This window comes from Flavobacterium reichenbachii (assembly GCF_002217435.1).
Taxonomy (GTDB): domain Bacteria; phylum Bacteroidota; class Bacteroidia; order Flavobacteriales; family Flavobacteriaceae; genus Flavobacterium; species Flavobacterium reichenbachii.
On sequence record NZ_MUHF01000030.1, the window covers coordinates 1 to 57,671 of the forward strand.

The 57,671-nt window shown below is 32.8% G+C and carries 44 protein-coding genes and 3 tRNA genes (1 of these 47 running past the window's edge); 35 read left to right on the forward strand and 12 right to left on the reverse strand.

Going from position 1 to position 57,671, the window contains the following annotated elements; genetic code table 11:
- Positions 1–142 precede the first annotated feature (142 nt).
- Positions 143–2,779 (forward strand): alanine--tRNA ligase, encoded by a 2,637-nt coding sequence (alaS, locus tag B0A68_RS21350; protein WP_035685065.1) that lies wholly within the window; start codon positions 143–145, stop codon positions 2,777–2,779.
- Positions 2,780–2,796: 17 nt separating this feature from the next.
- Here the strand turns inward: alaS and B0A68_RS21355 are convergent, their stop codons facing one another.
- A complete protein-coding gene (locus B0A68_RS21355; protein ID WP_035685060.1) occupies positions 2,797–4,542 on the reverse strand; it encodes an ABC transporter ATP-binding protein in 1,746 nt (581 codons plus the stop codon).
- Between the two features lie 232 nt (positions 4,543–4,774).
- Here B0A68_RS21355 and B0A68_RS21360 point away from each other — a divergent pair, with 232 nt between their 5' ends.
- From B0A68_RS21360 to B0A68_RS21380, 5 genes are all read left to right on the forward strand, one after another.
- Complete coding sequence (locus B0A68_RS21360) at positions 4,775–5,569, forward strand: hypothetical protein (RefSeq protein WP_035685057.1); 795 nt, start codon at positions 4,775–4,777, stop codon at positions 5,567–5,569.
- Between the two features lie 90 nt (positions 5,570–5,659).
- Positions 5,660–6,610: a GSCFA domain-containing protein gene (locus tag B0A68_RS21365; protein WP_035685055.1), complete on the forward strand. Its 951-nt coding sequence runs from the start codon at positions 5,660–5,662 to the stop codon at positions 6,608–6,610.
- Positions 6,611–6,782: 172 nt separating this feature from the next.
- Positions 6,783–11,885 (forward strand): translocation/assembly module TamB domain-containing protein, encoded by a 5,103-nt coding sequence (locus tag B0A68_RS21370; protein WP_035685053.1) that lies wholly within the window; start codon positions 6,783–6,785, stop codon positions 11,883–11,885.
- Entirely contained in the window at positions 11,869–14,184 is a 2,316-nt protein-coding gene (gene tamL / locus B0A68_RS21375) for a translocation and assembly module lipoprotein TamL (protein WP_051892638.1), read from the forward strand. Before B0A68_RS21370 ends, tamL begins: the two co-directional genes overlap by 17 nt.
- Before the next feature lie 139 nt (positions 14,185–14,323).
- Positions 14,324–14,953, forward strand: a complete 630-nt coding sequence (locus B0A68_RS21380) for a DUF4230 domain-containing protein (RefSeq protein WP_035685050.1) — start codon at positions 14,324–14,326, stop codon at positions 14,951–14,953.
- Positions 14,954–15,091: 138 nt separating this feature from the next.
- Here the strand turns inward: B0A68_RS21380 and B0A68_RS21385 are convergent, their stop codons facing one another.
- The 7 genes from B0A68_RS21385 to B0A68_RS21415 form a co-directional block, all read right to left on the reverse strand.
- Positions 15,092–16,849: an aromatic amino acid hydroxylase gene (locus B0A68_RS21385; RefSeq protein WP_035685047.1), complete on the reverse strand. Its 1,758-nt coding sequence runs from the start codon at positions 16,847–16,849 to the stop codon at positions 15,092–15,094.
- Positions 16,850–17,048: 199 nt separating this feature from the next.
- On the reverse strand, positions 17,049–17,435 hold the full coding sequence (locus B0A68_RS21390; protein WP_035685044.1) for a group III truncated hemoglobin: 387 nt from the start codon (positions 17,433–17,435) through the stop codon (positions 17,049–17,051).
- 78 nt (positions 17,436–17,513) lie between these two features.
- A complete protein-coding gene (ilvA, locus tag B0A68_RS21395) occupies positions 17,514–18,758 on the reverse strand; it encodes a threonine ammonia-lyase IlvA (RefSeq protein ID WP_035685041.1) in 1,245 nt (414 codons plus the stop codon).
- 279 nt (positions 18,759–19,037) lie between these two features.
- Positions 19,038–19,574, reverse strand: a complete 537-nt coding sequence (locus B0A68_RS21400) for a DUF4136 domain-containing protein (RefSeq protein WP_035685038.1) — start codon at positions 19,572–19,574, stop codon at positions 19,038–19,040.
- Positions 19,575–19,610: 36 nt separating this feature from the next.
- Complete coding sequence (locus tag B0A68_RS21405) at positions 19,611–21,587, reverse strand: urocanate hydratase (RefSeq protein ID WP_035685036.1); 1,977 nt, start codon at positions 21,585–21,587, stop codon at positions 19,611–19,613.
- Positions 21,588–21,840: 253 nt separating this feature from the next.
- Positions 21,841–22,815 carry a 2-hydroxyacid dehydrogenase gene (locus B0A68_RS21410; RefSeq protein ID WP_035685033.1) on the reverse strand — a complete coding sequence of 325 codons (975 nt, stop codon included), beginning with the start codon at positions 22,813–22,815 and terminating at the stop codon, positions 21,841–21,843.
- Between the two features lie 179 nt (positions 22,816–22,994).
- Complete coding sequence (locus B0A68_RS21415; protein WP_035685030.1) at positions 22,995–23,183, reverse strand: DUF5522 domain-containing protein; 189 nt, start codon at positions 23,181–23,183, stop codon at positions 22,995–22,997.
- A gap of 105 nt (positions 23,184–23,288) precedes the next feature.
- Between B0A68_RS21415 and B0A68_RS21420 the strand changes: the two genes are divergently transcribed.
- The 5 genes from B0A68_RS21420 (at position 23,289) to B0A68_RS21440 (ending at position 29,431) form a co-directional block, all read left to right on the forward strand.
- Positions 23,289–23,627: a membrane protein gene (locus B0A68_RS21420; RefSeq protein WP_035685026.1), complete on the forward strand. Its 339-nt coding sequence runs from the start codon at positions 23,289–23,291 to the stop codon at positions 23,625–23,627.
- 60 nt (positions 23,628–23,687) lie between these two features.
- Positions 23,688–24,593: a 1-aminocyclopropane-1-carboxylate deaminase/D-cysteine desulfhydrase gene (locus tag B0A68_RS21425; protein ID WP_035685023.1), complete on the forward strand. Its 906-nt coding sequence runs from the start codon at positions 23,688–23,690 to the stop codon at positions 24,591–24,593.
- Positions 24,590–25,474 carry a glucosaminidase domain-containing protein gene (locus B0A68_RS21430; protein ID WP_035685021.1) on the forward strand — a complete coding sequence of 295 codons (885 nt, stop codon included), beginning with the start codon at positions 24,590–24,592 and terminating at the stop codon, positions 25,472–25,474. Before B0A68_RS21425 ends, B0A68_RS21430 begins: the two co-directional genes overlap by 4 nt.
- A gap of 49 nt (positions 25,475–25,523) precedes the next feature.
- The gene (gene hemL, locus B0A68_RS21435) at positions 25,524–26,810 is read left to right on the forward strand and encodes a glutamate-1-semialdehyde 2,1-aminomutase (RefSeq protein WP_035685018.1); all 1,287 of its coding nucleotides are present in this window, start codon (positions 25,524–25,526) and stop codon (positions 26,808–26,810) included.
- Between the two features lie 146 nt (positions 26,811–26,956).
- Complete coding sequence (locus tag B0A68_RS21440) at positions 26,957–29,431, forward strand: zinc-dependent metalloprotease (protein ID WP_035685016.1); 2,475 nt, start codon at positions 26,957–26,959, stop codon at positions 29,429–29,431.
- Between the two features lie 40 nt (positions 29,432–29,471).
- On the opposite strand, the gene B0A68_RS21445 is transcribed toward B0A68_RS21440, so the two are convergent.
- Positions 29,472–29,912 (reverse strand): hypothetical protein, encoded by a 441-nt coding sequence (locus tag B0A68_RS21445; RefSeq protein WP_035685013.1) that lies wholly within the window; start codon positions 29,910–29,912, stop codon positions 29,472–29,474.
- A gap of 183 nt (positions 29,913–30,095) precedes the next feature.
- Here B0A68_RS21445 and B0A68_RS21450 point away from each other — a divergent pair, with 183 nt between their 5' ends.
- The 4 genes from B0A68_RS21450 (at position 30,096) to B0A68_RS21465 (ending at position 33,742) form a co-directional block, all read left to right on the forward strand.
- Positions 30,096–31,121: a 2-hydroxyacid dehydrogenase gene (locus tag B0A68_RS21450; protein WP_035685010.1), complete on the forward strand. Its 1,026-nt coding sequence runs from the start codon at positions 30,096–30,098 to the stop codon at positions 31,119–31,121.
- 105 nt (positions 31,122–31,226) lie between these two features.
- On the forward strand, positions 31,227–31,829 hold the full coding sequence (locus B0A68_RS21455) for a hypothetical protein (protein ID WP_035685008.1): 603 nt from the start codon (positions 31,227–31,229) through the stop codon (positions 31,827–31,829).
- A gap of 84 nt (positions 31,830–31,913) precedes the next feature.
- Positions 31,914–33,134 (forward strand): AAA family ATPase, encoded by a 1,221-nt coding sequence (locus B0A68_RS21460; RefSeq protein WP_240475251.1) that lies wholly within the window; start codon positions 31,914–31,916, stop codon positions 33,132–33,134.
- Positions 33,135–33,136: 2 nt separating this feature from the next.
- Positions 33,137–33,742 carry an RloB family protein gene (locus tag B0A68_RS21465; RefSeq protein ID WP_035685003.1) on the forward strand — a complete coding sequence of 202 codons (606 nt, stop codon included), beginning with the start codon at positions 33,137–33,139 and terminating at the stop codon, positions 33,740–33,742.
- 282 nt (positions 33,743–34,024) lie between these two features.
- Here B0A68_RS21465 and lysS read toward each other — a convergent pair whose 3' ends face one another.
- Positions 34,025–35,728 (reverse strand): lysine--tRNA ligase, encoded by a 1,704-nt coding sequence (gene lysS / locus B0A68_RS21470; RefSeq protein WP_035688191.1) that lies wholly within the window; start codon positions 35,726–35,728, stop codon positions 34,025–34,027.
- Between the two features lie 165 nt (positions 35,729–35,893).
- Between lysS and B0A68_RS21475 the strand changes: the two genes are divergently transcribed.
- The 6 genes from B0A68_RS21475 to B0A68_RS21500 all read left to right on the forward strand — a co-directional run bounded on the left by B0A68_RS21475 (position 35,894) and on the right by B0A68_RS21500 (position 40,513).
- The gene (locus B0A68_RS21475; protein ID WP_035685001.1) at positions 35,894–36,619 is read left to right on the forward strand and encodes a hypothetical protein; all 726 of its coding nucleotides are present in this window, start codon (positions 35,894–35,896) and stop codon (positions 36,617–36,619) included.
- Positions 36,620–36,680: 61 nt separating this feature from the next.
- Complete coding sequence (locus tag B0A68_RS21480) at positions 36,681–37,481, forward strand: hypothetical protein (RefSeq protein WP_123947538.1); 801 nt, start codon at positions 36,681–36,683, stop codon at positions 37,479–37,481.
- A gap of 70 nt (positions 37,482–37,551) precedes the next feature.
- Positions 37,552–38,307, forward strand: a complete 756-nt coding sequence (locus B0A68_RS21485) for a hypothetical protein (RefSeq protein WP_035684997.1) — start codon at positions 37,552–37,554, stop codon at positions 38,305–38,307.
- 5 nt (positions 38,308–38,312) lie between these two features.
- Positions 38,313–39,014, forward strand: coding sequence for a lipoyl(octanoyl) transferase LipB (lipB, locus tag B0A68_RS21490; RefSeq protein WP_035684996.1), 702 nt, complete (start codon positions 38,313–38,315; stop codon positions 39,012–39,014).
- Positions 39,015–39,028: 14 nt separating this feature from the next.
- A complete protein-coding gene (locus B0A68_RS21495) occupies positions 39,029–39,844 on the forward strand; it encodes a helix-turn-helix domain-containing protein (RefSeq protein ID WP_035684994.1) in 816 nt (271 codons plus the stop codon).
- An 84-nt stretch (positions 39,845–39,928) separates the two neighbouring features.
- Complete coding sequence (locus tag B0A68_RS21500; protein WP_035684992.1) at positions 39,929–40,513, forward strand: NAD(P)H-dependent oxidoreductase; 585 nt, start codon at positions 39,929–39,931, stop codon at positions 40,511–40,513.
- A gap of 39 nt (positions 40,514–40,552) precedes the next feature.
- On the opposite strand, the gene B0A68_RS21505 is transcribed toward B0A68_RS21500, so the two are convergent.
- Positions 40,553–41,218 carry a ribonuclease HII gene (locus tag B0A68_RS21505; protein ID WP_035684990.1) on the reverse strand — a complete coding sequence of 222 codons (666 nt, stop codon included), beginning with the start codon at positions 41,216–41,218 and terminating at the stop codon, positions 40,553–40,555.
- A 371-nt stretch (positions 41,219–41,589) separates the two neighbouring features.
- Between B0A68_RS21505 and B0A68_RS21510 the strand changes: the two genes are divergently transcribed.
- The 6 genes from B0A68_RS21510 to B0A68_RS21535 all read left to right on the forward strand — a co-directional run bounded on the left by B0A68_RS21510 (position 41,590) and on the right by B0A68_RS21535 (position 51,660).
- Entirely contained in the window at positions 41,590–44,721 is a 3,132-nt protein-coding gene (locus B0A68_RS21510) for a SusC/RagA family TonB-linked outer membrane protein (RefSeq protein WP_035684988.1), read from the forward strand.
- Between the two features lie 9 nt (positions 44,722–44,730).
- Positions 44,731–46,311 carry a RagB/SusD family nutrient uptake outer membrane protein gene (locus B0A68_RS21515; protein WP_035684985.1) on the forward strand — a complete coding sequence of 527 codons (1,581 nt, stop codon included), beginning with the start codon at positions 44,731–44,733 and terminating at the stop codon, positions 46,309–46,311.
- A gap of 177 nt (positions 46,312–46,488) precedes the next feature.
- Positions 46,489–48,456: a putative porin gene (locus B0A68_RS21520; RefSeq protein ID WP_035684983.1), complete on the forward strand. Its 1,968-nt coding sequence runs from the start codon at positions 46,489–46,491 to the stop codon at positions 48,454–48,456.
- A gap of 45 nt (positions 48,457–48,501) precedes the next feature.
- Positions 48,502–49,863, forward strand: a complete 1,362-nt coding sequence (locus B0A68_RS21525) for a pyridoxal-phosphate dependent enzyme (RefSeq protein ID WP_035684981.1) — start codon at positions 48,502–48,504, stop codon at positions 49,861–49,863.
- A gap of 235 nt (positions 49,864–50,098) precedes the next feature.
- Entirely contained in the window at positions 50,099–51,370 is a 1,272-nt protein-coding gene (locus B0A68_RS21530; protein WP_035684979.1) for a DUF2851 family protein, read from the forward strand.
- Between the two features lie 62 nt (positions 51,371–51,432).
- Complete coding sequence (locus tag B0A68_RS21535; protein WP_035684977.1) at positions 51,433–51,660, forward strand: PspC family transcriptional regulator; 228 nt, start codon at positions 51,433–51,435, stop codon at positions 51,658–51,660.
- Positions 51,661–51,736: 76 nt separating this feature from the next.
- On the opposite strand, the gene B0A68_RS21540 is transcribed toward B0A68_RS21535, so the two are convergent.
- A complete protein-coding gene (locus B0A68_RS21540; protein ID WP_035684975.1) occupies positions 51,737–53,188 on the reverse strand; it encodes an amino acid permease in 1,452 nt (483 codons plus the stop codon).
- A 390-nt stretch (positions 53,189–53,578) separates the two neighbouring features.
- Here B0A68_RS21540 and B0A68_RS21545 point away from each other — a divergent pair, with 390 nt between their 5' ends.
- The 8 genes from B0A68_RS21545 to B0A68_RS21580 all read left to right on the forward strand — a co-directional run.
- Complete coding sequence (locus B0A68_RS21545; protein WP_316930980.1) at positions 53,579–54,367, forward strand: ComEA family DNA-binding protein; 789 nt, start codon at positions 53,579–53,581, stop codon at positions 54,365–54,367.
- 14 nt (positions 54,368–54,381) lie between these two features.
- Positions 54,382–55,524, forward strand: coding sequence for an acyl-CoA dehydrogenase family protein (locus tag B0A68_RS21550; RefSeq protein ID WP_035684971.1), 1,143 nt, complete (start codon positions 54,382–54,384; stop codon positions 55,522–55,524).
- Positions 55,525–55,658: 134 nt separating this feature from the next.
- The gene (gene rpsU / locus B0A68_RS21555) at positions 55,659–55,853 is read left to right on the forward strand and encodes a 30S ribosomal protein S21 (RefSeq protein ID WP_035684969.1); all 195 of its coding nucleotides are present in this window, start codon (positions 55,659–55,661) and stop codon (positions 55,851–55,853) included.
- Between the two features lie 134 nt (positions 55,854–55,987).
- Entirely contained in the window at positions 55,988–56,881 is an 894-nt protein-coding gene (locus B0A68_RS21560; RefSeq protein ID WP_035684967.1) for a tyrosine-type recombinase/integrase, read from the forward strand.
- A gap of 34 nt (positions 56,882–56,915) precedes the next feature.
- Entirely contained in the window at positions 56,916–57,218 is a 303-nt protein-coding gene (gene hpf / locus B0A68_RS21565; RefSeq protein ID WP_017496722.1) for a ribosome hibernation-promoting factor, HPF/YfiA family, read from the forward strand.
- A 90-nt stretch (positions 57,219–57,308) separates the two neighbouring features.
- Positions 57,309–57,382 (forward strand) — tRNA-Thr (locus B0A68_RS21570).
- A gap of 54 nt (positions 57,383–57,436) precedes the next feature.
- Positions 57,437–57,517: transfer RNA gene (locus B0A68_RS21575), tRNA-Tyr, on the forward strand.
- Between the two features lie 116 nt (positions 57,518–57,633).
- A tRNA-Thr gene (locus B0A68_RS21580) sits at positions 57,634–57,671 on the forward strand; it runs 34 nt beyond the window's last position.

The window sequence follows — 57,671 nt, forward strand, 5'->3', positions numbered from 1 at the left end:
CAATTTGATAATTAGATAATGATTTAAAAACGAAATTTATTCTATTAAATTTTAAGTTTTTAATCAAAATTTTCTAATAATCGCATTTTCAGATTGATGAATTATCTAATTGACACATTTTCAAATTATCTCATTAATAAACATGAAATCACAAGACGTACGTAAACAATTTTTAGACTTTTTTAAGAGCAACGGACACTTAATCGTTCCTTCTGCTCCCATCGTTCTTAAAGACGATCCAACCCTTATGTTCAATAACTCGGGAATGGCCCAGTTTAAAGAATATTTTTTAGGGAACGGAACGCCAAAAAGTCCGAGAATAGCCGATACGCAAAAATGTCTTCGTGTTTCAGGAAAACATAACGATCTTGAAGATGTAGGTTTTGATACTTATCATCACACCATGTTTGAAATGTTAGGAAACTGGTCATTTGGAGATTATTTCAAGAAAGAAGCAATCAACTGGGCTTGGCAGCTTTTGACAGAAGTTTATAAGATTCCAAAAGAAAATCTTTACGTTTCAGTTTTTGAAGGAAGTAAAGAAGATAACGTTCCGTTTGATCAGGAAGCTTGGGATATCTGGAAAACTTTGATAGACGAAGACCGAATTATTCTTGGAAATAAAAAAGATAATTTCTGGGAAATGGGAGATCAGGGACCATGCGGACCTTGTTCTGAAATTCACGTTGATTTACGTTCAGAAGAAGAAAAAGCATTAAAACCAGGGAAAGAAGAAGTAAATAACGATCACGCACAAGTAGTTGAAATCTGGAATAATGTATTCATGGAATTCAACCGTAAAGCAGATGGTTCTCTAGAAAAACTTCCGGCACAACACGTAGATACCGGAATGGGATTTGAGCGTTTGTGTATGGCTTTACAAGGAAAAACATCCAATTATGATACCGATGTTTTTACACCGCTTATCGAAAAAGTAGAGCAGATTACAGGTCTAAAATATACTTCTGATGAAATTAAAAACATCAGCGAGGAACAAAATAAAACAAACATTGCGATTCGTGTAATCGTAGACCACGTTCGTGCGGTTGCTTTTGCAATTGCAGACGGGCAATTGCCATCTAACACAGGTGCGGGTTATGTTATTCGTAGAATCTTGCGTCGTGCAATTCGTTACGGATTTACATTCTTAGATATCAAAGAACCATTTATAAATAAACTGGTAGAAGTTCTTGCAAATCAAATGGGAGAATTTTTCCCGGAAATAAAATCGCAGCAACAATTGGTTACCAATGTAATTCGTGAAGAAGAAGCCTCTTTCTTAAGAACTTTAGAACAAGGATTACAACTGTTAGAAAATGTGGTAACAGAAACTACAGGAAAAGAAGTTTCTGGTGCTAAGGTTTTTGAATTGTATGATACATTTGGTTTTCCAAAAGATTTGACAGCTTTAATTTTAAAAGAAAAAGGATTCTCTTATAATGAAGAAGAATTTGAGGTTGAATTACAAAAACAAAAAACACGTTCTCGCGCCGCTTCTGAAGTTTCTACAGAAGACTGGAATGTTTTGATTCCTGGAAATGTGGAAACGTTTGTGGGTTATGATAAAACAGAAAACGAAGTAAAAATCACTCGTATTAGAAAAGTTGATTCTAAAAAAGATGGTATTTTGTATCAAATCGTTTTAGACAATACACCTTTTTATCCAGAAGGAGGAGGACAAGTTGGTGATAAAGGAACGTTGGTTTCTGCAAACGAAACAATTGAAATTATTGATACCAAAAAAGAAAATAATTTGATCTTGCATTTTGCAAAACAACTTCCCGAAAATGTAGAAGCTGGTTTTGTCGCAAAAGTAAATACTGATTTAAGAACATCAACTTCAAAAAATCACTCTGCTACGCATTTAATGCATTTGGCACTGAGAAGTATTTTAGGTACACACGTAGAACAAAAAGGATCGTTGGTAAATCCAAATTATCTGCGTTTTGACTTCTCTCATTTTAGCAAAGTTTCTGATGAAGAGATTAAACAAGTTGAAGCTTCTGTAAATGCTCAGATTGAAGCGCAATTGCAATTAGTAGAACATAGAAATATTCCGATTCAGGAAGCGTTGGATAAAGGAGCAATGGCTTTATTTGGCGAGAAATACGGCGATAATGTTCGTATGATTGAATTTGGCGAAAGCAAAGAATTATGCGGTGGTATTCATGTAAAAAATACGGGTGAGATCTGGCATTTCAAAATTATTTCTGAAGGTGCTGTTGCAGCTGGAATTCGTCGTATTGAAGCAATTACAGGTGATGCAGTGAAGAACTTCTATCTAAACCAGGAAAACACATTGGCAGAGATAAAAGAAACGCTTAAAAATCCGCAGGATATTTTAAAATCTGTTGCTTCACTTCAGGATGATAATGCAAAATTGAAAAAACAAATTGAGCAATTATTAAAAGAAAAAGTTGGAGCGTTAAAAACTGAATTGGAGAAAGATTTTCAAGAAGTAAACGGCGTAAATTTCCTTGCTAAACAAGTAGATTTGAGCATGGCGTCTACAAAAGATTTAGCTTCGGCATTAGGAAGTTCAAAACCAGATTCGTTTGTGTTTTTAGCTTCTGTAGAAGATGGTCAGCCAAATATTCATTGTTATATTGCTAAAGAATTGGTAGCTTCTAAAAGCTTAAACGCAAATGCAGTAATTAAAGAATTAGGAAAATATATTGAAGGAAATGGAGGAGGACAGCCTTTCTTCGCATCTGGAAAAGGTAAAAATGCTAACGGAATTACTGAGGCTTTGGCTAAGGCAATAGAGTTTTTGAAGTAATTTTTTTAATCTCGCAACTATTTTCGTTCCCCAATCTGCTGGCGCCACATAGCGTAATACAATCCTTTTTCTACAATTAGATCTTCGTGTTTTCCCTGTTCGATGATTTTTCCTTGTTCTAAAACAAAGATTCTGTCGGCGTGCATTACAGTTGATAATCTATGTGCGATTAAAACGGTGATTCGGTTTTTGTCTGATATGTTTCTGATCGTTGCATTAATTTCTTCTTCCGTAATAGAATCTAGAGCTGAAGTAGCTTCATCAAAAATCAACAAATTCGGATTTCTCAATATTGCTCTTGCAATAGATAAACGTTGTTTTTCTCCACCAGAAACTTTGATTCCGCCTTCGCCAATTGTAGTATTTAAACCATCTTCGGCACGTCTTAAGAGTTTTTCGCAAGAAGCTCTTTTTAAGGCGTCGTACAAATCTTCGTCGGTTGCATTTGGTTTTACGAATAATAAATTTTCACGGATTGTTCCAGAAAATAATTGTGCATCCTGCGTTACAAAACCTAATTGTTTTCTTAAGTCTAATAAATCAATTTCTGTCGAATCAATATCGTTATAAAAAACCTGACCTTCGGCTGGAGAATATAATCCAACCAAGAGCTTAACCAAAGTTGTTTTTCCAGAACCAGACGGACCGACAAAAGCAACGGTCTGCCCTTGTTTAATTTCGAAATTGATATTTTCTACAGCTTTAAACTTTGCTGTTTTGTGTTGAAAACTTACATTCGAAAATAATAAAGACTGAATCGCTCCAACATGTTTGGGCGTTTTAGGACGAAATTCTTTTGGAGCATTTAATAAAACTCTGAAATTTTCCATCGAAACTTTAGTCTCATTCAGTGCGATAATAAAATTTCCTAATTCCTGCAAAGGACCAAAAATAAAGAAAGTAAAAAATACCATTGTCAATAAATCACCCACAATAATTTTTCCTCCAAATAAGAAATAATACAAAGTAAAAACCACACAGGTTCTTAAAAAGTGAACTGTTGTTCCTTGTATAAAACTTAAACTTCTGATGAAACGTATTTTCTCTAGTTCCAGATGAAGAATTTTAAACGTATTAAGGTTCAAACGCTTTTCTTCCTGATACGTTAATCCAAGACTTTTTACAAGTTCAATGTTTCTTAAACTCTCTGTCGTAGAACCGGCAAGTGCATTGGTTTGATTGACAATTTTTCTAGAAACGATTTTGATTTTTTTACCTAAATAAGAGCTTACTAATGCAATAATCGGCGCAGTAATTAGAAAGATTATAGAAATGCGGTAATCAATTCTGGAAACGTACAAAATCACGAATACAAACCCAATAATAGTTTGGAAAATCAAAGAAATCGAAAGTGTAATTAATTTTTCAGAATCAGAACGTACTTTGGTTAGTTTGCTTAACGTTTCTCCGCTTCGCTGATCTTCGAATTCTGCAAAAGGAAGATCGAGAGATTTTTTAATTCCATCCGTATACATTTGAGCTCCGGTTCTTTGGATTACCACATTCGTAAAATAATCCTGAAAATTTTTGGTGATTCTGGAAATCATTGCGGCGCCAAGCGAAAGTCCGAGCCAGAACGATAGAGATTTTATAAATCCCATTTCGTTTCCTTTATATTTAGCCAGTCCAACCCCGCAGTCCTGCATTAATTTTCCTGTAATAATAGAGTCTGATAAGCTAAAACAGATGTTTATAGTAGCCATAATCAAAGCAAAAAACAATAACATTTTATGCTTGATTATATAAGAATATAATAATTTCATGGTGCGATGTAAAAATTTTAGAGATGCAAAAGTAGTGAATAGATCGATGTACTCCTGTTGTTTTAGAGTATTAAAAAGCTAAATCTTTGTAAAGATTTTTTTAATTCAAAATTTGTGAAATGGAAAAGGAAAACTATTGTCCTATTTTAATTTTTTAGTATTAAATTTCTTAAAATTTATTGTTTTTGTTTTTAGAATTGACTTAATTTGAAAACTAATATAAATTTATAAAATGAAAAAAAAATTACTTCTAATAGCTTCTTTCTTACTGATGTTATCCTCTTGTTCTAGTGATGATAATTCTTCTAATCCAGAAGAGCAATTAATCTTTCCTAAAACAATTTCTTATATATATCCTAATTCTCCTCAGGATAATTATAAAAACATAATGACTTATGATGGAAATAAAATTATAAGTATGGATAGAGGAAATTCCATAATAAAATTTGTTTACGAAGGAAATTTTATTGTAAAGCAGTTGTCATTCAATGTGGATTCTCAAGGAAAAGAAACTAAAAGAGGAGAGAGGACATATAGCTATACTAATAGCAAATTGTCAAATATTACCAGAAGAGTAAATTTTTCAGAAGCTTATCCCAATGGTGAAGATTTCCTAAAATTTGATTTTACTCATAATGCAGACGGGACAATTTCTTATGTTGCGTTTATGCTTAGCTCTACCGATATAGATTATACCGGAACACTTATTTACAAGGATAAAAATTTAATTAAAAGAGATATAGATGTTGTTTCGATTCCAGATTACGGGCATGAGATTAGTATTTATGAATATGACACAAAAAATAATCCACTTAAGAACATTGTTGGATTTGATCTAATTTTACAGGAGATAGTGGGTTATGGAAGCAACAATATTGTAAAAATGACCAGAACAATTAAGGATAATCCACCAGTAGATGTAATTAAGTCAAATTACTTATACAACGAGAATAATTACCCAACAAAAAATAATGATATAGCTGATGTTAACTATATATACACTCGGGATATAGAGTATACTTATTAAATAAATGCTGCATTTTATCAACCCAAATACTTTTTGTATTTGGGTTTTTCTTTGAAAAAATAAACGAAATTTGTTTCAAACAAAATTAAGATGCAATTCAGAACTCAAGTCCCAATTCTTAAAAGTAATAATCCAATCGATTATAATTCGAAAGTGATTTCATTTGGTTCTTGTTTTGCAGAAAATATGGCCGATAAATTTGATTATTTTAAATTTCAAAATGAAACCAATCCATTCGGAATTATTTTTAATCCTGTTTCAATAGAGAAATTATTCAAAAGAGTTTGTCAACAGGAATTATTTGGAGAAAAAGATGTTTTTTTTCATAATGAGCGCTGGCATAGTTTTGAAGTACATTCAGATTTAAGTAATTCAGATCGAGAAGAGCTATTAGAAACGCTCAATAAAGCTATCGAAGTTACACATAAACATTTAGTAGAGGCAACGCATCTTATTATCACTTTTGGAACTTCCTGGATTTACAGAAATATAGAAAGTGATCAAATCGCGGCAAATTGCCATAAAGTGCCTCAAAAGCAATTTACAAAAGAATTATTGCCTGTTGAATCAATTCAGAAAAGTATTCAAAATACAATTAGTTATATTCAGGCTTTAAATCCCACAGTTCAATTCATTTTTACAATTTCACCAGTACGCCATATAAAAGATGGTTTTGTAGAAAATCAATTAAGCAAATCACATTTATTTACTGCTTTAAATCAAACTCGTGATTTTGGAAATTCAACCTCCAGCTATTTTCCTTCTTATGAGATTATGATGGACGAACTTCGCGACTATCGTTTTTATAACGAAGATATGCTGCACCCAAATTCTGTAGCGATAGATTATATTTGGGAACGGTTCAGTGAAAACTTCATTTCTGAAACTGCTCTTCAGGTTATGAAAGAGGTGGCAGAAATTCAAAAAGGATTAAATCATAGAAGTTTTAATCCACAATCAGAGCAGCATCAAAAATTCTTAATTAAACTTAATCAGAAAATCAGTCTTTTACAAGAAAAATTTCCAAAAATTCACTTCTAAAACCGTTATAAAACCGTAATAATTAAATAAGTAAAAACTTACATTGTGCTGTAATTTTGCAGCAAATGATTGGAATTATGTAAATTGTTGAGGTATATTTTTTACATTTTTGTAAATTGTATAAGCCAGCTCTTTTCGTAAAATTTAATTATTAAAACGTTTATTATAACGTATGAATAAGAAAACATCTCATTTTCTAAAAAAAACATTTCGTGTACTGCTTTGGTGCGTGGTTTCTGTAGTTGCGCTGTTACTTCTTCTTACCATTTTAATTCAGGTTCCATCTATTCAGAATTTCGCTAAAGACAAAGCAATATCATACCTTCATAAGAAGATTAAAACTAAAGTCAGCTTAGATAAAATTCTAATCAAATTCCCTAAAGATGTAGTTCTGGAAGGTTTTTATTTTGAAGATCAAAAAAAAGATACTTTGCTGGCCGGCAAGCGTTTAGTTGTAGATGTAGACTTGTTTAAACTTGTCAGCAGTGAACTCGAAATCAATTCTGTCTCTTTAGAAAACACAACAGCAAATATTTCCAGAAACAAACAAGGTGTTTTTAATTTTGATTATATCATAAAAGCATTCGAATCTAAAGAACCAAAAGTAAAAGATCCGGACAGTAAACCTTTTAAAATCTCGGTTGTAAATGTTGATCTCGATAATATCAAATTCAACTTTAAGGATGATTATTCCAAAAATGACATCCGAGTAAATCTTACCCATTTTGACACTAAATTCAAAAATTTTGATTTGGATAAAATGGATTTTGATATTCCGAACATCACTTTGGATGGACTTAAAATGGTTTTGAATCAGGATGTTGTAGAGCAGATTGCGGTGGTTTCTGTTAAGACAGTTGATACTATTTCGAAAAGAAAAGACTTTAAATTAAAATTGGGCAAAATTGCTTTGTCAAAAATAAATATATCATACGATAATAAAGATACCAGATTAGATTCTGGAATACAATTAGGAAACTTAAATTTAGCAGTTAATGAAATCGATCTTAATAAACAGCTTTTGGATTTTGATACTTTTGAAATTAAAAATCTTAAAGGAAATTTACGTCTGGGTGCAAAAGATAAGCAGATCCAGGCTCCAAGCTTAGACAGTACCGCAATAAAACAAACGGGCTGGAAAGTAAAACTTAACAATACATCACTGCAGAATATAGCGTTTAAATTTGATGATATGCAGTCAAAACCTGTTTCTAAAGGCATTGACTACAAACATCTTGATTTGGATAAATTTAATTTTGAAGCTGAAAAATTATATTACGGCAATGATACCATTTCTGGAAATATAAAGAAACTGACGATAAATGAGAAAAGCGGTCTGCAGATTCAATCTCTTAAAACAGACTTTTTTTACGGTCCCAAAAATGCATATTTAAATAATTTGTATTTAAGAACACCTCAGACGCTTCTTCAGGATAAAATTAAAGTGTCTTATCCGTCGATAGCAGCTCTTTCTAAAAACATCGAAGATCTAGCTTTAGATGCCAATTTAAACCAATCAAAAATTGGGTTTAAAGATATCATACTTTTTGTGCCTAATCTGCAAAATCAGAACCCGTTTAAAAGCAATCCTAATGCAATTGTGTATTTGGACACGCGTATAAGCGGAAAAGTTAAAGATTTGAATATTTCGCAGTTTGAAATGAGCGGTATTGGTGCGACAAAAGTTTCTCTCTCGGGAAAAATAAAAGGTCTTCCGGATGCAAAGAAATCTTACTTTGATTTAAATATTAAAAAGCTTTCCAGTACCTCAAAAGATATTAACACGTTTGTGCCGGCTGGAACAATTCCGAAAAATATTCAGCTTCCTTCGCAGATCAATGTAACCGGAAAATTTAAAGGTTCTCTACAGAATTTCAAAACCAATTTGGCCTTAAACAGCAGTTTTGGAAATGCCAAAATAGATGGAATGTTTGATCAGCGTGTAAAAAAACGCGAAATATATGATGCTTCAGTTTATCTTTTGGATTTTGATTTAGGCCGACTAATCAAAAATGATTCAATCGGAAAAATTACGCTTAAAGCCAAAGTTAAAGGCAAAGGCTTAGATCCAAAAACTGCTGATGCCGCCATTGACGGTTTGGTTCAGAAAGCTGTTTTTAATAGATATACTTACAGGGATTTGGCACTGAAAGGGAATATTGAAAACGGATCTTTTGCAGTAAAATCAGGAATGAAAGATCCGAATCTGAATTTTGATTTAGTAGCCAGCGGCGATACAAAAGACAAATATCCGACTGTAAAATTAAAACTAAATCTGGATATTGCCGATTTAGAAAAGCTGCATCTGCATGCCGGTCCGATGAAACTTAGAGGAAATGTCGATGCTGATATTGCCAATAGTAATCCCGATTTTCTTAACGGAAAAGTGTTTTTGTCAAACATCCAGATTTTGCAAAAAGAAGAACCGATTGTTTTAGACTCTATCAGGATTTTGGCTTTTGCAGATAAAGACAGCAATAGTATTAAAGTTTCTTCACAGTTTTTAAAAGCAGAAGTAAACGGAAAATACAAACTTACAACGCTGACAACGGCAATTAAAAAATCAATTTCTAAATATATAGATCTTCATAATCCTAAAGTTAATAACGAATCAGACGAGCAGCGACTGGTATTTACTTTAAAAGTAGATAATGATCCGGTATTGTTTAAGCTGATTCCGAAACTTACAGGTTTAGAGCCTTTTACCATTACAGGAAAATACAATAACAAAACAGATTCTCTCGAAGTAAAAGGAACGATTCCGAGAATTGTATACGCAGACAATACCATTTCTGATGGTAGAATTAATATTGAAGCCAAAGAAAATGCTTTAGAATATAGAGTTTCTGTGGCGACTATTGAAAGCGGCTCGCTTAAAATTCCGTTTACAAGTTTATCTGGAAAAGTAGAAAATAATATTCTCAATTATGCACTTGAAGTTCAGGATGTAAAAGAAAAACAGCAATATTACATTGCAGGAAATTTAGCCAGTGAAAATGCTAAAAATATTTTTAAAATTGACGCCGAAACCTTAGTGCTGAATTATGAAAAGTGGAATATAGATCCTGAAAATGCAGTAGAGTTTGGCGGTAAAAGACTTTATATCAATAAATTTTATCTTGATAATGCTGGTAATGAACTAAAAATCCAGTCACAAGGCAATCAGGATAATGCACCGCTGCAGGTTGATTTTGTGAATTTCAAAATTGAAACGATTTTAAATATTGTCAAAAAAGACAAGCTATTAATGCAGGGTTTAATAAACGGCTCGGCATTGGTAGAAAACGTTATGACAAAGCCAACTTTTACGTCAGATTTAAAAATTGATGATTTTGCTTTTAAAGGAGAAAAAGTCGGAGATCTTGAAGTAAAAGTCGATAATAAAACCGACAATACGCTGGCAGCAAACGTAAAATTAAGTGATGAAGGAAATGATTTAAACCTAACCGGAGATTATAAACTAGATGCAGGAACATTTGATTTTGATGTAGCTATTAATAAATTGAATATTAAAAGCATACAAGGTTTTAGTATGGATAATATCACAGAAGGAAGCGGTTATTTATCCGGTAATTTTAAAGTGACAGGAAATACTGCAGCACCAAAAATTAATGGTGAATTGAATTTTAATGATGCCGCTTTTAGAGTTACTCAGCTTAATTCTTATTTTAAAATTAAAAAAGAAAAAATCACTTTTAATAACGAAAGTATTTCATTCGATAAATTTTCTCTGCTAGACGAAAACGATAATGAATTGTTTGTAGACGGAGACATTAAATCTACCGATTTTAGAAACTTTAATTTTGATTTATTGGTTCAGGCAGACGATTTTAGAGCTATAAATTCTAAAGCAAAAGATAATGATCTGTTTTATGGAGATTTATTTCTGGATACTAAATTGAACATTAAAGGAAATCTGGACAGTCCGGTAATTGATGGAACAATTAAGATCAATAAGGAGACGAAATTTTCAGTAGTACTGCCTCAGTCAGATCCGTCAATTGCTGACAGAGAAGGGATTGTAGAGTTTGTAAACGAAGATAACATGTACCTGAAACAAACGGTTGATATGAAAAATCAATTGAATCAATCGGAGTTAAAAGGGATGAATGTAAATGTTGGTATTACCATTGATAAACTTGCAGAACTGAATTTGATTATCGATAAAGGAAATGGCGATTACCTGCAGTTAAAAGGAGAAGCCGAACTTGTTGGAGGAATCGATCAATCTGGAAAAACAACTTTAACCGGGAAATATGAGTTTAATGAAGGTGCGTATGAAATGAATTTCAACGGAATCAAAAGAAAATTTGATCTTCAAAAAGGAAGTTATATTACCTGGAACGGCGAACCAACAATGGCAAACCTGAATATTACGGCTATTTATAAAGTAAATACGGCACCAATAGATTTGTTAGGAACACAGCTTTCTGGCGAAAGTTCGGCAATTAGAAATACGTATAAACAAAAACTTCCTTTTCAGACTTTATTAAAAATGAAAGGAGAATTGTTGAAGCCTGAAATTTCTTTTGGAATTAATCTGCCAGACGGAAATTACAATGTTTCATCAAACGTAGTTGAAGTTACTCAGACAAAACTAAAACAATTAGAACAAGATCCGGCAGAACTGAATAAACAGGTTTTTGCACTTTTATTATTAAACAGATTTGTAGGGGAAAATCCATTTGCAAGCGAAAGCGGAGGAGCAAGTGCAGAATCTCTTGCCAGACAAAGTGTTAGTAAGATTCTTTCGCAGCAATTAAACAATCTTGCAGACGAATTAATTACGGGCTTTGAAGTCAATTTTGATTTGGAATCTACAGAAGATTATACGTCTGGAACAATGGAAAACAGAACCGATCTGAATGTAGCTGTTTCTAAAAAATTATTAGACGACAGATTAAAAGTAACTGTTGGAAGTAGTTTTGGAGTAGAAGGACAGGAACGTGCCAACGAAGAAAGTACCAATATTGCCGGTGATGTCGCATTAGATTATCAGCTTACTAAAGATGGGCGCTATATGGTGAGAGCGTATAGAAAAAACCAATATCAGGTTGCAGTCGAAGGTCAGGTTGTAGAAACCGGTGTGGCTTTTATTATTACTATGAGTTACAATAAATTCAGAGAACTTTTTCATCGTTCTGAAGAAGAAAAAGAATTGATCAGAGAAGAAAAACTCAGAAAAGAGAAAAAGAAACAAAAGGAAAAAGAAGAGAAAGAAAAAAAAGCAAATCAACCCGAAATTGAAATTAAAGGAAATGAACAAAAAACATAATCATATAGAAAATCAATATGTAAAGTATTTTGTAATGCTGTCTTTATTTTTTGTTTTAGGATGCAGTAATACAAAATATCTTCCCGAAGGCGATCTGCTTTATACAGGGGGTTCTGTAACGGTAAAGGATTCTATTATAAAAAAGAAAGACAGAAAAGCGTTAGAAACAGAAATGGAGGGTTTATTACGCCCAAAACCAAATAAAAAAATAGTAGGATTACGCCCAAAATTATGGATTTATAATATTGCGGGAGAACCAAAAAAAGAAAAAGGATTTAGGTACTGGCTTAGAAATACAGTTGGCGAACCACCCGTTCTTTTTAGTAAAGTAGATTTGGATTATAACGCATCGGTTTTGCGAAATTTTACCGAAAACAGAGGCTATTTTAAAACCCGTGTGAGTGCAGATTCTACTGTGAGCAACAAAAGAGTTACGGCAGAATATACCGTAACTCCAAAAAGACAGTACATCATAAAAAGTGTGACTTTTCCGGATGATTCACTGGCGATTTCGCGGATTATAGGGAAGTCACACAGAAGAAGTCTGCTAAAAGTGGGAAAACCTTACGATCTCGATATTATAAAAGCAGAAAGAGAACGTATTGATGCAAGACTTAAGGAAAAAGGTTATTATTATTTTAATCCAGATTATATTTTAGCCAAAGTTGACAGCAGTAAAGGCGATCATGAAGTTAATATTAGACTGGTTATAAAAGACGAAGCCCCTGTAAAAGCACTTACAGCATATAAAATTGATAAGATATTTGTATATCCAAATTACTCTCTATCAAATGACAGTGTGGTGTATAGAAAAAAAGATATTAAGCAATATCATGATTTTACAATTATAGACACAGCAGATACATTTAAACCGAGAATTTTTGATCGAACAATCTATTTTAAAAAAGGAGATTTGTACAACAGAAAAGATCATAATCTTACTTTAAATAGATTTGTAAATCTAGGAACATTCAGTTTTGTGAAAAATGAATTTAAACCTTCAGACAGCATACCCAAAACGTTGGATTCTTATTATTATCTAACACTTCTGCCTAAAAAATTTATTCGCGTTGAGGTTTTAGGAAAAACGAATTCAGCAAGTTATACCGGTTCTGAAATTAATGTCAATTGGAATAACAGAAACTTTTTTAGAGGAGCAGAATTATTTACAGTTTCTGTTTTTGGCGGTGCCGATTTTCAGCTTGGCGGACCAAACAAAGGAAGGAATATTTATAAGCTTGGAGCAGAAACCAGCTTGACATGGCCTAGATTTATAACGCCTTTTAACATACAAGGAAACAGTGAATTTGTACCAAGAACCAAAGCAACACTTCGTTACGAATATCAAAAGCGTACACAGCTGTATGCTTTAAATTCTTTTAATGCATCATTTGGTTATTTATGGAAAGAAAATCTCCGTAAAGAACATCAATTAAATGTTATCGACATTACTTATGTGAGTCCAAATCATGTAACACCAGAGTATTTGCAGCAGACAAAAGACGATGAGGCATTGAAGAGAGTAATCGAGAAACAATTAATTTTTGGTCCAACTTATTCCTATACTTACACCAATACAATGCAAAAACGTCGAAAAAATACGTTTTATTTTAATGGTGAAGTAGATCTTGCAGGAAACATAACAGGTTTAGCAACAAGCGCAAATGTCAAGAAAAATGATACGATAAAAATATTCGATGTTCCGTTTAGCCAATATGTCAAAATTAAAACGGATTTAAGACATTATTTAAAATTAGGAAAAGAAAGCGAACTGGCGAGCAGATTGATTGTTGGTGCAGGATTTGCCTACGGAAACTCCAGCACACTGCCAACATCAAAGCAGTTTGTAGTAGGAGGTACAAATAGTATTCGTGCTTTTAGAGCAAGATCTTTAGGACCTGGAAGTTATGTGCCAGAAGTTACAAACTCAACTTATGTTCCAGATCAATCGGCAGATTTGAAACTGGAATTTAATACCGAATACAGAGCAAAACTTTTCAGCATTGTTCGAGGTGCACTATTTTTGGATGCTGGAAATATATGGCTTTTAAATGCTGATCCTAATAGACCAGGAGCAGAAATCACCAAAGATTTTATGAAAGAAATTGCTGTTGGTGCAGGAGCCGGATTACGGTTTGATTTATCATTTTTGGTCTTAAGAACAGATTTAGCTTTTCCTCTTAGAAATCCTTCACGTCCAGACGGGCAGAGATGGGTAATTGATGAAATTAATTTTGGAAGCGGTCCTTGGAGAAAAGATAATCTGATTTTGAATATTGCTATTGGATATCCTTTCTAAAAAAGTTTGCCTTAATTTTAATGTACGAAATTGATTGAATGAACTCCAAACTGGAGATTGGTAAAATTTCTTGTGATTCGAAGCGAAAAACTTTTTAGCTCTTAAAAAAAGAAGTAAATTAGTCTGATAAAATAGAGTAATGCAAAATTTAATAAAAAGAATAATAGTTTTAGGCGCAGTTGTACTTTTGATCATTCTGGCTTTCAAATACTGTCAATTCAAAAAAGATGACGATTCTTCACTGGATTATAATACCAATTTAATTCAGCAGCAGATTCTTAACGTCGGAAAACTGGTAGTAACCGAAGGGCATTTCTCAGAAGTTGTCACGTATAAAAATCAGCAGAAATATTTGATGGATATGGTTTCTTTTGAAAAGAAAGCCCTTATCGTGGTCAATGCTGACGTTACAGTTGCGTACGATTTGCATCAGATGAAATATGATATTGATGAAAAAAATAAAACTATTACGATTTTAAATATTCCAAAAGAAGAAATAAAAATCAATCCAGACATCAAGTTTTACGATGTTGAACAGAGTAAATTAAATCCGTTTACGGGAGACGATTATAATAAAATCAACAAATCGGTAAAAGCCAATCTTGCAAAAAAAATCGAAAAATCTTCTCTTAAGACAAACGCCCAAAACAGATTAATAAGCGAATTGTCTAAGATTTTGATCCTAACCAATTCAATGGGCTGGAAGCTGCAATACAACGGAAAAACGATTAAATCTGATGCTGATTTAAGTCAGGATTTGAAATTGTAGTTTTGAGGTTCAAAGAGGCAAAGGAACATAGTTGTAAAGGTTTTTTCGTACTCTTGTGATTTCTCCCTTCGTCGAAATGATAAAAAGAAGAAAAAAACCTTTGAAACTTTGTAGCTCTGTGCCTTTGAGCCTTAAAAACTAAACAGCTTCTTTGTCAAAAATTAAATCCAAGCCTCCAGAAATAAGATGTGCAATTTCAGGGCGTTTTACTTTCAATTGATCTAAATGATTTAAAACTTCCTGAAGCAATTGGGTTTCTTCTGAATCTTTCAAAAGCTCTGCAATTTCAACAGAAAGTAACCAATCATTTGAATGATTGCTTTTTAGTTTTTCAAAAACAGTTTTTAGTTCTGATTTCGAATCTTTATTTTCTCTAATCAAGCGAACAGTTTGATATAAAACCTCCAAATCATCACGTTCGTCAGTATGTTTTGCTTTTATAGTTGTTGTTTTCGGGACAGTATTTATCAAATCAAAACTATTTACATCTGCCGGGCCAGAAAATGCAGAAACCACTTTTTTACCAATCGCCATATCGTAATTTCCCCATTCTGGTTGAAATAGAATTTCTTCGCCGTGCGTTACGGTGCAATTTCTAAAACTAATTAAAATAATCTCACCGTGTAAGTTTCTTGAACCTGTAATGATTTCACCTTCAACAATAATATTGCCTTCAAATTCTAATTTCACAGTTTCATTTTCCACAATAGAATACGCCTGTAAATCCATTGGACTCATGTCTTCAATTGCTAAATTAAAACCTTTTAATTTCCCAATCGGACTTCCAAAACCTTCTGGATGCGTCAAAGTTCCGTGACCTACCAATTCTTTTTCACGGTATGACAAAGCTGTTTTTCCAGTGGTCTGGATATAAACTGGTTTGCCCTGTTCTTCAATTACTTTAGTAAAAACGCCAGAAATCTGTAAACCTGTACTTAATTCAATTGTCCCTAAAGCGTTTGATTGTATTAATTTTTTAATTCCAGAAATACCTCCGGTACGCAAAGCCATTTTATTGGCAAATTCTTCCAAAATCAAACTCAAATAAGAAAAAGTCGGCGTTACATAAAGCTGAGGCTGTAATTGTGTGATATCAAAATTTTGATTCGCAGCCGAAATATCATAAGGGATTTTCTTCACGTTATCGGTCATGCACCAGGCACTTTCTCCAATAGAGGAAAGTAATCCGGCACCGTAAATTTTAGGATTTTCTACAGTTCCGATCAAGCCATATTCTACTGTCCACCAATGCAGGTTTCTAATTTGTGCCATTTCAGACAATTCGCCCATATTGTTCTGTAAGTCAGCAACTGCTTTTTCAGCCTCGTCAATTTTTTCCTGAGGCGTATCTTCGGCTTCTTTCAAAATCGACAGCAGTCGAATTGCTTCGTACATCTCATAATCTTTATGAGACGAAATCGCTTTACAGCCAATTTCACCAAAACGTCTTAAATATTCTGCATATTCCGGATTTGCTATAATAGGCGCGTGGCCTGCACCTTCGTGAATAATATCTGGTGCGGGAGTATATTCTATATGTTCTAATTGTCTAATATCTGATGCAATAACCAAAACATTGTAAGCCTGAAATTCCATAAATGCATTTGGCGGAATAAAACCGTCAACGGCAACTGCAGCCCAGCCAATCTCAGTCAAAATTCGGTTCATGCCGTACATACTCGGGATTGAATTAATTTCAATTCCGGTTTTTTTCAAACCATCTAAATAGGAGTGATGGGCAACTTTTGATAAATAATCTACATTTTTACGCATCACGTAGCGCCAAACCGCTTGATTTATAGGAGTGTAATCACTATAGTCTTGTGGCTTAATAAATTGCTTTAAATGTTTAGGCAGACGCTCTAATAACGGATTGGTTTCAATACTTGCATTCATTTTGAAAACGTTGTAGATTAGAATGTAAATTTACGAATTTAGACCGCTATTTTGAGATGTTTATTACAATATTTTTGTTTGAGGGTCTGTTTTATTGCGTTTTTATTTTAAAATGATAGAAATTTTAACTGCTGATTATACAAATTCCCTCGGGTTTATTCACTGAAATTAGTCCTGAAATTAGTCCTGAAATTTTCATTTAATGGTTTTCTGCATTTCTAAAATATTCAATTTTATGGCTAAACATAAAAGCCATATTGGTAGCACGCATTTTAGCTTCTTCGGTAATAACTCCTGCGAACTGAGCATCAATTGTAGTATTAAAAATTTGAATCCAGCGGTCAAAATGAGTCTGGTCAACTGGTAAATGTTTATGAGGCGGAAAAGGTGTTCCTGAGTAGGCACGCACATCAAACAAAATAGTCTGCCAGAAATTATACATTTTTTGCAAATGCTCTGACCAGCGATCTTGTAATTTGTCATTAAAAATCGGACCAATAAGATCATCTTTTCTGACATTGCCATAAAAAGTATCTACCATTTGTTTAATATCTTCTAAGGTCGAAATATCTTTAAGAGTTTCCATGTTTTTATATCTAAATTGAACTGCAAAAATACGCTTTCGCATTTTGTTTATTCCATGATATTTATCATCAGGAATATATTAACCGATTAACTGCGTAAACAAATCCTGATTGTCATTCAGATATTGAAATTCAAAACCATTCTGTGTCATATTCAGTTTGATAGACATGATATCGTTTTTGTTTTTCAATTCTAAACCAACCACGACAGAACCTACTTCACGGTTATTTTTTTTGTGAAATTGAAAATAAGTAATATCATCGTCCGGACCTAAAATGTTATTTACAAATTCTTTTAAAGCTCCGGGACGCTGCGGAAACTGAATCATAAAATAATGCATTAAACCTTCATAAAGCAGCGAGCGTTCTTTTATTTCGGCAGTTCTTTCGATGTCATTATTGCTTCCGCTTACAATGCAGACTACATTTTTTCCTTTAATTTTTTCTTTATAAAAATCAAGCGCGGCAATAGTCAAAGCACCTGCAGGTTCAACTACCATTGCTTCTTCATTATACAAACGTAATATTGTGGTACAGACTTTTCCTTCGGGAACCAGAATAATATCTTCCAGATTATAACGGCAGATTTCAAAAGTTTTATCACCAACTTGTTTAACAGCAGCGCCGTCCACAAATTTGTCAATGGTTTTTAAGATCGTATTTTTGTTTTCTTCTATAGAAGTTTTCATAGAAGGAGCGCCTTTTGGCTCAACCCCAATTATTTTAGTATTTGGACTTAAGTTTTTAAAAACCTCAGATAATCCAGAAGCCAGTCCGCCTCCGCCAATCGGAACAAAAACATAATCGATAGGTTCTTTAAAACTTTCCAGTATTTCTAATCCGACTGTTCCTTGTCCGGCTATTACTTTTTCATCATCAAAAGGGTGGATAAATGTTTTATGGTTTTTAATCGCATCTGCAGTAGACGAAGCATAAGCATCATCAAAAGTGTCACCTGTCAGAACAATTTCTACAAACGATTTTCCGAATAATTGTACTTGTTTTACTTTTTGTTTTGGAGTAGTTTTTGGCATGTATATTTTGCCTTGTATTTTGAGAAGATTACAAGAATACGCAACACCTTGGGCATGATTTCCTGCACTCGCACAGACAATTCCGTTTGCTTTTTCTTTTTCATTTAATGAAGAAATCTTGTTGTAAGCACCTCTGATTTTATACGAACGCACAATTTGCAAATCTTCTCTTTTAAGTAAAATAGTTGCTTCAAATTCGTCTGAAAGATTTAGATTTTGTGTTAAAGGTGTTGCTGCAACTACATTTTCAAGCTGTTTTTTGGCGGCAAGTACTTCGTTAAATAGATTCATGATTTTTTGTTTTTTTTGCCACGAATTACACGAATTTCCACTAATTTTTATTCTTTAATATAGAAGAAATAATTCGCGTTAATTTGTGAAATTCGTGGTGGTTTTAATCTTTGTTTAAATAAAAAAAACCTCCCGATTTGGGAGGTTCTTATAAATTATATTACTTATTTATATAACACCTCGCCATTATTGCTCAATTGCAATAATGCTGATAATAGCGATAATAATGTTATTAAAGTTTGTCATTTTTTGTTGTTTAAAAAACAAATGTACTTATAATTATTTTTTTACAGGTGGATATTGAGCTAAAATTTTGTTTACAAATTCAGCTACTTTTTCATCTTTTTTGTCCACATTTTTAGTCAAAGTTCCTAATCCTTCGCCTTGCCAAACCATTTCTTTCTTTTTGGCATCGATTAAATCAATGTATAGAGTTCCTTCTGTAGAAGTAGAAACAGAAGTCTGGTTTCCGTACATCATCCAGGGATTCCAACCCCAGCCCCAGCCGTATCCCCAGCCAGCGCTAAATTGGTTTACATTTACCTGTTCTCTGGATTTGGTAAAAATATTAACTAATAGATCTGGATTTTCACTTTTAGTAAAACCTTTAGCCTGCAGTTCATTGTCAATTGCGTGAAGAATACGTCTCTTATCTAAATCAGAAATTTCAACCTTATCAATTCCGGGCTTAAAGAAAGCATACGTTTTATAAGGCGCAAAATCTACATTTTTATCGTAATCAGAGTATACCGTAACACTGCTGCAGGAAGCAAGTACCAAAAGCAAAAAGACAGGAATTAATTTGTATGTTTTCATATTATTAAGAATTAAGTGTTCTCTATTTATGTATGATTAAAGTAAACTTTCGTCAACTAAATTTGGTAAAGTTACTTTTAATAAAGGCTCAACTTCCATTGCTCTTTTTATGGCAAAAACAGCACCTTCATTTCGAGCCCAGCTTCGTCTTGAAATTCCGTTGTTAACATCCCAGAAAAGCATTGACGCTAAACGTTTTGACGCCTCTTTAGAACCATCAAGAACCATACCAAAGCCACCATTTATAACCTCTCCCCAGCCAACTCCTCCGCCATTATGAATCGACACCCAGGTTGCACCTCTAAAACTGTCTCCAATTACGTTCTGAATCGCCATATCTGCCGTAAAACGTGATCCGTCGTAGATGTTAGAAGTCTCTCTGTAAGGAGAATCTGTTCCGGAAACGTCGTGATGATCGCGTCCTAAAACAACAGTTCCAATTTCGCCTTTGGCAATTGCCTGATTAAAGGCTTCTGCAATTTTAACTCTTCCTTCCGCGTCAGCGTATAAAATTCGAGCCTGAGAACCGACAACCAGTTTATTTTCCTGTGCGCCTTTGATCCATTTGATATTATCCTGCATTTGCTGCTGAATTTCATTTGGACTAGTTTTCGCTAATTCTTCTAAAACCTGACTTGCAATTGTATCCGTTTTTTGTAAATCTTCTGGTTTACCCGAAGTACAAACCCATCTAAAAGGCCCAAAACCGTAATCAAAACACATTGGTCCCATAATATCCTGAACATAACTTGGATATTTAAAATCGATATTATTTTCGGCCATAACAGCTGCTCCGGCGCGTGAAGCTTCTAGTAAAAAGGCATTTCCGTAATCGAAAAAATAAGTTCCTTTTGCGGTATGTTTGTTAATCGCTTTGGCTTGCCTACGCAACGATTCCTGTACTTTTTCTTTGAATAAGTCAGGATTATCAGCCATCATTTCATTAGCTTCTTCAAACGAAATTCCAGCCGGATAATAACCTCCTGCCCATGGATTATGAAGTGAAGTCTGGTCTGATCCTAAATCGATTTTGATATTTTCCTTATCGAAACATTCCCAAACATCAACCACATTTCCTAAATAAGCAATCGAAACGGTTTCTTTATTGGCTTTCGCCGAATTTACTCGGGCAACCAATTCTTCGGTCGAAGTAACGATTTCATTAATCCAGCCTTGTTCGTGGCGAATTTTGGTGATTTTCGGATTTACTTCGGCGCAGACCGTAATACAGCCCGCGATATTTCCTGCTTTTGGCTGTGCGCCAGACATGCCGCCAAGACCTGAAGTTACAAATAAATTACCTTCTGGATTTAGTTTTATTTTTCTGAAACCATTCAAAACCGTAATTGTAGTTCCGTGCACAATTCCCTGCGGGCCAATGTACATATAACTTCCTGCCGTCATTTGTCCGTATTGAGAAACTCCAAGTGCATTCATTTTTTCCCAATCGTCCGGTTTTGAGTAATTCGGAATCACCATTCCGTTGGTAACGACAACTCTCGGCGCTTCTTTATGAGAAGGAAATAATCCCATTGGATGACCGGAATACATCGTTAAAGTCTGCTCGTCTGTCATTTCAGACAAATACTGCATTGTCAATAAATATTGCGCCCAGTTCTGAAAAACAGCTCCGTTTCCGCCATAGGTAATCAATTCATGCGGATGCTGCGCCACAGCATAATCCAGATTGTTCTGAATCATGTGCATAATCGCTTTTGCCTGCAATGATTTTCCTGGATATTCGTCTATTGGACGAGCATACATTCTATAATCCGGACGAAAACGGTACATATAAATGCGTCCGTATTTTTCTAATTCTTCAGCAAATTCAGTAATTAATTCGGCGTGATGCTGCGGTTCAAAATAACGTAAGGCATTTTTTAAAGCCAGTTTTTTTTCTTCTGCCGAAAGAATTTCCTTTCGTTTTGGCGCATGATTAATCGCTAAATCGTACTCTTTTTTTGGGGGTAATATCGAAGGGATTCCTTCTTGTATTTGTTCTTTGAAAGTCATTTTTTTTGAGTTGCTAAGTTGCTGAGATTCTAAGCTGCTGAGGTTTTAATTCCAGCAAACAAAAGAATTATCTAATTTTCAAATTGTCACATTTTCTAATTAAAAAAACTAAGGATAACGGATATCCGACCTATGATAAGACTTGTGGATTTTAATCCTAAATTTTCTTGAACGAATATCCATCTTTAAATTTTAGATTGTTGATTTCAGATTTTTAAAAATTATCTAATTGACTAATTATCTCATTTTCTAATTAAGAATAAACCTCTTCATTCACACAAAAAGGCATTTTTTTATCCTCAAAGAGTGCTGTTATATTTTGTGCCGCACAAACTGCCATTCCGTTTCTAGCCTCGTAGGTTGCCGAACCAATATGCGGTAAAATACAACAATTTGAAAGTGCTAACAATGGATTGTCTTGCTTCATAGGTTCCGGATTAGTAACGTCAAGTCCAGCGCCCCAAATAATATCGTTTGTTAACGCATAAAACAAATCGTCTTCGTTATGAAATTTCCCTCTTGCTGTGTTGATAAAAATAGCATTAGGTTTCATTTTAGCAAATGTGCTTTTATTGAAAAGTTTGTTATTTTCTTCAGCATAATTAGAATGAATACTCAAAACATCACTTTCAGAAAGTAAGGTTTCAAAATCTACAAACTTCGCGTCAAGTTCTTTTTCTGCATCTTGGTTATGAGAACGATTGTGGTAGATGATATTCATACCAAATGCGGCTTTGCACTTTTGAGCCATTTCAAAGCCAATTCTTCCCAAGCCAAATATTCCCAGCGTTTTGCCGTAGAGTTCTTGTCCTAAATTTGCTAAAGCATCAAAACTTCCCCATTCTCCATTCATAATTCTTTTATGATTATAAAAGGACTTTCTGGCCACGCTCTGCATCAACAAAAAAGCAACATCAGAAGTTGCTCTACTTAAAACATCTGGCGTATTTCCAACAGGAATTTTTCTACTGTTAGCCGATGGAATATGCACAGAATCAAAACCAACAGAAAATAAAGCAATTCCTTTTAAATTTGAACATTGCTTAAAAAAATCTTCGTCTAAATTATTGGTTCCAACGTTCAGAAGAGCATCGTGTTCCTGACAGATTTTTATAAATTCCTCTCTTGATAATACATTTTCTGTGGGATTTATGGTGAAATCAATGCCTTTTTTCTGAAGCAATAAAATGCCTGCTTCTGGTATATCTTTAGTTATAAAAACTTTCATTTAATATTGTTTTTAACCTGTTAAGGTAATTTGTTAAAAGAATTAAACACATAGAAACATAGATTTTATGTGTAAAAAAGGAGACAAAAAGGAACCACATTTCTTTCACATAGTTCCTTATGTGTATTTTAAATAAGTGAAACGCCTTTTTTTAACAGCAAATTCTATGTTTCTATGTGCTAAAAATTTGACGGTTTGTTTATTCTTCCCGTTTTTTTATCAAATCCGTAAGGACAATGACGGCAGCCGCTTTTACAGCAATAGCCTCTTTTTAAATGATGTTTTTCGGTAAAGCATTTATAACCTTCGGGTGTATAGTAAAAATCTTCGCCTTCGATTAATTTATTTTCATTACTTTGCTCTTTCATAAATCTGCTTCGCGTTCATTTCGAATAAATAAAAATCAAAACTTGATTGTGATTTTATTGAAATTGAACAATTTTATAACTACAAATTTATAAATTTTACAGCCAATGTTTCTAATTGTTGCCAAATATTTAATTCCAAAAGGTTATCGGGGAATGGCTGTATTTCCGTTTGTTTTGGTAAAATATGATGTTGATAAGACGAATAGCGTTTTTGTTAACCATGAAAAAATTCATTTAAGACAACAGTTAGAACTTTTAATAATTCCGTTTTTTGTTTGGTATTTTTTAGAATATTTAATTCGTTTAATTCAATATAAAAATGGTGCTTTAGCGTATAGAAACATCAGTTTTGAAAGAGAAGCTTACGCGAAAGAAACGAATTTAACTTATTTAAAAAACCGAACTCTTTTTCAATTTCTTCATTACACAAAGAACAAAAAATAGGCTTTAAGCTTTAAAATATTAAGATATAAATTGTCACTTTTGACTTTCGACTTTAAAAAAATGAACCCAGTTTTCAATCAACTCCTAAATATTAATTTTCCGAATGATATTTCTTTGACCATTAAGCGTGAAGATCTGATTCATCCGTTTGTGTCTGGGAATAAATTCAGAAAATTAAAATATAATTTACTTCAGGCTAAAGCCGAGAATAAGCAGATGTTACTGACTTTTGGCGGTGCATTTTCCAATCATATTGCAGCCGTGGCGTACGCAGGAAAAGAACAAGGATTTAAAACCATCGGAATTATTCGCGGAGACGAACTTTTTGATAAAATTGAAGAAAATCCAACCTTGAAATTCGCTCAGGAAAACGGAATGCAATTTGAATTTGTTTCCCGCGAAGAGTATCGTTTAAAGAGTGAAACGTCATATATAGAAAAGCTGAAAGATAAGTTTGGTGATTTTTATTTGGTTCCAGAAGGCGGTACAAACGAATTGGCTGTAAAAGGCTGTGAGGAGATTTTAACAGAGGAAGATGCTGCTTTTAATTACGTTTGCTGTGCTGTTGGAACCGGCGGCACGATTTCTGGATTAATAAATAGTGCATTGCCAAATCAGAAAATTTTAGGGTTTCCAGCGTTAAAAGGTGACTTTTTAAAGGATGAAATTCGTATTTTTGCAAAAAAAGATAACTGGGATTTAATTTCTGACTATCATTTTGGAGGTTATGGCAAAGTAAATTTAGAATTAATCGAATTTATAAATGCTTTTTTTGAAGAAAACAAAGTGCCTTTAGATCCAATTTATACGGGAAAGATGGTTTTTGGCGTTATAGATTTAATCCATAAAAAATATTTTCCTGCACATTCAAAAATAATACTCATTCACACCGGCGGATTGCAAGGAATTGATGGGATGAATATAAAGTTGAATCAGAAAAAATTACCAATACTTAAAAAACAATGATTAAAAAAATTGTATTGCTCTTTATAGTTATACTTCTGGCAAGCTGTTCTTCGAGCAAACCGGCTATTGCTACTACTAGAAAAGCGGCAGCGGTTCAGAAACCTCGAGTGGCTGCAACCAAAAAGCAGACTCCTGTTAAGCCAGTCAGTAAAAGTTATCCATCTACAAATGTCACAACTGAGGTTATTCAGTCTACATCAAAAACAGTTGTAACCAGCGATTTAATCAATAATTATGTATTGCAGTACAAAGATATTGCAATAGGAAATATGCAGAAATACGGGATTCCGGCCAGTATAATCCTGGCGCAGGGAATTTTAGAATCTGGTGCAGGAAGAGGAGATTTGGCAGTTGAAGCTAATAATCATTTCGGAATAAAATGTCATAGCGACTGGTTGGGAGAAAGCGTGAGACATGACGATGATGCATCTCAGGAATGTTTTAGAAAATATCCAGAAGCTTCAGAATCTTACAGAGATCATGCTTTGTTTTTGGTCGGAAAAAAAAGATATGCCACATTATTTACTTACGAAAAAGACGATTATAAAGCCTGGTCAAAAGGGCTGCGTGCTGCGGGATATGCCACAGATCCCAATTATCCAGACAAATTAATTAGTTATATTGAACGTTACAATCTGCATCAGTATGATTGTCAGGTTACCGGAAAAAGTTATATACCAATCAATAAAACAGCTCCGGCAAGAAGTTCTTCATCCAACTCAAATTCAAATTCAAACGATCCAAATTTATACGAAGTTCAAAAAGGCGATACTTTGTATTCTATTTCAAAAAAATTCAATGTATTGGTTGATGATTTAAAGCAAAAAAACAATCTCTTGGATAATGCAATTTCAATTGGACAGAAGTTGAAAGTGAAATAATTATCAATTGTAATTTTGAATTATCAATTGTAAAAAATCTAAAATAAAAATGATATACAAAAGAAGCAGCGAACTTTTTGCCGCAGCAGAAAAAGTAATTCCGGGAGGAGTAAATTCGCCAGTAAGAGCCTTTAAAGCAGTTGGCGGCACTCCAATTTTTGTAAAAAGTGCAAAAGGCGCTTATTTATATGATGAAGACGGAAACAAATTAATCGATTATATCAACTCTTGGGGACCAATGGTTTTAGGTCATGCTTATCAGCCTGTTGTTGATGCTGTAATAGAAAAAGCAAAATTAGGGACTTCATTTGGAATGCCGACAGAACTGGAAACAGAAATTGCTGCTTTGGCTGTTTCTATGGTTCCGAATATTGATAAAATACGTTTTGTAAATTCAGGAACAGAAGCTTGTATGAGTGCAATTCGTCTGGCTCGCGGTTTTACAAAAAGAGATAAAATTGTAAAATTTGCAGGTTGTTACCACGGACATTCTGATTCATTTTTGATTCAGGCAGGAAGCGGTGCTGTAACTTTTGGATCTCCAAACAGCCCTGGTGTTACAGAAGGAACGGCAAAAGATACTTTGTTAGCAAAATACAATGATTTAGAAAATGTAAAGACTTTGGTAGAAGCTAATAAAGGCGAAATTGCCGCTATTATTATCGAAGCGGTTGCAGGAAATATGGGATGTATTCCACCTCAAAAAGGTTTCTTAGAAGGATTAAGAGAATTGTGTACTGCAAACGGAATTTTATTAATTTTTGATGAAGTAATGACTGGTTTCCGTCTGGCTCGTGGCGGCGTTCAGGAATTGTACAATATCAATGCTGATATCGTAACATTCGGAAAAGTAATTGGTGGCGGACTGCCTGTTGGTGCTTTTGCTGCGCGTGAAGAAATTATGAATTATTTAGCGCCTCTTGGTCCGGTTTATCAGGCAGGAACTTTATCAGGAAATCCGTTGGCAATGGCGGCAGGATTGGCAATGTTACAATCGTTAGATAATGATCGTGAAATTTTTACTCGCTTAGAGGAAAAAACAGCTTATTTAGAAGCAGGAATTGACAGAGTTTTAAAAGCAAATAATATTGTTTTTACCATCAATAGAGTTGGTTCTATGATTTCGGTTCATTTTGATGCAAATCCGGTTGTTGATTTTCAAACCGCTGCAAAAGGTGATAACGAAACGTTCAAGAAATTCTTCCACGGATTGCTGCAAGAAGGAATTTATATCGCTCCATCTGCCTACGAAACATGGTTTATAACAGACGCATTGACTTACGAAGATTTAGATTTTACAATTAATGCAATTGATAAGGTTTCAAAGACATTCTAATTTTAGAAATAATTATAAAGGTCCAGTTAATCTGGACCTTTTTTTATGCTCAATTGTTAATAAAAAGTTAAACCAAATTCTGCCTCAATTAGAATAGCAATCAAAATCTATTTTTGTTTACTATATCACTATTAACCTTAACATAAATGAAGAAATTTTACATTTTTGCTGCAACAATGGCGTTTTTACTATTTCCAGTGAGCCAATTTGCACAATCTAAAAAGGAGAAATCTAAAAAAGGAGAAACAATTGCTCCAGCTCCAGAAAAGAAACCAGAATCTGCAATTAAGGATTATAATAAAGTGATTACTAAAGATGCGATCACTGATGACGGTCTTTTTAAAGTACATAAAGTAGATAAAAAATATTACTTCGAGATTCCGAATAAATATCTAAATAAAGATATGCTTTTGGTGAGCAGATTATCTAAACTTCCTTCAAATTTAGGCGGAGGATATGTAAATGCTGGTTCAGAAACTAACGAACAATTAATTGTGTGGCAGCGTTTTCAAGATAAGATTCTCATTAAATCTAAATCGTATAATGCTGTAGCAAATGACAGTCTGCCAATAAGTATTTCGGTAAAATCAAATAATTATGAGCCGACAGTATTTGCTTTTGATATTGTTGCTTTTAGTAAAGATTCTGCTAATACAGTTATAGATGTTACTAAATTTTACAGCACAGATGTAAAAGCGATCAGCGGTATTTCTGCAGAAATGAGAGAAACTTATAAAGTAAAAGGACTGGACGAATCCAGAAGTTTTATTAATGGAATGAAAAGTTTTCCGATGAATATCGAAGTGATTCAGGATATGACTTATAATGCTTCAAAACCTTCAATGCTGGAAGATACAGAATCGATCAGCATCCAGATGAATCAATCGATGATTTTGCTTCCAGAAGTTCCGATGAAACCCAGATTGGCCGATCCAAGAGTGGGATGGTTCAGCGTAAGCCAATATGATTATGGAAGTAATAAATTAAAATCTGATCTTAAAACCTATATTCGACGCTGGAGATTAGAGCCAAAAGATCCGGAAGCCTACGCAAGAGGAGAATTGGTTGAACCGATAAAACCAATTGTTTATTATCTGGATCCTGCGACTCCGGTTAAATTGCGAAAATATATTAAACAAGGAATTGAAGAATGGCAAAAACCGTTTGAAGCTGCAGGTTTTAAAAATGCTATAATTGCCAAAGATGCGCCTACAAAAGAAGAAGATCCGGATTTTAGTCCAGAAGATATTCGCTATTCGGTTATTCGTTATGTGGCAAGTACAACACGAAATGCTGTTGGACCAAGCGTTTCAGATCCTAGAACGGGAGAAATTATAGAAAGTGATGTTATTTGGTATCACAATCATTTGCGTTCGTATAGAAACAGATATTTGCTGGAAACGGGTGCATCAAATCCAAAAGCAAGAACTTTAGAAACTAGCGATGAGGAAATGGGTGAAATGATGCGAATGGTGATCGCACACGAAGTAGGTCATGCTTTAGGTTTTCCGCATAATATGGGAGCAAGCAGTTCTTACGATACAGAAAGTTACAGAAACGGCGATTTTACACAGCAAAACGGAATCTCTGCAAGTATTATGGATTATGCGAGATACAATTATATTGCACAGCCGGGAGATAAGAATATTCGATTTATTCGTAAAATGGGAGCGTATGACCAATATGCTGTTAATTGGGGTTACAGAGTAATTCCTAACGCCAAAACGCCAGAAGATGAGGTGGCGGTATTGGATAAATGGATCTTAGAGAAAGCAGGAAATCCAATTTATAAATTCGGAAAACAAAGCAGTGCTTTTGATCCTTCTTCGCAAACAGAAGATATTGGAAATAATTCTATGAAAGCAAGTTCATATGGACTTAAAAATCTGGAATATGTGGCAGCTCATTTGAATGAATGGACTAGTAATGTTACCAACAATTACGAAGATTTAGATGAATTATATAAAGAGTTATTAGATGTTTGGGGGCGATATGTAGGTCATGTTGTAACCAATGTCGGAGGCGTTTATGAAAATAGTAAAAAACCAAATCAGGCAGGAAGTGTTTATGAAGTGGTTCCAAAAATAAAACAAATTGAAGCAATGAACTGGCTTCAGACAAATGCTTTTGCTTCTCCAACCTGGATTGTAAATGTAAATACTTTAAAAAATACTGAATTTGCAGGTTATTCTGAAAAATTTAGAAATATACAAGTAAGACAGTTGAATAATCTTTTAAGCGTTGGGCGTATAGGCAGATTAATGGATAATGAAATTCTGGGTGCAGATACTTATAAAGCTTTAGATTTTTTTAAAGATCTCCGAAAAGGAATCTGGAAAGAAGCAGCAACACCAGCGAACGTTACTATTTACAGAAGAAATTTACAGCGTGCCTATATTGATAGAATGGGAGTTTTAATGACTGAAGAAATTAAAGCAAACGACCGATCTGCAATTTATTACAATGTAGCGCAATCTGATCTTAGGGCTTTAGTTCGAGGCGAATTAAATGTTTTAAGAAAAACATTATCAGCTGCAAAGGCAATGGGTACAAATACAGAGACCAAATATCACTATGAAGATTGTATTAAGAGAATAGATTTAATATTGAATCCAAAATAGTATTTACAATAAAAAAGAGGCTTTACGGCCTCTTTTTTTATTATTGATTCTCTCTGTGCTCTTTCATTTTATCTTTCATCTTATCCCTTTTTTCTTCTTGCAGCTTTTTCCATTTGGTATATTGGTCTGCTTTTAGGATTGATTTCATTTTGGCATCATTTGCTGCAACTTCATCTTCCATTTGTTTTTTGAAAGCTGCTTTTTCTTCAGTTGTCAGTTTTGTATTGCTCTCTTTTCGTGCTGCTTTGCGATCTTCTCTAATTTTTTCTGCTTTAGCACTTCTGTCAGCCAATAGTTGTTTTACCTGAGCTTGCTGATTGGCATCCAAAGTCAATTCAGAAGTTAATTTTTGCAATTGTTTCTCATTACGTTGTTCAGGAGTCATTTTTTCCTTGTGATCACGTGACGGTTTTTGGTCTGTGTCTTGTGCAAAACCTGCTATTCCAACAAATAACAAAGCTGCGATAAATAGTTTTTTCATGATTTATTTTATTAAGTTTTATATCAATTAGACTATAAGAAATTTATTAGGTTTAATAGGGGAGTAATAATTATAATTTATTTAACATGTTGGAAACCATTATCAAAAGATATACAGTTCTTTACTGTGAAATCTATAATTTATATCTAAATTTATAATAACGAATAAATAACTGACAATATTATGAGTGTAATAGCATCTCAAACAGGAAATAAGATTGCTTTTTTTTCTACACAGCCTTATGATAAAAGCTTTTTTAATAAATACAACTCTGATTTTGGTTTTGAATTAGATTTTTTTGAAACCCAGCTCAATCCGCAAACAGCAACTTTGATTCAAGACTGTGCAATTGTATGCGTTTTTGTAAATGATATTGTAAACGAAGCTGTCATTAAGCAATTGGCGGCAAAAAAGGTAAGGATTATTGCACTTCGCTGTGCCGGCTTTAATAATGTCGATTTGGAGGCGGCAAAAAAATACAATTTAAAAGTCTGCCGTGTTCCTGCATATTCACCACAAGCAGTTGCAGAACATGCAATGGCAATGATTTTAACCTTAAACCGAAAAACACACAAAGCTTACAACAGAGTTCGAGAACAAAATTTCTCCCTAAACGGATTATTAGGTTTTGATTTATTCGGAAAAACAATCGGAATTATTGGAACTGGAAATATCGGGAAAGCTTTTGCAAAAATAGCTTTGGGTTTTGGATGTAAAGTTTTGGCTTATGATATTGTAACCAATGATGAAATGATAAAAGACGGGGTTGAATTTGTAAGTTTAGAAACCATTTTTAAATCGAGTGATATTATTTCGCTTCACTGTCCGTTAAATGATCAGACCAAGCATATTATTAACAAAGATTCTATTGCCTTAATGAAAGACAGCGTTATGATTATCAATACCAGCCGTGGCGGGCTAATTGAGACAGCTTGTGTTATTGAAGGTCTAAAAGAAGGTAAAATAGGTTATTTGGGAATTGATGTTTACGAACAAGAAGAAAAACTGTTTTTCAGAGATCTTTCTGCAGACATTATTCAGGATGATGCCATTCAGCGTTTAATGAGTTTTCCGAATGTTTTGGTTACGGCGCATCAGGCATTTTTTACCAACGAAGCTTTGACGCAGATTGCCTTGGTTACTTTTAATAATATAAAGTTATTATTGACTGATAATGATATTGAACATAAAGCAGGATTGCTCGTATAAATTCAACTAAACTCACAAATTGTATAGATCTATCTTGAGAATTCTGGACTGTTGGTTTTAGATTGTAGAATATTTTTCGTACTTTAAGTTTTTAAAAATCAAATTATGAAAACTAAATTTTTACTAGCAATATTCATTGTAACTCTATATTCCTGTCAAAATAAAGATAAAACAGAAGACAAGAGTATAATCAAAACAATTGCCGAAGATACTTTGTCAAAAACAGTTGCAGGAACTGCAGATGTAAGCGATGCGCCTGCAAAAGATACTAAAGCAGTAGAATTGATTAGGAACCAATTGAACGTTTTATTAAAGAAAGATTCGAATGCTCTAACTAAAGAAGACCGATTCTTTTATTATGAAGCTTTTGATTTAAATAATGATAAAAAAGACGAATATTTCGTTGGTTTCTCAAACCCTTATTTCTGCGGAAGCGGCGGTTGCTCAGGTTATATTTTAAACAATGATGGAACTTTAATAAATGCTTTTACGGTTACTGAATTTCCAATTTTTGTAACGACTTCGACTACTGAAAAATTTTATAATCTTCTAATGAAAAGTGGAGGAGTATTTCATCTCATAAAAATGAAAAACGGTAAATATCCTTCAAATCCTTCTGTTCAGGAAAAATGGAAAGGAGAGGTTACAAAAGAAGCTGCTTCTGTTTTGTATATTGATAAAGAGAACTTGAAGAAGTATTCGTTTTAAATATTTGTAAAATTAAACACTTATTAATACTTTGAAGTTGATTAAAGTGTATATTTGCATAATATTTACAAATTAACACCTTAAATGATGTTTTTAAACTTTAGAGTATCAAATTTTCGATCAATTAATGAAACTGCTGAATTGTCAATGATTCCTAGTGATTTAAAAAACCCGGCTAACATTTTCATGAAGATAAATCACAATGCTACTAAAAATAAAGATTATTATGCATTGACTTCTGCAGCTATTTATGGGCCTAATGCAAGTGGGAAAAGTAATATTATTAAAGCTTTGAGAGAATTTGTAGATTATATTAAAAGTTCTACAGATAATAAACCCAATGACCCAATTTTGTTATTTAATCCTTTTAAATTGAATAATGCTAATATTAAAATACCATCACTTTTTTCAATTGATATGGTTATTGATAATATTTTATATACTTATTCTATTGAAGTTGTTCGTGATGAAATTATAAAAGAATCTCTTTATTTTTTTCCAAAGGGGATAAGTGTTAAAATCTTTGAACGAAAAAAGCAACAATTTAATAAAGGAAATGGTTATGAAGGAATTTTCGAAGTTATTAAACAAAGAACTAACGAAAATCAATTGTTTTTAGGTAAAGCTGCTTCTGAAAATGTTGAGATTATTAAGAGGTTTTACCAAAAGATCTTAAGCATAAATATTTATACTACTGAATTATTTCATTCACACTCATTTAATAAGCTTTTTAGTAATTTGGTGTTTAAATTTAATGAAAAAGGGACTAGTTTGATAAAATCTTTGATAAAAAAGCTTGATACTCAGGTAGTCGATTTTGAAGAGAGAGATGATGTTATAAAAACATTCCATCTTGATAATAAAATGCAAAAAATTGAATTTGATTTTGAAGAGGAATCATCTGGAACACAAAGATTAGTTTCTTTTATTCCGTTGGTATTATTGGCGTTAAGAACGGGTTCTGTTATTGTAGTTGATGAGTTTGAAAGAAGTTTGCATCCAGATATTGCACAGTATATTTTAGGTTTTTTTAATGATTTAGAAGTAAATAAATTTGGAGCTCAATTTATATTTGCTACGCATGATGTCACTCTTTTAAGTCTTGAAAATAATTTAAGAAGAGACCAAATTAATTTAGTAGAAAAAAATGAAAAAGGAGAAACTGAATTATATTCAGTTTCAGACATAAAGGGAATAAGAGAAGGTAACTTTGAAAAATGGTATTTAGAAGGGAGATTAGGCGGATTACCAAACATCGCGAAGGAAACTTTTAGAGATGAATTAATTGATTTTATAAATTCTTAATTATGGCTAAAAGACCTACTAATAATTTTAAATCAAGAATTTTTAAATCAAAAATATTAATTCTATGTGAGGGACTTACGGAGAAAAATTATTTTACAGCCATGAAAGAAGATCTAAGTTTGCCTAAAACTATTGGGGTAGATGTTTTTCAAAGTAATAAAGTTGATTGTAAAGGTGTTGTAGAAGAAGCAATAAAAAAGGCTAAACGTGATGGGGTTGAAGAAATTTTCGTAGTATTTGATCATGATAATCAGGCAAAAAGAGATGAGGCTTTTAAATTGGCTGAAACTAAAAGTATAACTGTAATTTTTTCAAGTATCTGTTTTGAGAGTTGGTATTTAATGCATTATAAAAATTCAACTAAGGCCTTTTCTTCTGAAGCTGATTTAGAAAGAGAATTGAAAAAATGTGTGGGAATGGAGAATTATGAAAAAAACAATTTTAAGCATTATTCAATTTTAAAAGACAAAACGGCTATTGCAAAATCAAATGCCGAAAAGACTAGGCTGACTGTTATTAAAAATAATAGTGGGGTAGAAATTTTTAATTTAAATCCGTTTACTAATGTAGATGAATTAGTTTTTTATTTAGAAAGTCAAAAAGAATAAAAAAAGAGCTTCAAATCGAAGCTCTTTTTTTGTGCGCGTGAGAAGGGATTCGAACCCTAACTTTGAAGCCATCCATTCGACATTTTGTAATAAAAATTGTGCTCACGCGGTCAAAGTTTTAAACACGCCGTTTTTTATTTTTTCCATAAGCTTTGAGTTATTAAAAAAGTAGCAAGTTATATAATCATATAAAGTGCCTAAACCCAATTTCACGTACAAATTAATGTCATAACCTGTTATCAATGTTACTATCCAACAGATTAAATGAATATCATAATATTTTTACTCTGCCAATTCCACAAATTTAAACTCACCATCAACCACAACTTTAGTCAAACCATGTTTAGATAAGTTTTTCATAGAAGCATCCCATTTTTTACCGCTTAAGTTAGCAGTAATTTTTAATTGCTGAAGATCCATTTTATTTTCATTTCCTTTCAATAAATCTACGATAAACTTCTCTTCATCAGAAAGTTCAATTTGAGCTAGTTTTTTCTCCGGACGCATTTGCGGGAACAATAAAACTTCTTGAATAGAAGCGTTATTAGTTAAGTACATAATCAAACGATCCATTCCAATTCCCATTCCAGAAGTTGGAGGCATACCGTATTCTAAAGCTCTTAAGAAATCTTCGTCGATAATACCATTTGCTTCATCATCACCTTTTGCAGCCAAACGCATTTGATCTTCAAAACGCTCACGCTGATCAATTGGATCATTTAATTCAGAATATGCATTTGCAATTTCTTTACCACAAACCATTAATTCAAAGCGCTCAGTAAGTTCTGGATTATCGCGGTGCTCTTTACATAAAGGCGACATTTCTTTAGGATAATCAGTAATAAAAGTTGGCTGAATATAATTTCCTTCGCATTTTGTTCCAAAAATCTCATCAATCAATTTTCCTTTCCCCATTGTGTTGTCAACGTCGATTCCCATTCCTCTTGCAGCTTCAAATAATTCCTCTTCCGTTTTACCTGAGATATCAAAACCAGTAAAATGTTTGATAGAATCAGTCATTGTAACACGTGCATAAGGCGCTTTAAAGTTAATTTGGTGTTCACCAAAAGTAACTTCGCTAGTTCCGTTTACTGCAATTGCGCAATGCTCAAGAAGGCCTTCTGCAAATTCCATCATCCAGTTGTAGTCTTTGTAAGCTACATATATTTCCATAGCGGTAAATTCAGGATTATGCGTTCTGTCCATACCTTCATTTCTAAAGTTTTTCGAGAATTCATAAACACCTTCAAAACCACCAACAATTAATCTTTTCAAATACAATTCGTTTGCAATACGCATATAAAGCGGAATATCAAGCGAATTATGGTGTGTGATAAAAGGTCTTGCCGCAGCTCCACCTGCAATTGATTGTAAAACTGGAGTTTCAACTTCAAGATAACCTGCATCGTTAAAATAGTTACGCATAGCCGTAAACAATTTTGTACGTTTAATGAAGTTTTCTTTAACATGCGGATTAACCGTTAAATCTACATAACGCATTCTGTAACGCAATTCAGCATCTGTAAAAGCGTCGTGAACGTTTCCGTCTGTGTCTACTCTTGGTAAAGGAAGCGGACGAAGCGTTTTACTTAAGAAAGTAAAACCGCTAACACGAATACATTTTGCACCAACCTGAGTGGTAAATAATTCTCCTTCAATACCAACAAAGTCACCTAAATCAGTTAATTTTTTAAAAACCGTATTGTACAAAGCTTTATCATCACCTTCACACAAAACATCGCGATTCACGTACAATTGAATACGTCCTTCGCTATCCTGCAATTCTGCAAAACAAGCTTTACCCTGATCACGAACACTCATCAAACGTCCCGCAACGATTACCTTCTTACCTTCTTCAAACGACTCCTTAATTTGCTTAGAAGTATGATTTACAGGAAAAAGATTAGCCGGATAAGGATTGATTCCTAAGTTGCGTAGGTTTTGAAGTTTTTCTCTTCTAATGATTTCTTGTTCTGATAATGCCATTTTGTGCTTTTTTTTAAGAGTGCAAAGATAAAATTTTTGTTTCAAGTTTCCACTCAAAGTGTTAAGGTTTTTTGAAGCAGAAATTCTAAGCATTTTAATCTTCTTTTTATGTAAGAAAATAATTATATCTTAGCCATTCAAAATCTAAGAACTATTCACAGAAAAATGAAATATCTATCTGCTTTTTTACTTTTTATTCTCTTTGCAGGCTGTCAAATTACCGAAACCCTTACCATTAATCGAGATGGAAGCGGCGATCTCGAAGTGGTACAGCTTCGAGATGAAAATAGTTATATGCAAATTGCTTTTGAGCAATATTCTAAAGAAAATATATTTCAGGATACTACTTATGTTTTTAAAGAATACATTGAGAAATACAACGAAAATTTTTTAAAATATCAGCCAGAAGAAAAACAGTTGTTTCAAAAATATGCCAATGTAAAAGTGCATTTAAAAAAGAGTTCTTTCGAAAAAGAATTCAGAAACGTATTGTCACTTCAATTTGATCAGGTTTCAGAAATTCCAGATTTATACAAAACAGAAAACTATGCGTCAGACATTGAGCATAATTACGCCTTAACAGCAGAAAATCATTATTACAAAATAGGATATGATTTTGATGGGAAAATTTTTAAACGTTCGGTTTTAATCACCACTACAGCCGAATTAGAAAAGACAAAAGAAGAATGCAAAAGATTTGAAAACAAATATGGTGCATTAAAACTACTGCAGAGTTATGTTCTAAAATATCATTTTCCAAGGAAAATAAAATCTGTTTCAAATGAAAAAGCAATTCTCAGTTCAGATAAAAAATCACTGACTATAGAATTCCAGCTTTCAGCTTTTTCACAAAATCCGGCAGATACAAATCTAGAAGTGGTTTTAGAGTAAAAACTCCAAATAATTTTTAAAAGAAAGTATCTTCGCTGCATATTAACCTAAATCAAAAAACATGAAAAGAATTCTACTTTGTTTCTTCGTTTTATTATGTATTTCAAGCTGTACTCTTAAGGAGAAGATGATTATGAATGAAGATGGATCGGGAACTTTCTCGTACGGATTTGATATGTCACCAATGTTTAAACTGGGAATGAAAAAAAGTGATTCTACAAAAATCAATAAAGTGGTAGATACTTCTTTTACGTTCAAAGATGTATTTGATAAAATAAAAGACAGTATCTCTAAATTGCCAGAAGCAGATAAAGAAAAAATTGAGATGCTGGAAAAGGAAAAAGAGAAACTTAAAATTTTGGAGAATTTTAAAGTCAGCTTAAAAATTAATGAAGAAAAGCAACAGTTCGAATATAATATGGCATTTGATTTTCCTAGTATTACGGGTTTTCAAAATCTTGCAACACCAGCCGAAAGCTTAGAAGCTCTGGCGGCTACTGACAAAAAACGATTAGGGGCTTTTAGTGCAGTTCCAAAACCAGACGAAAAGGCTAGTGCTTCTGTTTTTTATGATGGTAAAGTTTTTATTAAGTCTATAACGCCTGCTAAAGACAATAAAAAAGTTAAAAAGAAAAAGGAAAAGAAGAAAGAAAAAGATGATGATCCATTCTCAAAAAAAATGGACGATATGTTTAAGGAGTGTAAATATATTGCCGAATATCATTTTCCTAAAAAGATTAAAACCGTTTCGATCAAAAATGCTGTAATAGCTGCAGATGGAAAAAGTTTTACTGTTGAAATCCCTCTTGAAAATATGCAGGAAAGTAATGTGGATTTTGGTTTTAAAGTAGAATTTGAATAATAATCTGAGATTTCTAATTAAACTTATTTTTAAAATAGTCTTCGTATCTTTGATAAAAATTAACAGCACGATGAAATTATACAAATTACTAAGTTTTTCTTTTCTAATAGCTACATTAACAAGCTGCACTTTTACAGAAAATATTTATATTAACGATAATGGCGCCGGAAAATTTTCTGTAGACATGGACGGTTCTTCTCTAATGGCAATGGCTGGCGACCAAATTGGCAGTCAAATGGGAGCTGACGCTAAAAAAGATATTGATTCTACATTTACTTTCAAGCAATTATTTGATGCTAAAAAAGACAGTATTGCAAAGCTTTCTCCAGAAACTCAGAAAGAATTAAAGAAGATAGAAAACTTTGTGGTTCATACTAAAATGAGCAACGAAAAGAAAGAATTTTTGATGACATTTTCTACCGATTTTAAAAATGTAAATGAGTTACAAGACATACTGCAAACCATGAGTACTTTGCAGAAGTTAGATAAGGGAGGAAGCAGTACAAGTCCTTTTGGCAGTAATTTTGGAAACAATAACAGCAAACTGAGTTATAATTATGATGGAAAGAAATTTACGCGTAAAGCAATAATTGAGAAACAGAAAGCAGAAGAAAAAGCAGCCGATCCTAATCAGGATATGTCTAAAATGGTTTTTGCTTCATCAAGTTATATTTTGAAATATCATTTTCCTAAAAAAATCAAAAAAGTTTCTAATCCGAATGCTCTCTTTAGTGAGGATAGAAAAACAGTTACGATTCAATACCCATTTACGGATTATATGGAGAATCCGGACAAACTTAACTTTGACGTAGAGTTTGAAAAATAATAAAAATGAATAAAAAAATTCAACTTCAGGATTTAGGTCAAAAAGATTATAAATCTACTTGGGAATATCAAGAAGAACTTTTTGGGGCTATAGTCGACTTAAAAATAAAAAATAGAAGAGAAGAACTCGATTTAGAGACACCAAATTATTTACTGTTTGTAGAACATCCTCATGTTTATACATTAGGGAAAAGCGGCGATTTGGAAAATCTGTTATTAAACGAAAAACAGCTCGAAGCCAAAGGAGCAACTTTTTATAAAATTAACCGAGGCGGTGATATTACGTATCACGGTCCTGGACAGATTGTAGGTTATCCAATTCTTGATTTAGAAAACTTCTTTACAGATATTCATAAATATTTGCGTTTTCTGGAAGAGTCAATTATTCTGACTTTAGAGGAATATGGCTTAAAATGCGGCAGGAGTGAAGGTGAAACGGGCGTCTGGTTAGATACTGGAACTCCATTTGCAAGAAAAATTTGTGCACTTGGTGTACGTGCCTCACGCTGGGTAACGATGCATGGATTTGCTTTGAATGTTAACGTAGATCTAGGATATTTTGATAATATAATTCCGTGTGGTATTCGCGGTAAAGGCGTTACTTCTTTAAACGTAGAATTAGTAGTAGAAAAAGTAGATGAAGAAGAAGTTAAGAATAAAATTAAAAAACATCTAACGGCTCTTTTTGAGGCAGAATTTATTCAATAACAAAAAAAAAAAAGATGAAAAATTCTGAAGAAAATAACAATTATAGAATTGCTGTTCCATCAGAATTTGAATCTGTTTTTTCTCATTTTTATTTTGCTGAAAATAAAACAGATTTTCCCATTACTAAAACTTTACTTCCTAGTTTTCAAACTATACTTGTTTTTAATTTTGGTGCAAAAGCGTTCTTAAAATCACATCAAAATAATGTTTTGGAAGCAGAAAAATGTCTTGTTTTGGGTCCGATAAAACAAGCAATTGATTATACATTAGAACCTGATTCGGAGATCTTAGTTGCGAATTTTAAAGAAGATGCTTTTTACAGATTCTTTGGTAATGCTCTTTTTGATTCATTGCCTATTCATCCAGATGATTTGATTAATGAAAATTGTTTTACTCTTTTGTGGGAAGAACTTCAAAAGTTTAATAATACTGCCGAACGTGTTAATTATATTTTAGATTTCTGCAAACCTTATTTAAAGGAACAAAACGAAATATCTACACTTTTAACCGAATTTCAGAGGGAGAATATAAATCCGATAAAAGCAATTGCTTCGCAAACTAATCAAACCGAAAGAAATATTCAGCTTAATCAAAAGAAGATGTTTGGTTATACCATTAAAGAAGCCAATCGCTATGAAAGATTTTTAAAAACTGTAGATCAGATCCAGAAAAATATAATTAACGAGTCTAAAACAGATTGGTTAACACTTGTTGATCAATTTGGTTATTATGATCAAAGTCAGCTGATTCATGATTTTAAATATTATATGAATATTTCACCGACCAAATTCTTAAAATTCCAATCGGACATCTGCAGTTCAAAACTTTAATTCTATTTATCATTTCGTTTTCTTACAATTGTCGGCAAAATCTGCGCTATACATTTGTCATGTTCAATCTTAAAAATAGAAAACATGAAAAATTTAATTATTTATACGCATCCAAATTCAAGTAGTTTAAACCATTTTTTTAAGCAGGTGATTATCAAAAGTCTTGAGGAATCTGGTCACGAGGTTGAGTTGCGAGATTTGTATCAAATAGGTTTTAATCCTGTTCTTTCTTTAGGAGATATAGAGGGGCAAAGAATGGGAAAAGTTGCAGCAGATATAAAGGAGGAGCAAGATTTTATAGAATGGGCGGACCGAATTATCTTTATTTACCCAATTTGGTGGACGGGAATGCCGGCAATTATGAAAGGTTATATCGATCGCGTATTTAGTTATGGATTTGCATATCGTTACGATCAAGGTATTCAGAAAGGTTTACTAACAGGAAAAAAGACCATAATTGTTAATTCTCATGGGAAGTCCAATCAGGAATACGAAGAAATTGGAATGGACAAAGCTTTAACATTGACATCTGATAAAGGAATTTTTAACTATTGCGGGTTAGAAATTCAAAAACATTTTTATTTTGATAAAGCAGATCGGGCTTCTACAGATAATATAGTAGAATGGGAGAGTCAGATTTTAAATTTTTTCAGAGAGAATTCGCTATAACAATAAATCAAAAGACTTATCAAAGGATAAGTCTTTTTGTTATTCTATAAAATTTAGCTCTAATTGTTCTGGCAGCAGCCTAAAACTCATTCGATGATATTTTGTTGTTCCAAATTGTTTAATGGCTTCGCGGTGTTCTCTTGTTGGATACCCTTTGTTTTGTTTCCAGTTGTACATCGGAAATTCCTCGTGAATTTTATTCATATATTCATCACGATACGTTTTAGCTAAAACAGAGGCGGCGGCAATGCTTAAAAACTTAGAATCACCTTTTATTATACATTGATTAGGAATTGATTTTAATAAATCAATTTCATCTGAAGAAAACTGCTTTCCAAAAGTATTCTTTAAACCCAACTTTGCATTAAGAGAACGATTGCCGTCTACAATAATATATTCAGGAATTTGATTTAATTTTAGGATGCATTCCTGCATGCCTTTCATAGAAGCATTAAGAATGTTAATTTCATCAATTTCATCTGCATGAAGATGGGTAACAGAATAGCAAATAGCATGCTGTTCTATAATGGGTTTTAAGTTTTCTCTGACTTTTTCTGATAACTGTTTACTGTCATTTAATATTTCACTAACAAAATCTGCTGGTAAAATGACCGCAGCAGCAGTTACTGGTCCGGCTAAACAGCCTCTTCCGGCCTCGTCAGTGCCCGTTTCTAGTGCAAATCCGGAGAAATTTTTTGAAAGCATTCGTTTTTTTAAATTAAGATTACAAAAATATTGAAAATTATTTTTGCTTTTCCCCTTTTGTTAGTAGGAATTATCAAAAGATCAAAAAAGTTGTTTAATTAAATGATGTTGATAATAGAATATGATCTTTTTTATGGTTTTGATTAAAAGAGGGACTGATTTGTTAAAAAAGAGTTAATGTTTGGTTTTTTGTTAAATTGAATATATGATATTATACAAGGAAAAACATTGTTAAAAATTTTCAATTTTGATCAATTTGTAGTGTTTGTTGAGGTATTGTTAATGTTTTTTAAAAAAATTAAGATAAAATAGTTTGGTATTTTAAGAAATAATTAAGATGTTTGCGACATACTAATTCAAAATAAATTAAAATGAAATTAAAATTACAATGGATTTGTACGCTACTATTAGCGTTATCTATGCAGTTTTCTTTTGCTCAAGAGCGAACTGTATCTGGAAAAGTGTCTGATCAGACAGGCGTTATTCCAGGAGTAAATGTTGTTGTTAAGGGAAGTAAAGTAAGTACTTATACTGACTTTGATGGTAGTTACTCAATAAAAGCAAAAACAGGTGATGTTTTAGTTTTCTCATATGTAGGTATGAGTAACAAACAAGTTACTGTTGGAACTTCAAACAGTGTAAATGTCTCTTTAGAGTCTGAAGCACAATTAATGAACGAGGTTGTTGTAGTTGGTTATGGTGTTCAGAAAAGAAAAGAGGTTACAGGTTCTATTTCTAAAATTGCTGGGAAAGACATTTCTAATTTAGTAACTCCATCTTTCGAAGGTGTTTTAGCTGGTAGAGCTGCGGGTGTTCAGGTTTTAACTAATAGTGGTATTATTGGTGGAGCTCCAAAAATTAGAATTAGAGGTATTGCATCTATTTCTGGTTTGACTGAGCCTTTAATCGTTGTAGATGGTGTGCCTATTTATTCTGGTGATGTTGGTGGTGTTTCTGCTACAAATGGTTTAGCTGACATTAATCCTGATGATATCGAATCTTTTGATGTTTTAAAAGATGGTGCTTCAACAGCTATCTATGGTTCTAGAGCAGCTAACGGTGTAATCTTGATTACAACTAAAAGTGGTAAAAAAGGAACTCTTAAAGTTACTTACTCAAGTGTTTTTGGTGTAGCTAGTGCATACAAAAAATATGATTTATTACAAACTCCGGACTTCATTACAATTTCTAATGAAAAAAGAGCAAATGTACCTGTAGCTGCAGGACAGCCACAATTAACCCCATGGGCTGCCGGAACTACATATAATACAGATTGGCAAAGTGCAGTATTGAGAAATGCGCCACAAATGACGCACAATCTTAACTTTAGCGGAGGTTCTGATAAAACTAAATATTATTTGTCTTTAGGTTACACAGATCAAGAAGGTATCAATATAGCTAACAGTATGAATAGATTTTCTATCAGAGCTAATATTGATCAAGAGATTAACAAATGGTTGTCTATTGGTACTAATTTAACAGTTAGTAGAACAGAATATTATGGGTTGAATATTAATAGTAATGGTCTTTCTGGAAATATTTTCAATACTATCAGACAATTGCCAAATACACCTATTTATGATGCAAGTAATCCGACAGGATACAATTTAACGCTGCCATTAACGACTAATGTTGTTGGTAAGTGGGATAACCTTGCTGTTCAAAGTGAAGGTATTTCAAACATTGTTTATATTCTAGATCATAATATTTATAAATCAAAAACTCAAAGAACATTGGCAAGTGTTTTTGCAAATGCAAAAATAACTTCAGATTTGAGCTATAAATTACAAGTAAGTTCTGATAATGCTATAACCACAGGTTTTCAATATTGGAACCCAGTTCATGGTGATGCAGCAGGTAGAAACGGATACTTATACAATGATGTTCAAGACATGCAGAGATGGAACTGGCAAAATATTTTAAACTACAAACATACTTTTGCTGAAAGCCATAATTTAGGAGTAACTGCGGTTGCCGAATATCAAAAATCGCAAACAAAACTATCTTGGGGTAATGGATCAGATTTATTAAGTGATTTTTATAACAAAAACTTAGTAACTAATTCATACTCAACTAAAGATTCTGGAGGAGGAGTTACTGAAAAAGGTATTATTTCTTATTTAGGACGTGTAAGTTATAATTATAAAGAAAAATATTTCCTTCAAGGATCTATTAGACGTGATGGAATTTCACAGTTCGAATCAGATGTTAGATACCACAATTTCCCTGGAGTTTCTGCTGGTTGGACAGTTTCTAAGGAAAATTTCATGCAGGGAATCAGCAATACAATTTCTGATTTTAAAATAAGAGCATCTTATTCTGAAGTAGGTAACGTAGATGTATTAAATGGTAATGCTTATCCTTCTAAAGGATTAACGATTAGTTCACCATATGGTATATCAAATGGTCTTGGATATTCTCAATTTGGAAATAGTGTATTGCAATGGGAAACAAGTACAAAAATTGATTATGGTGTAGATTTTGGTTTCCTAAACAATCGTTTGACTTTAGGTTTTGATTATTTCAAAAATGATATCGATGGTTTAGTTTTAGCTGCACCAGTAGCGCCTTCATTGGGTATTCCAGGTAGTGTGATCAACAGCAACGTTGGTAAAATGTTCAACGAAGGGTACGAATTTGCAGCGACTTTTAAAGCAATTAATACTCAGAACTTTTCTTGGGATGTTGCGGCTAACTTAACACTTGCTAAAAATGAAGTTACTGAATTGCCAAGTGGTGATATAATCGGTGGATCTTATACAACTGATACAAATATTGCTCCGAATATCATTATTAGAAAAGGTGAGTCAATTAACTCTCTTTACGGATTTGAATATTATGGAGTAAATAAAGCAAATGGTAATCCTGTTTATTATAAGGCAAATGGTTCTTTAGTACAAGGTCTATTACCAGGTTCTACTTATGCTGAGTATAATGCTGCAAATCCTGCAGACGTAAGCAAAACTGCGACATTAACAAATTCTGACAAGAAAATTTTAGGTAATACTCTTCCTACTTATTACGGGTCATTCTCATCAAACATGAAGTATAAAAATATTGATTTCGGTTTTATGTTTAGATTCAGTGGAGGTAATAAAGTTTTTAATTCTACAAGAAGAGAATTAATGACTCAAACTTTTAGTAATAACGGAACTGAAATTTTAGGAAGATGGCAGAGTGTTGATAATCCTGGAGACGGATGGACACCAAGATTATATGCTAGTACAAACAACACAACAAACTTAAATGGTAGTGCAACTTCTCGTTTCGTAGAAAAAGGAGACTTTATTTCTCTGGATAATATCAGCTTAGGTTATTCTCTTCCAAGATTATTATTAGATAAAATTGGAGTTGATTCATTCAGACTTTTTGTACAAGCTCAAAATATTTGGTTAATTTCTGATTATAAAGGTATTAATCCTGAGATGGAAACAGCTGGTGTAGATATTAACGGAACTCCTCGTTCTAAAGTAGTATCAATGGGAATTAATGTAAGTTTATAATAAAAACATATGAAAAATATAATAAAAACAATTTTGCTTTCTGTAGTTGTATTCGGGATGAATTCATGTACAGAAGAAAAAATATTAGACTTAGAGCCAATTAATCAAATATCTGAAAGTGTAGCATTTTCGACTCCTTCCTTCATTGCATCATCAATGAATGGTGTATATAATGCAGCAGCTCTTGGTCAGTATAACACAACAAATCCGAATGGTGGTAGAGGTTATATCTGGGGTGCAGCTTTCGTTGAGCAAGGAGACTGTAGAGGAGAAGATGTTGTAAACACACAAGCATTTTTTCAGGTTACTTACGAAGGAAGTTATGATGCCAATACTTTAAATAATATGTATTACTGGGTTGATGGTTTTAGACTAATCAATAGATGTAATCTTATGATTGAAGGTGTTAACGGTGCTGTTGCTAAAGGTATTATTACTCAAGCGGTAGCTGATGATTATATAGGGCAAGCTAAATTTTTAAGAGCAATTACTCATTTTGAATTGTTAAATTTCTTTGCTAGACCTTACAACTATACTGCTGGTGCTACTCATCCTGGTTTACCATACAGAGAGGTAGGAGTTAATACTACTGCTGAAATCGCATCAGAAACAGCAAAACCAAGAAACACAGTTGCAGAATGTTATACTAAAATCTTAGCAGATTTAACAGATGCAGAAGCTTTAATTACTTCAAATGGTTTTAACAATAGTACAAGAGTGGTTGCTAAGGCTACAAAATCTGCAGCAATTGCTTTTAAAACTAGAGTATATCTTCACAAGAGAGACTGGGCTAATGTTATTGCAGAAGGAACTAAATTGACTACAATGACTTTACCAAATGCATATGCTTTAACGTCTGCATCTAATGGTGCTTTTCTATATCCTACTAATTTGAGTAACACAGAATCTATTTTCTCAATTCAGCATTCTTCTACAGCTAATCCAACAACAAATGGTGCTTTGCCAAGTATGTATAAGCAAAGAGTCTTGATCGCAATTAGTCCAATTATCTGGAGAAATCCATTTTGGTTAGCGGATGATAAAAGAAGACAAGAAGGTGTAATGATTAATACACCAGCTTCTGGTGCTAAATATTCAAATAAATATACAGATGTAACAAATAATACAGATGCTGCACCAGTTATCAGATATGCAGAAGTATTATTGAATATGGCAGAAGCACAAGCTCGTTTGTCTAATTTACCTGCAGCTTTAACGTTATTGAATTCAGTTAGAAATAGATCTTTAGCTACTCCGGCTACGCAATCTTATACTGCTACATCATTTACTACAAATGCTTCTATGATGGCTGCTATTATTGCAGAAAGAAGAATTGAATTTCTTGCTGAAGGACGCAGATGGTCTGATATACAAAGATTACAAGATGATGATTTAGTCCCTATTGTTGGTGTTCCTGCTAAAGTTGCAAATGGAGTTCCTCCGGCAGCTGCATATACTTTAGGTACTCCTTATGATGGACCATTATCTATTGCAGCGATTCCTAAGACGGATCGTAGAATGTTATGGCCTATACCTCAAGTAGAAAGAAATACGAATCCAAATGTTGCTCAAAACGATGGTTGGGAATAGTTTCTATTCTAAATAATTTAAAAGCCCTCAATCTTTTTAGATTGGGGGCTTTTTGCTAAATAATACTTTTCTTTAAAACTTCTAAATACTAACGATTTGTTTTTTTTCGTTTATACGTTTTTATCATTTACCTTTGCTTAGCAAATTTTGTCAAATAAATACATATAAAGCCATCAAATGAGAATTTTCATTTTTCTATATCTTTTAGTTATACCATCTTTATTGTTTTCGCAGGAAAAAAAGACATCTAAAAATAATCTGGATATGAATACAAAATATTCTAGTATCACAGATACGGTAAAAAAGAAAAAAGCTAAAGTTGCTACAATAGATCAATATCAGATTATTACCTTAGAGCATGATACCACTTATGCAGATACGTCGCTGACACTAAAAAGCGCATACAAACAAAATCATATTAGAAGAGATGAATTTGGACTTTTGCCATTCTCTAATATCGGACAGCCTTATAATACATTGCAATATAGTTTGACAAGTTTTTCTCCTTATCCGGAAATTGGTTTTAAAGCAAAGCATTTTAATTATATCGAAGCAGATCAAATTAAATATTACTCAGTGGCAACACCATTGACAGAATTATTTTTCAATACCACAATAAATAAAGGACAAAATGTTGATTCTTTCATAACCTTAAATATTTCAAAGAACCTTAATTTTTCTATTGCTTACAGAGGATTACGTTCTGAGGGAGATTATATTAATCAATTGGTAAGTGCAGGGAATTTTAGGTTTACAACGAGTTATGCTACAACCAACAAAAGATATATTTTAAATGCTCATTATGCTTATCAGGATGTAATGAATGAAGAAAATGGTGGTATTACAGATCCTCAATATTTTGAAAGTGACAATAAAGACTATAAAAATCGTCAGAGATTACAAGTTTATTTGACAGATGCAGAATCTTTTTTAAAAGGGAGGCGCTTGTTTTTTGACCACGCTTTTAGAATAAATCCAAAGGGAGGAGATAATAATTTGTATGTAACACATCAATTTAATTACGATAATAAAACTTTCGAATACAAACAGCCAACTGTGATTTCTATAGTGACTAATAGAAGGATACAGCGTTTTGGAGAATCTTACGTGGCGAGCAATATTAATGATCATACAAAATTTGAAAAATTATATAATAAAGCAGGATTAGCATATGAGAATTCTCTTTTAGGAAAGTTTAATTTTTTTATTGATGATTATAGATCGAACTATTTATATAACCGTGTTATAGTCCCAACAAATGGACCGATAATTCCGTCTCACTTATACCAGCAGTTTAATAATGTAGGCGGGCAGTACGAGTACCAGAAAAATAAATGGAACGGCCGATTTTTATATTCTAGATCGATTTCAAATCAGTCCCTTTCTGATTTAGATGCAAAACTGCGTTACGATTATAATGATAAGATAAAGTTTGATTTTAGATATAGAAATATTAATAAACTGCCGAATAATAATTACAATTTATATCAAAGCAGCTGGGTAGCTTACAATTGGTCAAATAATTTTAAAAACGAAAAAATAAATTCGCTTAGTGCTGAAGTTTCTACTCCTTGGGCAAACCTACAAGCGCAATATACTGTATTAAAGGACCATTTGTATTTCAGAGATGATTCTACTCCAAATCAAAAGGACAGCCTTATTCAGATCATTAAACCATATCAGTATGATAATGTGATTAATTATTTAGAGATAAAAGCTAATAAAGAATTCAAATTTGGAAGATTTGCGCTTGATAATACCTTTCTTTATCAAAAAGTCGATCAATCTGATTTAATATTAAATGTACCTGATTTTGTAACGAGAAATACATTTTACTATTCTGGCTACTTTTTTAAGAAGGCACTTTATATGCAGAGCGGAATTACATTTAATTATTTCACAAAATATTATGCAGACAATTATAACCCAGTTATAGGAGAGTTTTTTGTTCAAAAGACAGATAAGATAGGGAGTTATGCAAATTTTGATTTATTTGTTAATGCCCGAATTAGACAAACACGATTTTATCTAAAAGCAGAACATTTAAATGCTGCTTTCTCACGAGGTAATTATTATTCAGCGCCTGATAATCCATATCGAGACTTTGTTATTCGATTTGGTTTAGTTTGGAATTTCTTCCAATAATTAGAGTTGATTCACTTAAAAACCAAATATTAAATTTAAATAAAAATGGACTTTTCAAAAAATATTTTAGAAACAATAGGTAATACACCGTTAGTAAAACTCAACAAAGTTGTTGCTGAAATTGATGCATTAGTACTAGCAAAAGTCGAGACATTTAATCCGGGAAATTCTGTAAAAGATAGAATGGCCGTAAAGATGATTGAAGATGCAGAAGCTGACGGAAGATTAAAACCTGGTGGAACTATTATTGAAGGAACTTCTGGAAATACAGGAATGGGACTTGCACTTGTGGCCATTATCAAAGGATACAAATTGATTTGTGTTATCTCAGATAAACAATCTAAAGAGAAAATGGATATTTTGCGTGCCGTGGGTGCCAAAGTAGTAGTGTGTCCAACAGATGTCGAACCAACAGATCCTAGGTCTTATTATTCTGTTTCGAAACGTTTAGCAGAAGAAACTCCAAACTCCTGGTATGTAAATCAGTACGATAATATGTCAAATTCTTTGGCACATTACGAACAAACAGGACCTGAGATATGGAAACAAACGGATGGTAAAATTACTCATTTTGTAGTTGGAGTAGGAACTGGAGGAACTATTTCTGGTGTTGGAAGATATTTAAAAGAAAAAAATCCAAATATCAAAATTTGGGGAATTGACACTTACGGTTCTGTTTTTAAAAAATACCATGAAACTGGAATATTTGATGAAAATGAAATTTACTCTTATATCACAGAAGGAATTGGAGAAGATATTTTACCTAAAAATGTTGATTTTTCTTTGATTGATGGTTTTACAAAAGTAACCGATAAAGATGCGGCAGTTTATACTAGAAAAATTGCTCTTGAAGAAGCTATTTTTGTAGGTAATTCTGCTGGTGCATGTATAAAAGGATTATTGCAGCTAAAAGAACATTTTAAACCAGATGATGTTGTTGTGGTTCTTTTTCATGATTCAGGAAGCCGTTATGTCGGTAAAATGTTTAATGATGATTGGATGCGCGAACGAGGTTTCTTAGAAGAAAATATTACTAAAGCAGAAGATGTAATTAAAGATCATATAGACAAGCAATTAATTGTAGTTCGTACAGAGGAATTGGTTTCGCATGCTATCGAGCGTATGCGTAAATATAAAATCTCGCAGATTCCGGTTGTTGATATCAACGGATTTGTAGGTTCTGTAGACGAAACGGATTTATTTAGAAGTTATGTAGCTGATAAAAACGTTGCCGAAAAACCAATTAAAGAAGTGATGGGAAAACCATTTCCGATAGTAAAATTAGGAACGCCAATCGAAGAAGTTTCTAAATTATTTACAAAAGAAAATGACGCTGTATTGGTAGATTTAGAAAATGGAAATCATCATATTATTACTAAATATGATATCATTGGATCGATAAAATAAAATTTTAAATCGATAGCTAAAAATCCATAAATCTGATTCACAATCAGATTTATGGATTTTTTTTTAGAAATATTATGCCGCAAACTATATCTTTATGTTATATAGATTTAGAATAATTAATCTGGAGATGTTGATAATTCGAGAGTTATATTTACTAAAATGGTAATCTTTAATTTGTAAGATTAGTATTATTTTTTTGTAATTTTATCTTTTTAAAAATTATAAAAACAAAAAAATGAAAGAAGATTTTCTTCATTATCTCTGGAAGTTTAAAAAATTTGACATATTAAATTTGCGTACAACTCAAAATGAGTCGATCACAATAATTAAAACAGGAGAATTTTTAGAAAGCGCTGGTCCAGATTTTTTTAATGCTCAAATTATAATTGAAAATCAAAAATGGGCCGGAAATATAGAAATTCATTTAAAATCTTCTGATTGGTATCTTCACCATCACGAAAAAGATCCCGCATACGAGAATGTTATTTTGCACGTAGTCTGGGAGCACGATACGGCAGTATTTAGACAAAATAATACTGAAATTCCTGTTTTGGTTTTAAAAGAATACGTTCAGTCAGAAATTATAGATAATTATAATTCGTTATCATCTCCTAAATCCTGGATATTTTGCGAAAAACAAATCGCTCAAATTGACGAGTTTGTTTTTAAAAACTGGCAGGAACGATTGTTTTTTGAACGATTAGAGCGTAAATCAAAATTTATTTATAACTTATTAGAAGAGAAAAATTCTGATTGGGAAGCGGTTTTGTTTTGCTTGCTGGCTAAAAATTTTGGATTAAATACAAACGGAAATAGTTTCCTGCAGATTGCTAATTCCATTCCTTTTTCAATTATTCGGAAAGAAAGTTTTGAAATTGAAAATCTGGAAGCTTTACTTTTTGGAAACTCAGGTTTGTTAAATAACAATAAAGAAGATGTTTATTTTAAAGATTTAAAAATTAGATATTATTACCTCTCTCATAAATATCAATTAAAAAAAGTAATTGTAGAGCCACTTCAGTTCTTTAAGCATCGTCCAGATAATTTTCCCACTATAAGACTCGCTCAATTGGCAGGTTTATATAACAAACATCAAAATTTATTTTCAAAAATTATAAATGTAAAATCTGTTAAAGACGTTTATGATTTACTCACTATAGCGCCTAGTGTATATTGGAAAAATCATTATCAGTTTGATAAAGAGAGTTCGAAAAAGGCAAAAATATTGTCGAAAGCGTTTATAGATTTAATGATTTTAAATACTATAATTCCTCTTCAATTTGCTTATTTCGAAAGAATTGGCGATTCTGATTTGGAAGATTTAATTGCCTTCATGAATGAGGTTGCGCCAGAGAAAAACTCTATTATTGAAAAATTCGAATCCTATGGGGTGTTTTCTAAAAATGCTTTTGAAAGCCAGACTTTGTTGCAGCTCAAAAATGAATATTGCAACCTAAAAGCCTGCTTAAAATGTGCAGTAGGAATGGAGCTGCTCAAAAATAATTAGTTGTTTAAAAAAATAGCTGAGAGATATATTTTTGTACTTTTGAAAAATAAATATAATAGAAAATGTCAGCCATTTTAAAACTTAAATTCTTTCTTGAAAAATACGGATTTCATGTTTCATCTCGTTTAGCAGATAAATTAGGAATGCGTGTTACTAGTGTAAGATTGTTTTTTATTTATATTTCGTTTGTCACTGCAGGTTTAGGATTTGGAGTGTATCTGACATTAGCATTTTGGATTCGTCTAAAAGATTTAATTAGGGCGAAGCGTACTTCTGTTTTCGATCTATAGAAATACTTTTAAAACATAAAAAAAGGATTATAAAGTAATTTACTCTATAATCCTTTCTTATTTTATGATTGAAATATTACTTTTCCGGATTGTTTAGTTTACTGTTTTTCTTTCCGTAAACAAAATAAATAAGAATACCTAAAGCCATCCAAATTACAAGTCTTGCCCAGCTTTCGTTTGGTAAAGAATACATTAAAGCCAAACAAATCACAATACCGGCAACCGGTACAAAAGGAACCCAAGGAGTTTTAAAAGCTCTTGGCACATCTGGCATTTTTTTACGCATTACCATTACACCTATACAAACCAATACAAATGCCAATAAAGTTCCGATACTTACCATGTGTCCTAAATCACTAACAGGTACAAGTCCGGCAAATAAGCTTACAAATACTAAGAAGAAAAGATTTGTTTTCCAAGGTGTACGGAATTTTGAGTGAATCTCACTAAAAAATGAAGGCAGTAAACCGTCTTTACTCATTGTATAAAACACACGGCTTTGTCCCATAAGCATTACTAACATTACAGAAGTATATCCAGCTAAAATGGCTATTATTAGACCAGTTTGTAAAAAGTCGTATCCTGTTACTGCAAAAGCAGTAGCAGCAGGTTTTGCATCTCCAGCAAATTTATAATAAGGAACAAGTCCCGTCATTACGTGAGAGAATAAAACATATAAAAGTGTACAGATAACTAGTGATCCTAAAATACCGATTGGCATTCCTTTTTGTGGATTTTTAGCTTCTTGTGCAGCAGTAGAAACCGCATCAAAACCAATAAAAGCAAAAAATACAGTACCAGCTCCAGCAGCAATTCCTGACCATCCAAATTTTCCAAATACACCAGTATTTTCAGGGATATAAGGAACATAATTAGTAGGATCAATAAATTTCCATCCCAGTACAATAAATATAATAACAACGGCAACTTTTACCACTACTAATATATTGTTAATCGTTGCTGATTCTTTTGTTCCTTTAATTAATAATAAAGACAATAAGGAAACAATAAATATTGCAGGTAAGTTTATAATTCCTCCTTCTATCACGGTGCCATTACTTAATGTTAAGGTTTCCCAAGGAGAGCAAATTAAATCGGGAGGCAGGTGTATATTAAACTTAGCAAGCAGTTCTAAAAGGTACCGAGACCAGCTTACGCCGACAGTTGCGGCTCCTAATGCATATTCTAAAACTAAATCCCAACCGATAATCCAAGCCATAAATTCCCCCATTGTGGCATAAGAATAAGTGTAAGCACTACCGGCAACGGGTATCATTGAAGCAAATTCAGCATAACATAGACCTGCAAATGCGCAGCCTACAGCAGCTAAAATGAAAGAAATTGTAACTGCAGGACCTGCATGGTCAGCAGCGGCAATTCCGGTTAGCGAAAATAGTCCCGCTCCAATAATTGCTCCAACTCCAAGTGCAACAAGCGAACGTGAAGATAAGGTTCTTTTTAGTCCTTTTTCAGATTCGGATGCTTCACCAAGCAATACCGAAAGTGGTTTAGTTTTCCAAATTGACATACTATTATATTGGTTTATTGTTATTAAGTCCCAAATGTATCGCTTTTTACAAATAATAAAAACAATTATGTTGTTTTAAGTTATAAAATATTTAATTTTTTTGCACAACTCTCAATAAAGCTTTCTTAGTTGTTGAGATTCATTAATTTAATTCCCATTTGATAATAGAATAAGTAATCTTTCAAAATTTATATTTTTTACTATTTTTCCTAATAATATTAGATTTTTTCTTTAATTTATATTTTTAAATAATATTCATTATAGTGCAAAGGAATGAGCTTTAAAGGGTTTACATCATATTTTAATTTTACAAAACAACAGCGAACTGGCGTTTTTTTATTGTTTTTGGTAATAATAGTTTTGCAGCTGATTTATCTTTTTAGTGATTTTGTGCTTCCTGAAAAATATTTTCCTGAAGAATCACAATGGATTGCCTTGCAGTCTGAAATAGATGCGTCAAAATCATTAAAAAAGAATGAAATACGTAAAGTCTATACTTTTAATCCAAATTTCATTACTGATTATAAAGGATATAAGCTCGGTATGTCTGTTCAGGAAATCGATCGTCTGCTGGCCTTTCGTAAACAAAATAAATATGTAAATTCTGCGGTGGAATTTCAGAAAGTGACCAATATTTCTGATTCATTATTAAAAGCGATTTCTCCTTTATTTAAATTTCCGGATTGGATTAATAATAAGGATGAAACTTCCGGTAATAAAAAAGAATACAAGGAATATAAGAAGTACAAAAATGAGTCTTTCGTAAAAAAAGAAAAAATTATATTAATAGATATAAATCAAGCAACAGAGGCTGATCTGATTAAAATTTTTGGTATAGGTGAAGCCCTTTCGCAGCGTATATTAAAACAGAAAGAAATTTTAGGTGGATATGTTTCAATGGAACAATTAAGTGAAGTTTGGGGACTCTCTCCTGAAGTTATTTATGAACTCAATGCACATTTTAAGATTTATGAAGTTCCGAATTTTAAGAAAATAGCAATAAACGATGCGTCTTTAAAAGAATTATCTCAGTTTTATTATTTTAAATATGGTTTGGCAAAACAGATCATAACTTATAGAAGTATGAATGGGGATTTTAAAAATATTGAGGAATTGTCAAAAATTAAAGGTTTTCCTGTTGAAAAAGCAAAAATAATTAGTTTATATTTGGAGTTCTAAAAAAAAAGTAAACGATGAATTTTGATTATAATGAAACGCAGTCTATGATTGCTCAATCTATAAAGGACTTCGCTGAAAAAAACATAAGACCCCATATAATGGAGTGGGACGAAGAGCAGATTTTTCCGATTCCCCTTTTTAAAGAATTGGGTCAAATGGGTTTTATGGGGGTTTTAGTGCCAGAAGAATACGGCGGATCTGGATTAGGTTACCACGAATATATCACTGTTATAGAAGAAATTTCAAAAGTAGATCCTTCAATTGGTTTATCTGTTGCGGCTCATAATTCGTTATGTACCAATCATATTCTAACTTTTGGTAATGAAGAACAAAAGAAAAAATGGCTTCCAAAATTAGCTTCTGCGGAATATATTGGAGCTTGGGGTTTAACGGAGCATAATACAGGTTCTGATGCGGGTGGTATGAATACAACAGCTGTTAAAGATGGTGATTTTTGGATTGTAAATGGAGCTAAGAATTTTATCACGCATGCAGTTTCTGGAGATATAGCAGTTGTAATTGTTCGTACAGGAGAAAAAGGAGATTCTAAAGGAATGACCGCTTTTGTTTTTGAGAAAGGAATGAAGGGATTTTCGTCTGGAAAAAAAGAAAATAAACTGGGAATGCGTGCGAGCGAAACCGCAGAATTGGTTTTTGACGGCTGTCGCGTACCAGATGCCAATAGATTGGGTGAAGTTGGCCAGGGATTTGTTCAGGCAATGAAAATTTTGGACGGAGGGCGAATTTCAATTGGCGCTTTATCGTTAGGAATAGCAAAAGGTGCCTACGAAGCGGCTTTAAAGTATTCTAAAGAAAGACATCAATTTGGACAGCCAATAAGTAGTTTTCAAGGAATCTCGTTTAAATTAGCCGATATGGCAACCGAAATAGAAGCTTCGGAATTGTTACTGCATAAAGCAGCCTTTTTAAAACAACAACATAAACCCGTTACCACAAGCGGAGCAATGGCGAAAATGTATGCTTCAGAAGTTTGCGTTAGAGTAGCAAATGAAGCAGTTCAAATTCACGGAGGTTATGGCTACACTAAAGATTTCCCTGTAGAGAAGTTTTATAGAGATTCTAAATTATGTACTATTGGAGAAGGAACTACAGAAATACAAAAATTAGTAATTTCTAGGAATTTGCTAAAAGAGTAAAGAGCAAAAGATTTTACGAAAATCTTTACCTATTACTATATTTTATTTTCTTTTAAAATAATTCAGCATTTGTAACTTGTAATTCAAAATTAATATTTACTTTTGCACCCTTAACGAGAGGAGGTGTCAATATTATGTTAATTATACCAATTAAAGACGGAGAAAATATCGATAGAGCATTAAAGCGCTATAAAAGAAAATTTGATAAAACAGGAACTGTTCGTCAACTAAGAGCACGTACTGCTTTTATTAAGCCTTCTGTAATCAAAAGAGCTCAAATTCAAAAAGCTGCTTACATTCAAAACTTGAGAGACAGTTTAGAAAGTTAATATTAAGCTTTGTAAAAATAATTACCGTTAGTTATCAAAAATTTTGATACTAACGGTTTTTTTATGCTTAATTTTGAAATTGCTAAATCTTATAAGTAGAGTTTGTAAACCCTGTTTCTGTGTAATTAAGTCTTATGGAGTCGAATAAAGAAGCATTTCGTAATTATCTTCTCTTGGAAAAAAAATATTCCATTCATACTATCAATGCATATTTGGCTGATATAGAGTCTTTCGAATTGTTTAATAAGACTCAGTTTGAGCAAGAGAGTATTGATAGAGTTAATTACAGTCAAATTAGAAGCTGGATTGTGTCTTTGGTAGATCAGGAAGTTGCTAATGTCTCTGTAAACAGAAAAATGGCCTCTTTAAAGGCGTTTTATAAATTTCTTCTAAAAACAAAACAGATAGAAGTGAGTCCAATGTTAAAGCATAAGGCTTTAAAGACTCCTAAAATTGTTCAAATTCCGTTTTCTGAAAAAGAGCTGACGGATTTAATTGAAAGTGTTGGTGATCCTGTAGGTTTTGAAGAAATAAGAGATAAGTTGATTGTTGAAATATTTTATACTACTGGAATACGAAGAGCAGAATTAATAGGTCTGATGATTCGTAATGTTGATTTGTCTTCTGGTGTGATTAAGGTTTTGGGTAAAAGAAATAAAGAACGTATTATTCCTGTTTTGCCTGTTGTAAGGGAGCAGTTCAATTTGTATTTAGAAGTAAGAGCTTCTGTTTTGGAAATTGTTGATGATGAGTATTTCTTTATTTCAAAAAAAGGGTTAAAATTGAATGAATCTTTTGTGTATCGATTAATAAATTCATACTTTAGTAGGGTCTCTGAGAAAGTAAAAAAAAGTCCTCATGTGCTTCGGCATACTTTTGCGACTCACTTGTTAAATAACGGAGCAGATTTAAATTCAGTTAAAGAATTATTAGGACATTCTAGTTTAGCATCAACTCAAGTGTATACTCATAATAGTTTGGCAGAACTTAAAAAGGTATATAAAGATGCGCATCCGAGGAATAAGTGATAATTCTGAAATGTTAAACCCTAAAATTTATATTATGAAGGTAGATGTTCATGCGGTTAACTTCACTGTTGACAGAAAGTTGGTGGATTTTATTCAGGAAAGAATGGATAAATTAGAAAAATACTACGATCGTGTTGTCTCGGCAGATGTTTTTTTGAAAGTTGAAAGAACAAGTGATAAAGAGAATAAGGCGGTAGAGATAAAAATTAATGTTCCTGGGGATGATTTTTTGGTTAAAAAACAGTGTAAAACATTTGAGGAGGCGGTAGAACTTTCAGCTGAATCGTTAGAACGTTTATTAGTAAAAAGGAAAGAAAAAATTAGAGCACATATTTAATTGAAATTTTTTTAAAAAAATGTTTTGATTCAAAGATAAAATAGCTACATTTGCAGTCCGTTAGAAATAGCGGACTTTTTTAATGTAATTGCCAGCGTAGCTCAGTTGGCTAGAGCAGCTGATTTGTAATCAGCAGGTCGTGGGTTCGAGTCCCTCCGCCGGCTCTAAATATTTCAAATGCGATTTGAAATTGTTCATGCAATTATTGATTAAAAAATGGGGAGATACTCAAGCGGCCAACGAGGGCAGACTGTAAATCTGCTGTGTGAACTTCGCAGGTTCGAATCCTGCTCTCCCCACAATTTTGATTTTAGATTAGTGATTTCAGAATTTAGATTTATAAAAATATTTGAATTTAATTCGCTTTTTGTTATTAATCTAAATCAGAAATCTGGATTCTAAAATTAAAAGCTCTGCCGGTGTAGCTCAGGGGTAGAGTGCTTCCTTGGTAAG

Bases quoted from the DNA above. Each gene is read 5' to 3' on its own strand.
- alaS (WP_035685065.1), top strand. From the start codon at position 143: ATGAAATCACAAGACGTACGTAAACAATTTTTAGACTTTTTTAAGAGC.
- B0A68_RS21355 (WP_035685060.1), bottom strand. From the start codon at position 4,542: ATGAAATTATTATATTCTTATATAATCAAGCATAAAATGTTATTGTTT.
- B0A68_RS21360 (WP_035685057.1), top strand. From the start codon at position 4,775: ATGAAAAAAAAATTACTTCTAATAGCTTCTTTCTTACTGATGTTATCC.
- B0A68_RS21365 (WP_035685055.1), top strand. From the start codon at position 5,660: ATGCAATTCAGAACTCAAGTCCCAATTCTTAAAAGTAATAATCCAATC.
- B0A68_RS21370 (WP_035685053.1), top strand. From the start codon at position 6,783: ATGAATAAGAAAACATCTCATTTTCTAAAAAAAACATTTCGTGTACTG.
- tamL (WP_051892638.1), top strand. From the start codon at position 11,869: ATGAACAAAAAACATAATCATATAGAAAATCAATATGTAAAGTATTTT.
- B0A68_RS21380 (WP_035685050.1), top strand. From the start codon at position 14,324: ATGCAAAATTTAATAAAAAGAATAATAGTTTTAGGCGCAGTTGTACTT.
- B0A68_RS21385 (WP_035685047.1), bottom strand. From the start codon at position 16,849: ATGAATGCAAGTATTGAAACCAATCCGTTATTAGAGCGTCTGCCTAAA.
- B0A68_RS21390 (WP_035685044.1), bottom strand. From the start codon at position 17,435: ATGGAAACTCTTAAAGATATTTCGACCTTAGAAGATATTAAACAAATG.
- ilvA (WP_035685041.1), bottom strand. From the start codon at position 18,758: ATGAATCTATTTAACGAAGTACTTGCCGCCAAAAAACAGCTTGAAAAT.
- B0A68_RS21400 (WP_035685038.1), bottom strand. From the start codon at position 19,574: ATGAAAACATACAAATTAATTCCTGTCTTTTTGCTTTTGGTACTTGCT.
- B0A68_RS21405 (WP_035685036.1), bottom strand. From the start codon at position 21,587: ATGACTTTCAAAGAACAAATACAAGAAGGAATCCCTTCGATATTACCC.
- B0A68_RS21410 (WP_035685033.1), bottom strand. From the start codon at position 22,815: ATGAAAGTTTTTATAACTAAAGATATACCAGAAGCAGGCATTTTATTG.
- B0A68_RS21415 (WP_035685030.1), bottom strand. From the start codon at position 23,183: ATGAAAGAGCAAAGTAATGAAAATAAATTAATCGAAGGCGAAGATTTT.
- B0A68_RS21420 (WP_035685026.1), top strand. From the start codon at position 23,289: ATGTTTCTAATTGTTGCCAAATATTTAATTCCAAAAGGTTATCGGGGA.
- B0A68_RS21425 (WP_035685023.1), top strand. From the start codon at position 23,688: ATGAACCCAGTTTTCAATCAACTCCTAAATATTAATTTTCCGAATGAT.
- B0A68_RS21430 (WP_035685021.1), top strand. From the start codon at position 24,590: ATGATTAAAAAAATTGTATTGCTCTTTATAGTTATACTTCTGGCAAGC.
- hemL (WP_035685018.1), top strand. From the start codon at position 25,524: ATGATATACAAAAGAAGCAGCGAACTTTTTGCCGCAGCAGAAAAAGTA.
- B0A68_RS21440 (WP_035685016.1), top strand. From the start codon at position 26,957: ATGAAGAAATTTTACATTTTTGCTGCAACAATGGCGTTTTTACTATTT.
- B0A68_RS21445 (WP_035685013.1), bottom strand. From the start codon at position 29,912: ATGAAAAAACTATTTATCGCAGCTTTGTTATTTGTTGGAATAGCAGGT.
- B0A68_RS21450 (WP_035685010.1), top strand. From the start codon at position 30,096: ATGAGTGTAATAGCATCTCAAACAGGAAATAAGATTGCTTTTTTTTCT.
- B0A68_RS21455 (WP_035685008.1), top strand. From the start codon at position 31,227: ATGAAAACTAAATTTTTACTAGCAATATTCATTGTAACTCTATATTCC.
- B0A68_RS21460 (WP_240475251.1), top strand. From the start codon at position 31,914: ATGATGTTTTTAAACTTTAGAGTATCAAATTTTCGATCAATTAATGAA.
- B0A68_RS21465 (WP_035685003.1), top strand. From the start codon at position 33,137: ATGGCTAAAAGACCTACTAATAATTTTAAATCAAGAATTTTTAAATCA.
- lysS (WP_035688191.1), bottom strand. From the start codon at position 35,728: ATGGCATTATCAGAACAAGAAATCATTAGAAGAGAAAAACTTCAAAAC.
- B0A68_RS21475 (WP_035685001.1), top strand. From the start codon at position 35,894: ATGAAATATCTATCTGCTTTTTTACTTTTTATTCTCTTTGCAGGCTGT.
- B0A68_RS21480 (WP_123947538.1), top strand. From the start codon at position 36,681: ATGAAAAGAATTCTACTTTGTTTCTTCGTTTTATTATGTATTTCAAGC.
- B0A68_RS21485 (WP_035684997.1), top strand. From the start codon at position 37,552: ATGAAATTATACAAATTACTAAGTTTTTCTTTTCTAATAGCTACATTA.
- lipB (WP_035684996.1), top strand. From the start codon at position 38,313: ATGAATAAAAAAATTCAACTTCAGGATTTAGGTCAAAAAGATTATAAA.
- B0A68_RS21495 (WP_035684994.1), top strand. From the start codon at position 39,029: ATGAAAAATTCTGAAGAAAATAACAATTATAGAATTGCTGTTCCATCA.
- B0A68_RS21500 (WP_035684992.1), top strand. From the start codon at position 39,929: ATGAAAAATTTAATTATTTATACGCATCCAAATTCAAGTAGTTTAAAC.
- B0A68_RS21505 (WP_035684990.1), bottom strand. From the start codon at position 41,218: ATGCTTTCAAAAAATTTCTCCGGATTTGCACTAGAAACGGGCACTGAC.
- B0A68_RS21510 (WP_035684988.1), top strand. From the start codon at position 41,590: ATGAAATTAAAATTACAATGGATTTGTACGCTACTATTAGCGTTATCT.
- B0A68_RS21515 (WP_035684985.1), top strand. From the start codon at position 44,731: ATGAAAAATATAATAAAAACAATTTTGCTTTCTGTAGTTGTATTCGGG.
- B0A68_RS21520 (WP_035684983.1), top strand. From the start codon at position 46,489: ATGAGAATTTTCATTTTTCTATATCTTTTAGTTATACCATCTTTATTG.
- B0A68_RS21525 (WP_035684981.1), top strand. From the start codon at position 48,502: ATGGACTTTTCAAAAAATATTTTAGAAACAATAGGTAATACACCGTTA.
- B0A68_RS21530 (WP_035684979.1), top strand. From the start codon at position 50,099: ATGAAAGAAGATTTTCTTCATTATCTCTGGAAGTTTAAAAAATTTGAC.
- B0A68_RS21535 (WP_035684977.1), top strand. From the start codon at position 51,433: ATGTCAGCCATTTTAAAACTTAAATTCTTTCTTGAAAAATACGGATTT.
- B0A68_RS21540 (WP_035684975.1), bottom strand. From the start codon at position 53,188: ATGTCAATTTGGAAAACTAAACCACTTTCGGTATTGCTTGGTGAAGCA.
- B0A68_RS21550 (WP_035684971.1), top strand. From the start codon at position 54,382: ATGAATTTTGATTATAATGAAACGCAGTCTATGATTGCTCAATCTATA.
- rpsU (WP_035684969.1), top strand. From the start codon at position 55,659: ATGTTAATTATACCAATTAAAGACGGAGAAAATATCGATAGAGCATTA.
- B0A68_RS21560 (WP_035684967.1), top strand. From the start codon at position 55,988: ATGGAGTCGAATAAAGAAGCATTTCGTAATTATCTTCTCTTGGAAAAA.
- hpf (WP_017496722.1), top strand. From the start codon at position 56,916: ATGAAGGTAGATGTTCATGCGGTTAACTTCACTGTTGACAGAAAGTTG.